Source organism: Nocardioides alkalitolerans DSM 16699 (assembly GCF_000426525.1).
GTDB classification, from domain to species: Bacteria; Actinomycetota; Actinomycetes; order Propionibacteriales; family Nocardioidaceae; genus Nocardioides; species Nocardioides alkalitolerans.
In genome coordinates this window covers 456,624-511,602 of record NZ_AUFN01000011.1, presented here as the reverse complement: position 1 = coordinate 511,602, position 54,979 = coordinate 456,624, and the positions used below count along the sequence as shown (strand labels likewise).

The 54,979-nt window shown below is 72.5% G+C and carries 62 protein-coding genes, 1 pseudogene and 3 riboswitches (1 of these 66 running past the window's edge); of the genes and pseudogenes, 17 read left to right on the top strand and 46 right to left on the bottom strand.

All coding sequences use genetic code 11. From position 1 onward, the window contains the following. From K329_RS0109165 to rpsJ, 25 genes are all read right to left on the bottom strand, one after another. On the bottom strand, nt 1-127 hold the start of the coding sequence (locus K329_RS0109165) for a TerD family protein (RefSeq protein WP_028472792.1). It extends 461 nt beyond the left edge of the window; only the first 127 of its 588 coding nucleotides appear in the window; the start codon lies at nt 125-127; the stop codon falls past the left edge of the window. Between the two features lie 76 nt (nt 128-203). Next, on the bottom strand, nt 204-1,022 hold the full coding sequence (map, locus tag K329_RS0109160) for a type I methionyl aminopeptidase (RefSeq protein ID WP_028472791.1): 819 nt from the start codon (nt 1,020-1,022) through the stop codon (nt 204-206). Between the two features lie 39 nt (nt 1,023-1,061). Next, entirely contained in the window at nt 1,062-1,634 is a 573-nt protein-coding gene (locus K329_RS0109155; protein WP_028472790.1) for an adenylate kinase, read from the bottom strand. Next, nucleotides 1,634-2,932 (bottom strand): preprotein translocase subunit SecY, encoded by a 1,299-nt coding sequence (gene secY, locus K329_RS0109150; RefSeq protein ID WP_028472789.1) that lies wholly within the window; start codon nt 2,930-2,932, stop codon nt 1,634-1,636. The genes K329_RS0109155 and secY overlap by 1 nt, the downstream gene beginning before the upstream one ends. 212 nt (nt 2,933-3,144) lie before the next feature. Then, on the bottom strand, nt 3,145-3,585 hold the full coding sequence (rplO, locus tag K329_RS0109145; RefSeq protein WP_028472788.1) for a 50S ribosomal protein L15: 441 nt from the start codon (nt 3,583-3,585) through the stop codon (nt 3,145-3,147). 1 nt (nt 3,586) lies between these two features. After that, nucleotides 3,587-3,766, bottom strand: a complete 180-nt coding sequence (gene rpmD / locus K329_RS0109140) for a 50S ribosomal protein L30 (RefSeq protein ID WP_425411474.1) — start codon at nt 3,764-3,766, stop codon at nt 3,587-3,589. Then, entirely contained in the window at nt 3,766-4,389 is a 624-nt protein-coding gene (rpsE, locus tag K329_RS0109135; protein ID WP_028472786.1) for a 30S ribosomal protein S5, read from the bottom strand. Before rpsE ends, rpmD begins: the two co-directional genes overlap by 1 nt. 37 nt (nt 4,390-4,426) lie before the next feature. Beyond that, a complete protein-coding gene (gene rplR, locus K329_RS0109130) occupies nt 4,427-4,810 on the bottom strand; it encodes a 50S ribosomal protein L18 (RefSeq protein ID WP_028472785.1) in 384 nt (127 codons plus the stop codon). Between the two features lie 2 nt (nt 4,811-4,812). Then, entirely contained in the window at nt 4,813-5,352 is a 540-nt protein-coding gene (gene rplF / locus K329_RS0109125; protein WP_028472784.1) for a 50S ribosomal protein L6, read from the bottom strand. Nucleotides 5,353-5,380: 28 nt separating this feature from the next. Next, nucleotides 5,381-5,803 carry a 30S ribosomal protein S8 gene (gene rpsH, locus K329_RS0109120; protein WP_028472783.1) on the bottom strand — a complete coding sequence of 141 codons (423 nt, stop codon included), beginning with the start codon at nt 5,801-5,803 and terminating at the stop codon, nt 5,381-5,383. A gap of 89 nt (nt 5,804-5,892) precedes the next feature. Further along, entirely contained in the window at nt 5,893-6,078 is a 186-nt protein-coding gene (locus tag K329_RS0109115) for a type Z 30S ribosomal protein S14 (RefSeq protein ID WP_010831721.1), read from the bottom strand. A gap of 1 nt (nt 6,079) precedes the next feature. After that, complete coding sequence (gene rplE, locus K329_RS0109110) at nt 6,080-6,649, bottom strand: 50S ribosomal protein L5 (RefSeq protein ID WP_028472782.1); 570 nt, start codon at nt 6,647-6,649, stop codon at nt 6,080-6,082. A 1-nt stretch (nt 6,650) separates the two neighbouring features. Continuing rightward, the gene (gene rplX, locus K329_RS0109105; RefSeq protein ID WP_028472781.1) at nt 6,651-7,004 is read right to left on the bottom strand and encodes a 50S ribosomal protein L24; all 354 of its coding nucleotides are present in this window, start codon (nt 7,002-7,004) and stop codon (nt 6,651-6,653) included. A 2-nt stretch (nt 7,005-7,006) separates the two neighbouring features. After that, nucleotides 7,007-7,375, bottom strand: a complete 369-nt coding sequence (rplN, locus tag K329_RS0109100) for a 50S ribosomal protein L14 (RefSeq protein WP_017932847.1) — start codon at nt 7,373-7,375, stop codon at nt 7,007-7,009. A 108-nt stretch (nt 7,376-7,483) separates the two neighbouring features. Then, nucleotides 7,484-7,765, bottom strand: a complete 282-nt coding sequence (rpsQ, locus tag K329_RS0109095; RefSeq protein WP_028472780.1) for a 30S ribosomal protein S17 — start codon at nt 7,763-7,765, stop codon at nt 7,484-7,486. After that, on the bottom strand, nt 7,762-8,019 hold the full coding sequence (gene rpmC, locus K329_RS0109090) for a 50S ribosomal protein L29 (protein ID WP_028472779.1): 258 nt from the start codon (nt 8,017-8,019) through the stop codon (nt 7,762-7,764). The genes rpsQ and rpmC overlap by 4 nt, the downstream gene beginning before the upstream one ends. Then, nucleotides 8,019-8,438 (bottom strand): 50S ribosomal protein L16, encoded by a 420-nt coding sequence (gene rplP, locus K329_RS0109085; protein WP_028472778.1) that lies wholly within the window; start codon nt 8,436-8,438, stop codon nt 8,019-8,021. The genes rpmC and rplP overlap by 1 nt, the downstream gene beginning before the upstream one ends. Nucleotides 8,439-8,443: 5 nt before the next feature. Then, the gene (gene rpsC, locus K329_RS0109080) at nt 8,444-9,289 is read right to left on the bottom strand and encodes a 30S ribosomal protein S3 (RefSeq protein ID WP_028472777.1); all 846 of its coding nucleotides are present in this window, start codon (nt 9,287-9,289) and stop codon (nt 8,444-8,446) included. After that, nucleotides 9,289-9,720: a 50S ribosomal protein L22 gene (rplV, locus tag K329_RS25790; RefSeq protein ID WP_028472776.1), complete on the bottom strand. Its 432-nt coding sequence runs from the start codon at nt 9,718-9,720 to the stop codon at nt 9,289-9,291. The genes rpsC and rplV overlap by 1 nt, the downstream gene beginning before the upstream one ends. Next, nucleotides 9,717-9,998: a 30S ribosomal protein S19 gene (gene rpsS, locus K329_RS0109070; RefSeq protein WP_028472775.1), complete on the bottom strand. Its 282-nt coding sequence runs from the start codon at nt 9,996-9,998 to the stop codon at nt 9,717-9,719. The genes rplV and rpsS overlap by 4 nt, the downstream gene beginning before the upstream one ends. A gap of 16 nt (nt 9,999-10,014) precedes the next feature. Next, nucleotides 10,015-10,848, bottom strand: coding sequence for a 50S ribosomal protein L2 (gene rplB, locus K329_RS0109065; RefSeq protein ID WP_028472774.1), 834 nt, complete (start codon nt 10,846-10,848; stop codon nt 10,015-10,017). Between the two features lie 34 nt (nt 10,849-10,882). Next, the gene (gene rplW, locus K329_RS0109060; RefSeq protein ID WP_028472773.1) at nt 10,883-11,188 is read right to left on the bottom strand and encodes a 50S ribosomal protein L23; all 306 of its coding nucleotides are present in this window, start codon (nt 11,186-11,188) and stop codon (nt 10,883-10,885) included. Next, nucleotides 11,185-11,808, bottom strand: coding sequence for a 50S ribosomal protein L4 (rplD, locus tag K329_RS0109055; protein WP_028472772.1), 624 nt, complete (start codon nt 11,806-11,808; stop codon nt 11,185-11,187). The genes rplW and rplD overlap by 4 nt, the downstream gene beginning before the upstream one ends. After that, complete coding sequence (rplC, locus tag K329_RS0109050) at nt 11,805-12,470, bottom strand: 50S ribosomal protein L3 (RefSeq protein ID WP_028472771.1); 666 nt, start codon at nt 12,468-12,470, stop codon at nt 11,805-11,807. The genes rplD and rplC overlap by 4 nt, the downstream gene beginning before the upstream one ends. A 10-nt stretch (nt 12,471-12,480) precedes the next feature. Beyond that, the gene (gene rpsJ, locus K329_RS0109045; RefSeq protein WP_008360994.1) at nt 12,481-12,789 is read right to left on the bottom strand and encodes a 30S ribosomal protein S10; all 309 of its coding nucleotides are present in this window, start codon (nt 12,787-12,789) and stop codon (nt 12,481-12,483) included. Between the two features lie 513 nt (nt 12,790-13,302). Here rpsJ and K329_RS0109040 point away from each other — a divergent pair. From K329_RS0109040 to K329_RS0109020, 5 genes are read left to right on the top strand one after another with little or no spacing between them, the layout of a single operon-like run. Then, the gene (locus K329_RS0109040; protein ID WP_157571639.1) at nt 13,303-14,433 is read left to right on the top strand and encodes a hypothetical protein; all 1,131 of its coding nucleotides are present in this window, start codon (nt 13,303-13,305) and stop codon (nt 14,431-14,433) included. Continuing rightward, the gene (locus K329_RS25785; RefSeq protein WP_052336587.1) at nt 14,430-15,059 is read left to right on the top strand and encodes a DUF4129 domain-containing protein; all 630 of its coding nucleotides are present in this window, start codon (nt 14,430-14,432) and stop codon (nt 15,057-15,059) included. The genes K329_RS0109040 and K329_RS25785 overlap by 4 nt, the downstream gene beginning before the upstream one ends. After that, the gene (locus K329_RS25780) at nt 15,056-16,273 is read left to right on the top strand and encodes a DUF4350 domain-containing protein (RefSeq protein WP_052336586.1); all 1,218 of its coding nucleotides are present in this window, start codon (nt 15,056-15,058) and stop codon (nt 16,271-16,273) included. The genes K329_RS25785 and K329_RS25780 overlap by 4 nt, the downstream gene beginning before the upstream one ends. Further along, nucleotides 16,270-17,304 carry an AAA family ATPase gene (locus K329_RS0109025; RefSeq protein WP_084541131.1) on the top strand — a complete coding sequence of 345 codons (1,035 nt, stop codon included), beginning with the start codon at nt 16,270-16,272 and terminating at the stop codon, nt 17,302-17,304. The genes K329_RS25780 and K329_RS0109025 overlap by 4 nt, the downstream gene beginning before the upstream one ends. 11 nt (nt 17,305-17,315) lie before the next feature. Next, nucleotides 17,316-18,623: a DUF58 domain-containing protein gene (locus K329_RS0109020; RefSeq protein ID WP_028472768.1), complete on the top strand. Its 1,308-nt coding sequence runs from the start codon at nt 17,316-17,318 to the stop codon at nt 18,621-18,623. Nucleotides 18,624-18,642: 19 nt separating this feature from the next. Here the strand turns inward: K329_RS0109020 and K329_RS0109015 are convergent, their stop codons facing one another. Continuing rightward, nucleotides 18,643-19,638: a stage II sporulation protein M gene (locus K329_RS0109015; RefSeq protein WP_028472767.1), complete on the bottom strand. Its 996-nt coding sequence runs from the start codon at nt 19,636-19,638 to the stop codon at nt 18,643-18,645. Nucleotides 19,639-19,701: 63 nt separating this feature from the next. Here K329_RS0109015 and K329_RS25775 point away from each other — a divergent pair, with 63 nt between their 5' ends. Beyond that, nucleotides 19,702-20,664, top strand: coding sequence for an RDD family protein (locus tag K329_RS25775; protein ID WP_084541130.1), 963 nt, complete (start codon nt 19,702-19,704; stop codon nt 20,662-20,664). 6 nt (nt 20,665-20,670) lie between these two features. Here K329_RS25775 and K329_RS0109005 read toward each other — a convergent pair whose 3' ends face one another. The 9 genes from K329_RS0109005 to K329_RS0108960 all read right to left on the bottom strand — a co-directional run bounded on the left by K329_RS0109005 (nt 20,671) and on the right by K329_RS0108960 (nt 31,041). Beyond that, a complete protein-coding gene (locus K329_RS0109005) occupies nt 20,671-22,329 on the bottom strand; it encodes a S8 family serine peptidase (RefSeq protein ID WP_028472766.1) in 1,659 nt (552 codons plus the stop codon). Nucleotides 22,330-22,610: 281 nt separating this feature from the next. After that, nucleotides 22,611-23,813, bottom strand: a complete 1,203-nt coding sequence (locus K329_RS25770) for a S8 family peptidase (RefSeq protein ID WP_052336585.1) — start codon at nt 23,811-23,813, stop codon at nt 22,611-22,613. A 166-nt stretch (nt 23,814-23,979) separates the two neighbouring features. Next, a complete protein-coding gene (trmB, locus tag K329_RS0108990) occupies nt 23,980-24,714 on the bottom strand; it encodes a tRNA (guanine(46)-N(7))-methyltransferase TrmB (RefSeq protein WP_028472765.1) in 735 nt (244 codons plus the stop codon). Between the two features lie 91 nt (nt 24,715-24,805). Next, complete coding sequence (tuf, locus tag K329_RS0108985) at nt 24,806-25,999, bottom strand: elongation factor Tu (RefSeq protein WP_028472764.1); 1,194 nt, start codon at nt 25,997-25,999, stop codon at nt 24,806-24,808. A 77-nt stretch (nt 26,000-26,076) separates the two neighbouring features. Further along, entirely contained in the window at nt 26,077-28,137 is a 2,061-nt protein-coding gene (fusA, locus tag K329_RS0108980) for an elongation factor G (protein ID WP_052336645.1), read from the bottom strand. A 128-nt stretch (nt 28,138-28,265) separates the two neighbouring features. Further along, nucleotides 28,266-28,736: a 30S ribosomal protein S7 gene (gene rpsG, locus K329_RS0108975; RefSeq protein ID WP_028472762.1), complete on the bottom strand. Its 471-nt coding sequence runs from the start codon at nt 28,734-28,736 to the stop codon at nt 28,266-28,268. Then, nucleotides 28,736-29,110, bottom strand: a complete 375-nt coding sequence (gene rpsL / locus K329_RS0108970) for a 30S ribosomal protein S12 (RefSeq protein WP_028472761.1) — start codon at nt 29,108-29,110, stop codon at nt 28,736-28,738. Before rpsL ends, rpsG begins: the two co-directional genes overlap by 1 nt. A gap of 143 nt (nt 29,111-29,253) precedes the next feature. Continuing rightward, nucleotides 29,254-30,546 carry an MFS transporter gene (locus tag K329_RS0108965; protein ID WP_028472760.1) on the bottom strand — a complete coding sequence of 431 codons (1,293 nt, stop codon included), beginning with the start codon at nt 30,544-30,546 and terminating at the stop codon, nt 29,254-29,256. 42 nt (nt 30,547-30,588) lie between these two features. Continuing rightward, nucleotides 30,589-31,041: a MarR family winged helix-turn-helix transcriptional regulator gene (locus K329_RS0108960; protein ID WP_028472759.1), complete on the bottom strand. Its 453-nt coding sequence runs from the start codon at nt 31,039-31,041 to the stop codon at nt 30,589-30,591. Between the two features lie 81 nt (nt 31,042-31,122). Between K329_RS0108960 and K329_RS0108955 the strand changes: the two genes are divergently transcribed. Beyond that, a complete protein-coding gene (locus tag K329_RS0108955; RefSeq protein WP_245596495.1) occupies nt 31,123-31,419 on the top strand; it encodes a DUF2530 domain-containing protein in 297 nt (98 codons plus the stop codon). 54 nt (nt 31,420-31,473) lie between these two features. On the opposite strand, the gene K329_RS25765 is transcribed toward K329_RS0108955, so the two are convergent. Further along, nucleotides 31,474-32,226, bottom strand: a complete 753-nt coding sequence (locus K329_RS25765; protein WP_052336641.1) for a DUF3027 domain-containing protein — start codon at nt 32,224-32,226, stop codon at nt 31,474-31,476. A 297-nt stretch (nt 32,227-32,523) separates the two neighbouring features. Between K329_RS25765 and K329_RS25760 the strand changes: the two genes are divergently transcribed. Beyond that, the gene (locus K329_RS25760) at nt 32,524-34,224 is read left to right on the top strand and encodes an MFS transporter (RefSeq protein WP_245596494.1); all 1,701 of its coding nucleotides are present in this window, start codon (nt 32,524-32,526) and stop codon (nt 34,222-34,224) included. Nucleotides 34,225-34,228: 4 nt separating this feature from the next. On the opposite strand, the gene K329_RS0108940 is transcribed toward K329_RS25760, so the two are convergent. After that, nucleotides 34,229-34,627 (bottom strand): cold-shock protein, encoded by a 399-nt coding sequence (locus tag K329_RS0108940; RefSeq protein ID WP_028472757.1) that lies wholly within the window; start codon nt 34,625-34,627, stop codon nt 34,229-34,231. A gap of 89 nt (nt 34,628-34,716) precedes the next feature. Further along, a complete protein-coding gene (locus K329_RS25755; protein WP_245596493.1) occupies nt 34,717-35,388 on the bottom strand; it encodes an HAD family hydrolase in 672 nt (223 codons plus the stop codon). 94 nt (nt 35,389-35,482) lie between these two features. On the opposite strand from K329_RS25755, the gene K329_RS25750 reads away from it, so the two are divergent. From K329_RS25750 to K329_RS0108920, 3 genes are read left to right on the top strand one after another with little or no spacing between them, the layout of a single operon-like run. Further along, a complete protein-coding gene (locus K329_RS25750; protein ID WP_245596492.1) occupies nt 35,483-37,729 on the top strand; it encodes a carbon starvation CstA family protein in 2,247 nt (748 codons plus the stop codon). Next, nucleotides 37,726-37,902, top strand: coding sequence for a CstA-like transporter-associated (seleno)protein (locus K329_RS30800; RefSeq protein ID WP_157571638.1), 177 nt, complete (start codon nt 37,726-37,728; stop codon nt 37,900-37,902). The genes K329_RS25750 and K329_RS30800 overlap by 4 nt, the downstream gene beginning before the upstream one ends. Continuing rightward, nucleotides 37,893-38,462 (top strand): P-loop NTPase family protein, encoded by a 570-nt coding sequence (locus K329_RS0108920; RefSeq protein WP_052336584.1) that lies wholly within the window; start codon nt 37,893-37,895, stop codon nt 38,460-38,462. Before K329_RS30800 ends, K329_RS0108920 begins: the two co-directional genes overlap by 10 nt. Here K329_RS0108920 and cobF read toward each other — a convergent pair. Beyond that, on the bottom strand, nt 38,441-39,193 hold the full coding sequence (gene cobF / locus K329_RS0108915; protein ID WP_028472755.1) for a precorrin-6A synthase (deacetylating): 753 nt from the start codon (nt 39,191-39,193) through the stop codon (nt 38,441-38,443). The genes K329_RS0108920 and cobF overlap by 22 nt on opposite strands. Continuing rightward, nucleotides 39,190-42,900 carry a cobaltochelatase subunit CobN gene (gene cobN / locus K329_RS0108910; RefSeq protein WP_084541129.1) on the bottom strand — a complete coding sequence of 1,237 codons (3,711 nt, stop codon included), beginning with the start codon at nt 42,898-42,900 and terminating at the stop codon, nt 39,190-39,192. The genes cobF and cobN overlap by 4 nt, the downstream gene beginning before the upstream one ends. Nucleotides 42,901-42,952: 52 nt before the next feature. Next, a riboswitch (cobalamin riboswitch) is annotated at nt 42,953-43,034 on the bottom strand. Between the two features lie 72 nt (nt 43,035-43,106). Here cobN and K329_RS0108905 point away from each other — a divergent pair. Further along, nucleotides 43,107-44,429, top strand: a complete 1,323-nt coding sequence (locus K329_RS0108905; protein WP_028472753.1) for an ATP-dependent 6-phosphofructokinase — start codon at nt 43,107-43,109, stop codon at nt 44,427-44,429. On the opposite strand, the gene K329_RS0108900 is transcribed toward K329_RS0108905, so the two are convergent. Then, the gene (locus tag K329_RS0108900; RefSeq protein WP_157571637.1) at nt 44,426-45,217 is read right to left on the bottom strand and encodes a (2Fe-2S) ferredoxin domain-containing protein; all 792 of its coding nucleotides are present in this window, start codon (nt 45,215-45,217) and stop codon (nt 44,426-44,428) included. The two genes, K329_RS0108905 and K329_RS0108900, sit on opposite strands and share 4 nt — an antisense overlap. 60 nt (nt 45,218-45,277) lie before the next feature. After that, nucleotides 45,278-45,459: riboswitch (cobalamin riboswitch) on the bottom strand. 40 nt (nt 45,460-45,499) lie between these two features. Between K329_RS0108900 and bluB the strand changes: the two genes are divergently transcribed. The 3 genes from bluB (at nt 45,500) to K329_RS0108880 (ending at nt 49,327) form a co-directional block, all read left to right on the top strand. Then, entirely contained in the window at nt 45,500-46,189 is a 690-nt protein-coding gene (gene bluB, locus K329_RS25740) for a 5,6-dimethylbenzimidazole synthase (protein ID WP_052336582.1), read from the top strand. 64 nt (nt 46,190-46,253) lie between these two features. Further along, entirely contained in the window at nt 46,254-47,795 is a 1,542-nt protein-coding gene (locus K329_RS32080; RefSeq protein ID WP_211225784.1) for a precorrin-8X methylmutase, read from the top strand. Further along, complete coding sequence (locus K329_RS0108880; protein ID WP_028472750.1) at nt 47,792-49,327, top strand: precorrin-2 C(20)-methyltransferase; 1,536 nt, start codon at nt 47,792-47,794, stop codon at nt 49,325-49,327. Before K329_RS32080 ends, K329_RS0108880 begins: the two co-directional genes overlap by 4 nt. Nucleotides 49,328-49,436: 109 nt before the next feature. Here the strand turns inward: K329_RS0108880 and K329_RS25730 are convergent, their stop codons facing one another. Both K329_RS25730 and K329_RS0108870 read right to left on the bottom strand, forming a co-directional pair. Then, on the bottom strand, nt 49,437-49,745 hold the full coding sequence (locus K329_RS25730; RefSeq protein WP_052336581.1) for a hypothetical protein: 309 nt from the start codon (nt 49,743-49,745) through the stop codon (nt 49,437-49,439). A 122-nt stretch (nt 49,746-49,867) separates the two neighbouring features. Next, a complete protein-coding gene (locus K329_RS0108870; RefSeq protein WP_028472749.1) occupies nt 49,868-50,299 on the bottom strand; it encodes an organic hydroperoxide resistance protein in 432 nt (143 codons plus the stop codon). A gap of 130 nt (nt 50,300-50,429) precedes the next feature. On the opposite strand from K329_RS0108870, the gene K329_RS0108865 reads away from it, so the two are divergent. Further along, entirely contained in the window at nt 50,430-51,068 is a 639-nt protein-coding gene (locus tag K329_RS0108865) for a TetR/AcrR family transcriptional regulator (RefSeq protein WP_084541128.1), read from the top strand. A 24-nt stretch (nt 51,069-51,092) separates the two neighbouring features. On the opposite strand, the gene K329_RS0108860 is transcribed toward K329_RS0108865, so the two are convergent. The 3 genes from K329_RS0108860 to K329_RS0108850 are packed head-to-tail and all read right to left on the bottom strand — an operon-like array spanning nt 51,093 to nt 53,553. Then, a complete protein-coding gene (locus K329_RS0108860; protein ID WP_028472747.1) occupies nt 51,093-51,869 on the bottom strand; it encodes a cobalt-precorrin-4/precorrin-4 C(11)-methyltransferase in 777 nt (258 codons plus the stop codon). Continuing rightward, a complete protein-coding gene (cbiE, locus tag K329_RS25725) occupies nt 51,866-53,143 on the bottom strand; it encodes a precorrin-6y C5,15-methyltransferase (decarboxylating) subunit CbiE (protein WP_052336580.1) in 1,278 nt (425 codons plus the stop codon). The genes K329_RS0108860 and cbiE overlap by 4 nt, the downstream gene beginning before the upstream one ends. Then, the gene (locus tag K329_RS0108850; RefSeq protein WP_043642578.1) at nt 53,140-53,553 is read right to left on the bottom strand and encodes an NUDIX hydrolase; all 414 of its coding nucleotides are present in this window, start codon (nt 53,551-53,553) and stop codon (nt 53,140-53,142) included. Before K329_RS0108850 ends, cbiE begins: the two co-directional genes overlap by 4 nt. A 42-nt stretch (nt 53,554-53,595) precedes the next feature. Further along, a riboswitch (cobalamin riboswitch) is annotated at nt 53,596-53,766 on the top strand. A gap of 25 nt (nt 53,767-53,791) precedes the next feature. On the opposite strand from K329_RS0108850, the pseudogene K329_RS32075 reads away from it, so the two are divergent. Beyond that, nucleotides 53,792-54,772 (top strand): annotated as a pseudogene (locus K329_RS32075) (magnesium chelatase ATPase subunit I); the annotation flags it as partial. Nucleotides 54,773-54,979: the final 207 nt, after the last annotated feature.

Here is a 54,979-nt window from a genome sequence, read left to right as displayed (position 1 = left end):
CGAAGTCCTGGCCCGACGTCGTGCGGAGGTCCCAGCCGAGGCCGATGCTGAGCCTGGTCAGGGGGGTGCTCGAGCCGGCCGCCTTCGCCAGCGAGACGTTGCCACCCTTCTGGAGCGTCACTGCCATGCGCTTGTACCTGCCTCCCGGAGACTGTGGACCTGGTGCTCCCGACCCTAGCGGGACGACGGGAGCCGCCTGTCGGCTAGCGGCCGCCGAACGGCAGCCCGGCGGCAGCGAGGCGAGCCCGCCCACCGTCGACCGCGGTGAGCACCCAGAGGCCCTCGGCCGTCACGGTCATGCTGTGCTCGAAGTGGGCGGCGGTGCGCCCGTCGCGGGTCACGACCGTCCAGTCGTCGTCGAGGGTGTCGTTCGCCTGGTCGCCCAGCGTCACCATGGGCTCGATCGCGAGGGCGAGCCCCTCGGTGATGCGCAGGCCCCGACCGGCGCGACCCACGTTCGGGACGTCCGGGGGCTGGTGCATGGCGCTGCCGATGCCGTGGCCCGTGAAGTCCTCCACGACGCCGTACGGGCCCTCACCGCGGACGTAGGTCTCGACCGCGGCCGAGATGTCGCCGATCCGCCCGCCCAGGCGCGCGGCGCCGATGCCGCGCCACAGCGCCTCCTCGGTGACCCGGAGCAGCTCGGTCACCTCGTCGGACACCTCGCCCAGCGCGACGGTCACGGCCGCATCGCCGTGCCAGCCGTCGACGATCGCGCCGCAGTCGATGGAGACGACGTCGCCCTCGCGCACCACCCGGTCACCGGGGATGCCGTGCACGACCTCGTCGTTGACCGACACGCACAGGGTGGCCGGGAACCCCTGGTAGCCGAGGAACGACGGTGTGGCCCCCGAGTCGCGGATGTGCTCCTCGGCCACGGCGTCGATCTGCGCGGTCGTCATCCCCGGCACCACCCGCTCCGTCAGGAGCTCGAGGGTGCGGCCGACCACCAGCCCGGCCCGACGCATCGCGTCGAGCTGGGCCGGCGACTTGATCTCGACACCGGGGTGCAGGAAGGACATGGGGTACGACGCGCCGCGGCGCTGCCTCGACTCAGGACCTCAGGAACGGACGCCGTCGAGGGCCGCGGCGATGCGCTGGGTCACGTCGGTGACCTCGCCCATGCCGTCGACCTCCACGAGCAGACCGCGCTCGGCGTACACCTTGATGAGCGGCGCCGTCTGCTCGTTGTAGACGTCCTGGCGGTGACGGATGACGTCCTCGGTGTCGTCGCTGCGCCCGTCGGTCTCCGCCCGGTGGACGAGCCGCTTGACGAGCTCGTCGTCGTCGACCGTCAGCACGAGGACGGCGTCCAGGCTGTCGCCGGCCGCCGCGAGCATGCCGTCGAGCTCCTCGACCTGGGCGACCGTGCGCGGGTAGCCGTCGAGCAGGAAGCCGGGGACGCAGTCGTCCTCGGCGATCCGGTCGCGGACCATCGCGTTGGTGACCGAGTCGGGCACGTAGTCGCCCGCGTCCATGTAGCGCTTGGCCTCGACGCCGAGCGGCGTGCCCTGCGACACGTTGGCGCGGAAGATGTCGCCCGTGGAGATCGCCGGGATGCCGAAGCGGTCGGCGACGACCTTGGCCTGGGTGCCCTTGCCGGCCCCGGGGGGGCCCATGATGATGAGACGCATCAGCGGAGGAATCCTTCGTAGTTGCGCTGCTGGAGCTGGCTCTCGATCTGCTTCACCGTGTCGAGGGCGACGCCGACCATGATGAGGATCGACGTGCCGCCGAACGGGAAGTTCTGGTTGGCGCCGATCAGGGCGAACGCGATCAGCGGCACCAGGGAGATCAGACCCAGGTAGAGCGCACCCGGCAGCGTGATGCGGGACAGGACGTAGGACAGGTAGTCCTCGGTCGGCTTGCCCGCCCGGATCCCGGGGATGAAGCCGCCGTACTTCTTCATGTTGTCCGCGATCTCCTTGGGGTTGAAGGTGATCGAGACGTAGAAGTACGTGAAGAAGATGATGAGGGAGAAGTAGACCGCCATGTAGAGCGGGTGGTCACCCTGGACGAAGTGCTCGTTGATCCACCGCACCCAGGCCGAGTCGGACGTCGCGTTGAACTGCGCCGCCATCGCCGGTAGGTAGAGCAGGGACGAGGCGAAGATGACGGGGATGATGCCCGCCTGGTTCACCTTGAGCGGGATGTAGGTCGAGCTGCCGCCGAACATCTTGCGGCCCACCATCCGCCGCGCGTACTGCACGGGGATACGGCGCTGCGCCTGCTCGATGAAGATGACGGCCGCGACGAGCGCGAGCCCGATCGCCATCACGATCGCGAACGTGCCCCAGCCCTGCGACTGGCGCACGGCCCACAGCGACGCCGGGAACGTGGCGACGACCTGGCAGAAGATGAGGATCGACATGCCGTTGCCGATGCCGCGATCGGTGATCAGCTCACCGAGCCACATGATCACGGCGGTGCCGGCCGTCATGGTGATGACCATGACGAGGAACGTCGCTGTGCTGTTCTCGTCGTGCAGCAGGGGCTGGTCGCAGTCCTGCAGGAGCTGCCGGCTCCGCGCCAGCGCCACGATGCCCGTCGCCTGGAGCACCGCGAGGGCCAGCGTCAGGTAGCGGGTGTACTGCGTGATCTTCGCCTGGCCGGACTGGCCCTCCTTCTTGAGGAGCTCCAGCCGCGGGATCACGACGACGAGCAGCTGCAGGATGATGCTGGCCGTGATGTACGGCATGATCCCGAGCGCGAAGATGCTCAGCTGCAGCAGCGCACCGCCCGAGAACAGGTTGATGAGGGTGTAGAGACCCTGGTCCTCGATGCGGTTGAGGCAGGTCTGCACGTTGTCCACGTGGACACCCGGGGACGGGATCTGCGACCCGAGTCGGAAGATCACGACGACACCCAGGACGAACAGCAGCTTGCGCCGCAGATCCGGAGTCCGGAAAGCGTTGGCGAAGGCGCCCAGCACGAGATCCTCTTTCTTCCTGGTGGCACACGGCCGCGGTCCCTCCCGAGAGGGCCGCGGCGAGCCTAACAGCCGGTTTGTTGCAGTCAGGTTGGTGGGCGGGCCGGGTCGGCTCGCACCACCGGGTGGCGCTCATCGGTGCAGCAGTACGACGAAAGGCGCCGCCGAGCCTGGAGAGGCTCGACGGCGCCTGTGTCGTCGTGCGGCCGTCACCCTCAGACGAGGGTGACGCTACCGCCCGCCGCCTCGATCTTGGCCTTGGCAGCGTCGGACGCGGCGTCGACCGAGACCTGGACCGCGACGGTGATGTCGCCGGAGGCGAGCACCTTCACGGGCAGGTTCTTGCGGACCGCGCCACGGGCGACGAGCTCGTCCTTGGAGACGACACCGCCGTCGGGGAACAGCTCCGAGAGGCGGTCGAGGTTCACGACCTGGAACTCGACCTTGAACGGGTTGCGGAAGCCCTTGAGCTTCGGCAGCCGCATGTGGATCGGCATCTGGCCACCCTCGAAGGCGACCGGAACCTGGTACCGGGCCTTGGTGCCCTTGGTACCGCGACCCGCGGTCTTGCCCTTGGAGGCCTCACCGCGACCCACACGGGTCTTGGCGGTCTTCGCGCCGGGAGCCGGACGCAGGTGATGGATCTTCAGCGTCATGTCAGTCGACCTCCTCGACCGTCACGAGGTGGCGCACGGTCTGCACCATGCCCCGGATCTCCGGACGGTCCTCCTTGACGACCACGTCGCCGATCCGCTTGAGACCGAGCGTACGCAGGGTCTCGCGCTGGTTCGCCTTGCAGCCGATCGTGCTCCGCTTCTGCTCGACCTTGAGGCGCATCACTCGGACACCCCCGAGGTGGCCGGCACCTCGGCGCGGGCCTTGAGGAGCGCCGCCGGAGCGACGTCCTCGACCGGGAGACCACGACGACGAGCCACGGACTCGGGCTCCTCGAGCATGCGCAGCGCCTCGACGGTCGCGTGCACGATGTTGATCTGGTTGGACGAGCCGAGCGACTTGCTCAGCACGTCGTGGATGCCCGCGCACTCGAGCACGGCGCGCACCGGACCACCGGCGATGACGCCGGTACCGGGAGCAGCCGGACGCAGGAGGACGACGCCAGCCGCCTTCTCGCCCTGCACGGGGTGCGGGATCGTGCCCTGGACGCGGGGGACGCGGAAGAAGGACTTCTTCGCCTCCTCGACGCCCTTGGCGATCGCCGCGGGAACTTCCTTGGCCTTGCCGTAGCCGACACCGACCATGCCGTCGCCGTCGCCGACGATCACGAGGGCGGTGAAGCTGAAGCGACGACCACCCTTCACGACCTTGGCGACACGGTTGATCGCGACGACCCGCTCGATGTAGGCGGTCTTGTCAGCGCCGCCACCACGGCGATCGTCGCGTCCGCGACGATCCCCGCCCTGGCGCTCGCCGCCGGCGCGTCCGCGCTGGGGTCCGCTCATGAGAATCTTCCTCTTCTCTCTGTGCTTGTCTTCGCGATCAGAAGGTCAGCCCACCCTCGCGGGCACCGTCCGCGAGGGCCGCGACGCGACCGTGGTACTTGTTGCCGGCGCGGTCGAAGACGACCGCGTCGACGCCGTTGGCCTTCGCGCGCTCGGCGATGAGCTCGCCGACCCGCTTGGCCTTCGCCGTCTTGTCACCGTCGTGCGAGCGCAGGTCGGTCTCCAGGGTGGAGGCCGAGACCAGCGTCTTGCCGACCAGGTCGTCGACGACCTGCACAGAGATGTGCTTGGCGCTGCGCGTGACCACGAGGCGCGGACGCTCCGCCGTACCGGAGACGCGCTTGCGTCCACGGACCTGGCGACGCAGGCGCGCCTTGACACGGGCCGACGTGTGCTTGTTGTTGGAAAGGGAGATCGCCATGACTACTTACCAGCCTTTCCGACCTTGCGGCGGACATGCTCTCCGGCGTACCGGACACCCTTGCCCTTGTAGGGCTCGGGCTTGCGGAGCTTGCGGATCTTCGCCGCCGTCTCGCCGACCAGCTGCTTGTCGATGCCCTGGACACCGAGCTTGGTGGGGCTCTCGACGGTGAAGGTGATGCCCTCGGGGGCGTTGAACGTGATCGCGTGGCTGTAGCCGAGCTGGAACTCCAGCTGGGTCGGGCCCTTCGACAGGACGCGGTAACCCACGCCCACGATCTCGAGCTTCTTCTCGTAGCCCTCGGTCACGCCCTGCACCATGTTGGCGATCAGGGTCCGGGTGAGCCCGTGCAGCGAGCGGCTCTCACGCTCGTCGTTCGGACGCTTCACCTCCAGGACACCCTCGTTGCGGTCCACGGTGATCGGCGTGGCGACGGCGTGGCTCAAGGTGCCCTTGGGGCCCTTGACGGTCACGAGCCGCTCGTCGATCGCCACGTCGACACCCGACGGGACCGTGATGGGGAGCTTGCCAATGCGCGACATGCTTCGTATCTCCTCTCTCGGTCTCTCGTCACCAGACGTAGGCGAGGACTTCCCCACCCACGCCCTTCTGGTTGGCCTGGCGGTCGGTCAGGAGGCCCTGGCTCGTCGAGATGATCGCGACGCCCAGGCCCCCCAGCACGCGCGGCAGGCCCGTGGACTTGGCGTACACCCGCAGACCGGGCTTGCTGATGCGCCGGACTCCGGCGATCGAGCGCTCGCGGTTGCGACCGTACTTCAGCGTGATGGTCAGCGTCTTGCCGACGGCCGGCTCACCGGTCTTCGGGTCGAGGTTGTCCTTGATGTCGAAGGAGGTCACGTAGCCCTCCTGCTTCAGGATCTCCGCGACGCCCACCTTGAGCTTGCTGTAAGGCATCTCGACAGCATCGTGGTACGCCTGGTTGGCGTTGCGCAGACGAGTGAGCATGTCTGCGATCGGGTCAGTCATCGTCATGGCCGCTAGGCCCTTTCTCCACCGTGGTTTCGTACCTGCATCTCAGGCACGACCTGCAGCGATCGTTGGTAGTGAGGAGAAGAAGCAGGTCACCAGCTGGACTTGGTCACGCCGGGCAGCTCGCCCCGGTGCGCCATCTCCCGCAGGCAGATCCGGCAGAGGCCGAACTTGCGGTAGACCGCCTTCGGGCGACCGCAGCGCTGGCAGCGGGTGTAGCCGCGCACAGCGAACTTCGGCTTGCGGGCGGCCTTGACCTTCAGCGACGTCTTCGCCATGTCAGTTCTCCTTGAAGGGGAAGCCGAGCTGCTTCAGCAGCGCGCGACCCTGGTCGTCGGTCGTCGCCGTGGTGACGACGGTGATGTCCATGCCGCGCGTGCGGTCGACCTTGTCCTGGTCGATCTCGTGGAACATGACCTGCTCGGTCAGACCGAACGTGTAGTTGCCGCGACCGTCGAACTGCGTCGACGAGAGGCCGCGGAAGTCACGGATGCGGGGCAGGGCGAGCGACAGCAGGCGGTCGAGGAACTCCCACATGCGGTCGCCGCGCAGCGTGACGTGCGCGCCGATCGGCATGCCCTCGCGCAGCTTGTACTGCGCGATCGACTTGCGGGCCTTCGTGACCTGCGGCTTCTGGCCGGTGATCGCGGTGAGGTCGCGGATGGCGCCCTCGATCAGCTTCGAGTCCCGAGCAGCCTCGCCGACACCCATGTTGACCACGATCTTGGTCAGGCCGGGCACCTGCATGACGTTCTGGATCTCGAACTCCGACTGCAGCGCCGGCAGGATCTCCGCACGGTAGCGGTCCTTCAGACGCGGCTTGACGGCCTCGGTGGTGGTCTCGGTCATCTCAGATCTCCTCGCCGGTCGAGCGCGACACGCGGACGCTGCGCTCGGCGGAGTAGGTCGAACCGTCGGCGCGACGCTTGGTCACCTCGACGCGCTTGGAACCGACGCGGGTGACGCCGTCACCCTCGACGAGCATCACGTTGGACACGTGGATGGGGGCCTCGGTGGTGATGATGCCGCCCGTGGCGTCGCCGCCCTGGGGGGCCGCCTTCGTGTGCTTCTTGACGCGGTTGACACCCTCGACGATCACGCGCTGCTCCTCGCGGAGCACGACGATGATCTTGCCCTCGGCGCCCTTGTCCTTGCCGGCGATCACCTTGACGGTGTCGCCCTTCTTCAGCTTGATGTTCGCCATGGTCAGAGCACCTCCGGTGCGAGCGAGATGATCTTCATGAACTTCTTCTCGCGCAGCTCACGGCCGACGGGGCCGAAGATACGGGTGCCTCGCGGCTCCCCGTCGTTCTTCAGGATCACGGCGGCGTTCTCGTCGAAGCGGATGTACGAGCCGTCCGGCCGACGGCGCTCCTTGACGGTGCGCACGATGACGGCCTTGACGACGTCGCCCTTCTTGACGTTGCCGCCCGGGATCGCGTCCTTCACGGTGGCAACGATGACGTCGCCGATTCCGGCGTAGCGCCGACCCGAGCCGCCGAGAACGCGGATGCAGAGGATCTCCTTCGCACCCGTGTTGTCGGCGACCTTGAGTCGCGACTCCTGCTGGATCATCTTCTCTCCTGGTTGTCGTACCGGTTCTTCGCCTCACGAGGAGGGGAAGCCTGGCCGAACTAGTGGGGCCTGGATGGTGAGGGGAAGTGCTCGCCTAGGGGCGAGAGGTCACTTCGCCTTCTCGAGGATCTCGACGACGCGCCAGCGCTTGGTGGCCGACAGCGGTCGCGTCTCCATGATCAGGACGCGGTCGCCGATGCCGCACTCGTTCGGCTCGTCGTGCGCCTTGAGCTTGCTCGTGCGGCGCAGGACCTTGCCGTAGAGGGCGTGCTTCACGCGGTCCTCGACGGAGACGACGATGGTCTTGTCCATCTTGTCGCTCACGACGATGCCCTCGCGGACCTTGCGAGCGCCACGCTCGGGAGCGGTCTTCTCGGTCTCGGTGCTCATGCGGCGCCGTCCTTCGTGATCTCGTCGGTGCCCGGGGTCTCGCGGATGCCGAGCTCGCGCTCGCGCACCACGGTGTAGATCCGGGCGATGTCCTTCTTCACCGTGCGGAGACGGCTGTTGTTCTCGAGCTGTCCGGTCGCCGCCTGGAAGCGGAGGTTGAACAGCTCCTCCTTCGACTCGCGGAGCTTCTCGGTGAGGTCGGCGTTGGTGAGCTCGTCGAGCTCGAACGCCGGGCTGACCTTGGGGGATGCCATCAGAATTCACCAGCCTCGCGGGAGACGAACCGGCACTTCATCGGAAGCTTGTGCATCGCGCGGCGCATGGCCTCGCGGGCGACTTCCTCCGTCACACCGGAGAGTTCGAACATGATGCGGCCGGCCTTGACGTTCGCGACCCACCACTCGGGAGAACCCTTACCGGAACCCATGCGGGTCTCGGCGGGCTTCTTGGTCAGCGGGCGGTCGGGGTAGATGTTGATCCACACCTTTCCACCTCGCTTGATGTGGCGGGTCATCGCGATACGGGCCGACTCGATCTGACGGTTGGTCACGTAGTGACTCTCGACCGCCTGGATACCGAAGTCACCGAAGTTCAGCGACGTGCCGCCCTTGGCAGCACCGGTCCGCTTGGGGTGGTGCTGCTTGCGGTGCTTGACGCGACGGGGCATCAGCATGTGGATCAGCCCTCCGTGGCTGCCGGAGCGGCAGCGGTCTCGGCAGCGGCCGGGGCGTTGCCCTCGGTCGCCGCACCCGTCTCGGCGGGAGCACCCTCACGACCCGAACGGGTCGGACGGTCGGTGCGCGAGCCACGGCTCGGACGCTCTCCGCCACGCGTGGGACGGCCGCCACGACCGGGCGCACCGGCACGGGCAGCAGCCTGGGCCTCGCGCTCGGCGCGGGTACCCGCCACCTCGCCCTTGTAGATCCAGACCTTCACGCCGATGCGGCCGAAGGTCGTGCGGGCCTCGTAGAAGCCGTAGTCGATGTCGGCACGCAGCGTGTGCAGCGGGACGCGACCCTCGCGGTAGAACTCGGTCCGCGACATCTCGGCGCCGTTGAGCCGGCCGGAGCACTGGATGCGGATGCCCTTGGCACCGGAACGCATCGAGGTCTGGATGGCCTTCTTCATGGCGCGACGGAACTGCACACGGCCGCTGAGCTGCTCGGCGACACCCTGGGCGACCAGCTGCGCGTCGATCTCGGGGTTCTTGACCTCGAGGATGTTCAGCTGCACCTGCTTGCCCGTGAGCTTCTCGAGCTCGCCACGGATGCGGTCGGCCTCGGCGCCGCGGCGACCGATGACGATGCCCGGGCGCGCGGTGTGGATGTCGACCCGGACGCGGTCACGCGTCCGCTCGATCTCCACCTTCGAGATGCCGGCCCGCTCCATGCCCTTGCTGAGCAGCTTGCGGATCGCGACGTCCTCGCCCACGTAGGACTTGTAGAGCTTGTCGGCGTACCAACGGCTCTTGTGGTCGGTCGAGATTCCGAGACGGAAGCCGTTCGGGTTGATCTTCTGACCCATCAGGCAGACCGTCCCTTCTTCTTCGCGCCGGCCACCACGTCGGCGGGCTGTACGGCGATGGTGATGTGGCTCGTGCGCTTGTTGATCCGCGTGGCGCGGCCCTGGGCGCGGGGGCGCCACCGCTTCATCGTCGGACCCTCGTCGACCCAGGCGACCGAGACGACGAGGTCGCTGGTCGAGAGGTTCTCGGTGGTCTCGGCGTTCGCCACGGCGGACGCGAGCACCTTGCCGACGGTCTCCGAGGCGGCCTGCGGCGCGAAGGCCAGCAGGGCGGCCGCGTCGGCCACCGGGAGGCCACGGACCAGGTCGACGACCCGGCGTGCCTTCATCGGCGTGATGCGGACGTAACGGGCGCTCGCGAAGGCTCCCGGCTGGTCGCCGAGGAGCGACGTGCGGCGAGCGCTCGTGCGCTGACGCTCGGTGGTGCTCATCGGCGACGCCCCTTCCGGTCTTCCTTCACGTGCCCGCGGTAGGTGCGGGTGGGGGCGAACTCGCCCAGCTTGTGGCCGACCATCGAGTCGGTCACGAACACGGGGACGTGCTTGCGCCCGTCGTGCACGGCGATCGTGTGACCGATCATGTCCGGCACGATCATCGAGCGGCGCGACCACGTCTTGATGACGTTGTGGGTGCCCTTCTCGTTCTCCGCGTCCACCTTCTTGGTGAGGTGGCCGTCGACGAAGGGGCCCTTCTTCAGGCTGCGAGGCATCTCGTTACTTCCCTACTCAGCGCTTCTTGCCGGACTTGCGACGACGGATGATCTGGGCGTCGCTGGCCTTGCGCTTGCGCGTGCGGCCCTCGGGCTTGCCCCAGGGCGAGACCGGGTGGCGACCACCGGAGGTCTTGCCCTCTCCACCACCGTGCGGGTGGTCGACCGGGTTCATGACGACACCGCGGACGGTGGGGCGCTTGCCCTTCCACCGCATGCGGCCGGCCTTGCCCCAGTTGATGTTCGACTGCTCGGCGTTGCCGACCTCGCCGATGGTGGCGCGGCAGCGCACGTCGACGAACCGCATCTCGCCGGAGGGCAGACGCAGCGTGGCGCGCGAGCCCTCCTTGGCGACCAGCTGGGCGCTGTTGCCGGCGGAGCGGGCGATCTTCGCACCGCCGCCGGGGCGGAGCTCGATGCAGTGGATCGTCGAACCGACGGGGATGTTGCGGAGCGGCAGGTTGTTGCCGGTCTTGATGTCGGAGTTCGGACCCGACTCGACCGGGGTGCCCTGCACGAGGCCCTTCGGCGCGACGATGTAGCGCTTCTCGCCGTCGGCGTAGTGCAGGAGCGCGATCCGGGCGGTGCGGTTGGGGTCGTACTCGATGTGAGCGACCTTGGCCGGCACGCCGTCCTTGTCGTAGCGACGGAAGTCGATGACGCGGTAGGCCCGCTTGTGACCGCCACCCTGGTGCCGGGTGGTGATCCGGCCCTGGTTGTTGCGGCCGCCCTTCTTGGGCAGCGGACGCGTCAGCGACTTCTCGGGCGTGGTGCGGGTGACCTCGACGAAGTCGGCGACCGACGAGCCACGACGGCCCGGGGTGGTCGGCTTGTACTTGCGAATAGCCATGTCAGGAGTCCTTGATGTCTCTCGTCAGTCCCGGTCAGCCGACCGGCCCGGAGAAGATGTCGATCGAGTCACCCTCGGCGAGGCTGACGATCGCGCGCTTGGTGTTCGCCCGCTTGCCGAGACCGAAACGCGTACGACGCGTCTTGCCCGGGCGGTTGAGCGTGTTGACCGAGGTCACCTTCACACCGAAGATCTTCTGGACAGCGATCTTGATCTCGGTCTTGTTCGCGTCCGGGTGCACGACGAACGTGTACTTGTTCGCGTCGAGCAGCCCGTAGCTCTTCTCGGACACGACCGGCGCGAGCAGGATGTCGCGGGGGTCCTTGTTGAGGGTGCTCACGCGACGTCCTCCTTGGTGCCGTTGTGGCGGGCGACGAACGCGTCGTACGCCGTGGTCGTGAAGACGATCTCGTCGGAGACGAGCACGTCGTACGTGTTCAGCTGGTCCTGCGCCACGATGTGCACCGCGGGCAGGTTGCGCAGCGACAGCCACGTCAGCGTGTCGTCGCGCTCGACGACCACGAGGAACCGGCTGCGGTCCGAGATCGCGGCGAGCGCGACCTTCGCGGCCTTCGTCGACGGGACGTCCGAGCCGATGAACGCCTCGATGACGTGGACGCGGCCGTTGGCGGCGCGGTCGGACAGCGCACCCTTCAGCGCGGCGGCCTTCATCTTCTTGGGCGTGCGCTGCTCGTAGTCGCGCGGCTTGGGGCCGTGCACGACGCCACCGCCGGCGAACTGAGGAGCGCGGGTCGAGCCCTGACGGGCGCGGCCGGTGCCCTTCTGCTTGTAGGGCTTGCGTCCACCACCGCGGACCTCGCCGCGACGCTTGGTGGAGTGCGTGCCCTGGCGGGCCGCAGCCTGCTGGGCCACGACCACCTGGTGGATGAGGGGGATGTTGACCTCGACGCCGAAGACCTCGGCGGGGAGGTCGACGTCGACCTTCTTGACGTCGCTCACTTGCTCGCCTCCTGCTTCTTGGCGGCCGAGCGGAGGACCACGAGGCTGCCCTTGGGGCCGGGGACGGCGCCCTTGAGGAGCACGAGGCCCTTCTCGGCGTCCACGGCGTGGACCGTGACGTTCTGCGTGGTGACGGTGTCGCCACCCATGCGACCCGCCATGCGGGTGCCCTTGAACACGCGACCCGGCGTGGCGCAGGCGCCGATCGAGCCGGGCTTGCGGTGGTTGCGGTGGGCGCCGTGCGAGGCACCGACGCCGTGGAAGCCGTGACGCTTCATGACGCCCGCGAAGCCCTTGCCCTTGCTCGTGCCGGTGACGTCGATCTCCTCGCCCGCGGCGAAGATGTCGGCGGCGACGAGCTCCTGGCCGACCGTGTAGGTCGAGGCGTCGGCGGTGCGGATCTCGACCACGTGGCGACGCGGCGTGATGCCCGCCTTCGCGAACTGGCCGGCCTGCGGCTTCGTGACCTTGCGGGCCTCGATCTCGCCGTACGCGACCTGCACGGCGTTGTAGCCGTCGGAGTCGGGGGTGCGCACACCGGCGACGACGTTGGTCGTCGCGGCGATCACGGTGACGGGGACGATGCGGTTGTTCTCGTCCCAGGTCTGGGTCATGCCGAGCTTCGTGCCCAGCAGGCCCTTCACATTACGTTCGAAAGTCATCAGTCGGACCTCAGAGCTTGATCTCGATGTCGACACCGGCCGGGAGGTCGAGTCGCATGAGCGAGTCGACGGTCTTCGGCGTGGGGTCGATGATGTCGATGAGGCGCTTGTGCGTGCGCATCTCGAAGTGCTCGCGGCTGTCCTTGTACTTGTGGGGCGAGCGGATGACGCAGTAGACGTTCTTCTCCGTCGGCAGCGGCACAGGGCCGGCGACCTTCGCGCCCGTACGGGTGACCGTGTCAACGATCTTGCGCGCCGAGGTGTCGATGACCTCGTGGTCGTAGGCCTTGAGCCTGATGCGGATCTTCTGTCCCGCCATAGGTCTCTCTCGTCCTTCTCGTTCGTACCGCAGGGGTACCGCGTGCTCTGTTCACGACACCGCCCCGGGTGAGGCAGCACCGCCGGTGGCTCCACCACCCTCCTCATCGCCGACCCCCGCGGTCGGGCGTGTCGCGGCCATTTCGCAGAAGTCTGCGACGGCGCGACAGGACCGGGGTCCTGCGATGTGGTGATGACACCCGACCGGTTCGTCGGGCTGATCGGATCTCCAGACTCGCGCGGCGGCACGCCAGGCACTGAATCCTTGCCAGGCGCTGGGCCCGACGGGAGATGCGATTCAATGATCAAGGTGCAACCACGCTCCAGCGATCCGCCGGAGCAACCGGACTATCTTGGCAGACGTGGGCGCAGGAAGCCAAATCCCCTGGATCCGGTCGTCGCGACCGCGTCACCAGGGGGTCCGCTCCAGCACCTCGCCTCCCGGTAGCATGCCACGGAACGCAGGCGGGCGGCCATCTCGGCGCCGCCACGTCCGACGCACGGGGGAGAACGCATGAGTGGGACGACGCCCGGTCCGTCCACGCCTCCGTCCGGTCCCCTCTCCGCTCCCCCGCCCTCCTTCCCCGCCCCAGGAGCGGCGACGGCCGCACCGCGGCGGCGCTCGCCGTACGCCGAGGCCGCCGCCCGGCTGGGCCAGCAGCGCACGGAGGGGTCCGTCCCCGCCGGCGCCCACCACAAGCCGGGCGCCGTGCCGCTCCGCCCACTGGGGGTGGGTGACCTCTTCGACGCCGCCCTGGCCGTCATCCGGCACAACCCCGGCGCCACGCTCGGGGCGTCGCTCGTGGTCTCGGCGTTCGCGCTGTTCGTCCCCCTGCTGGTCGTCACCCTCACCACGACCGTGCTGGGCGCCGCCCTCGGGGACGCCGAGGGGCTCCGCACCGGGTCCGCCCGCGAGATCTCCGCGCTCGTCGGCTCCGGGACGGTCGCCGTGGCCGAGACCGCCGTGCTGCTCCTGGGCACCGTCTTCCTCACCGGGGTGGTGGCCCACGTCGTGCTCGCCGCCGCCGTCGGGGAGCTCGTCGACGTCGAGGAGGCCTGGGCGCGGCTCCGCGGTCGACGCTGGGCCCTGCTGGGCCTGACCCTGCTGCTCGCCGTCGCCGGGACGCTCGTGATCGGCCTCTACGTGCTCTCCGTCGTGCTGGTCGCCCTCGCCGACGTCACCGTGCTGCTCGTCCTCTACATGGTCGTCACCGTCCCGCTCGGGCTCCTGGCCCTGGCCTGGCTCGCGGTGCGCTTCGCCTACCTCGCCCCGGCCGTGCTGGTGCTCGAGCGCGTCTCCGTGCTCCGGGCCCTGCGCCGTGCCTCCTCGCTCACGCGGCGCAGCTTCTGGCGCACCCTCGGCATCGTGCTGCTGACACAGGTCGTGTCGTTCCTGGCCATCACGATGCTGTCGTTCCCGTTCGCCATCGTCGAGGAGGTCGCGCCCTCCCTGCTGGGCGAGGCCGGCGACTGGGTGGCCCTGGCGTCGCTGGCCGTCAGCTCGGTGCTCGTGACGGCCCTCGTCACGCCGTTCCTGGCCGGGGTCTGCGCGTGCCAGTACCTCGACCTGCGCATCCGTCGCGAGGCCTACGACGTCGAGCTGCTCACCCGGTCCACGCGCCGCCCCGCGGGCGGCGCCCGGTGAACGCCCCGGCCGCCGTCACGGCCCTGCTCGTCGACCCTCCCCTCGCGCCGGACGGCGACGAGGCCCGCGACCTCCTGCGCCGCGAGCTCCTCCGACCGGAGTACAACGACAGCGACCTGCTCGGCCGGTTCGTCGACTGGGTACGCCGCCTCCTCGACGGCGGGGTCGACCGCACCGCGGACGCACCCCCGGTGACCACGTTCGTGACGATGCTCGTCGTGGTCCTGCTCGTCGCCGGGCTCGTGCTGCTGCTCAGCCGGGTGCGCCGGACCGGGCGCGCCCCGGGCACCGGTCGGGACCTGTTCACCGGCGAGACGGTCTCGGCGGACGAGCTGCGTCGTCGTGCCGAGCTCGCCCTCGCCGAGGGCCGCTGGGAGGACGCCGTCACCGACGGCTACCGCGCCCTCGCGCTCCGCCAGGTCGAGCGCGGCCGCATCGACGACGTCCCCGGCGCGACGGCCGGCGAGGTCGGGCGCGCCCTCGCGGCCGTCGACCCCGCCTCCGCGGACCGCGTGCTCGGCGCCGCCCGCCTGTTCGACGAGGTGCTGTACGGCGAGCGGCGCGCCACCCGTGACCAGGCCGAGGCCGTGCTCGCCCTCGACGGCGCCCTGGCGGGAGCCCGGTGAGCGCCCTGACGACCGCTCCCCCGAGCCACCGGGCCGACGACGCGGGCAGCGTGGGCGGCTCCGGCTCCGGCTCCCTCGGACCCGGCTTCTGGCGCCGCCGCCGGGCGCTCCTCCTCCTCGCGCTGGCGCTCGTGGTCGTCGTGGTCGGGGCGGTGCTCCTGGGCAGCGGCGGCCCCGAGCGCGGCGGCCGGCTCGACCCCGACAACCCGACGCCGACCGGTGGCCAGGCCGTCGCCCGGGTGCTGGCCGACCAAGGGGTCGACGTCACGGTGGTGCGCAGCGCGGCCGCCCTGGAGGACGCCGACGTCGACGACGGCACGACCGTGCTCGTCAGCGACCCGCTGCTCCTCGGGGAGCGCACCGCCGAGTCGCTCATGGACGACCGCGGCGGCGCCCGCCTCGTCGTCGCCGACCCGGAGTTCGCCGTGACCGACCTCCTCGGCCTCGACGTCCAGGGCACCCGGGAGAGCGGCCTGGACGACGTGGCGGCCGACTGCTCCGGGGCCGGCTCGACCCTCGGCGACGACCTGGACGGGCTCGAGATCTCGGTGGACCGGGCCTTCGTCTTCCCCGAGCTCGACGGCTGCTTCGCCGTCGACGGCGCACCCACGATCGCCGAGACCGACGACGAGGTGCTCCTCCTGGGGGCCGACGACCTCCTCACCAACGACCAGGTGCTGCGGGCCGACAACGCCGCGGTGGCCCTGCGCCTGCTGGGCGGCACCGAGCGGCTCGTCTGGTACGTGCCGGACCCGGCCGACCTCGCCGACGACGAGGGGGTGGGGCTCGGTGCGTTCGCGCCCGACGCCGTCGTCCCCGCGCTGTGGCTCACCGTCGCCGCCGTGGTCGCCCTGATGTGGTGGCGCGGCCGCCGGTTCGGACGCCTGGTCGTCGAGCCCCTCCCCGTCTCGGTGCGCGCCGTCGAGGCCACCGAGAGCCGGGGACGCCTCTACCGCCGTACGGGAGACCGCTTCCACGCCGCGGACGCCCTGCGACGTGCGAGCCGCCGCCGGATCGCCGTCCACCTCGGACTCCCCCGCCACGACGTCGACCCCGTCGCGCTCGTCCACGACGTCGCGGCCCGCACGGGCCGCCCCGTGGCGTACGTCGGCTCCCTGCTCGACCCTCGCGGGCCGCTCCCCACGGACGACGCGGCCCTCGTCACCTTCGCCCACCTGCTCACCGACCTGGAGAAAGAGGTTCGCCGCGCATGAGCGAGACGACCCCACCACCCCCGTACGGCGCCGGCGCGGGCTCTCCGCCCGCCGCAGGCCTGCCCTGGGAGAAGAAGAGCGCCGACGGTCCCCGCGAGCGCCTCAACGCCGTCCGGCGGGAGGTCGCCAAGGCGGTCGTCGGCCAGGACGCCGCGGTCTCCGGCCTGCTCGTCGCGCTGCTGTGCGGCGGGCACGTGCTGATGGAGGGCGTGCCCGGCGTGGCGAAGACCCTGCTCGTGCGCACCCTCGCGGGCGCGCTCGACGTCGACACGCGCCGCGTGCAGTTCACCCCCGACCTCATGCCGGGCGACATCACCGGCTCGATGGTGATCGAGTCGAGCGCGGGTGAGCTCGTCTTCCGCGAGGGGCCGGTCTTCACGAACCTGCTGCTCGCCGACGAGATCAACCGGACGCCGCCCAAGACCCAGTCCGCGCTGCTCGAGGCGATGGAGGAGGGGCAGGTCTCGGTCGACGGCACGTCGCGACAGCTGCCCGTGCCGTTCCTCGTCGCGGCCACGCAGAACCCGGTGGAGTACGAGGGCACCTACCCCCTGCCCGAGGCCCAGCTCGACCGCTTCCTGGTCAAGGTCGTGCTGCCCGTCCCCGACCGGTCCGCCGAGCTCGAGATCCTCCGCCGCCACGCGTCGGGCTTCGACCCGCGCGACGTCGCCGGCGCCGGGGTGACCGCGGTCGCCGGGCCCGCCGACATCGTCGCCGGCCAGGAGGCCGTGCGCACGGTGCAGGTGGCCGACGAGGTCGTCGGGTACGTCGTCGACATCGCCCGCGCGACCCGCGAGGCCCCGTCGCTCGAGCTCGGCGTGAGCCCCCGCGGCGCGACGGCGCTCCTGCGCACGGCGCGGGCCTGGGCCTGGCTGCAGGGACGCGACTACGTGACGCCCGACGACGTCAAGGCGCTGGCGCACGCCACGCTCGCGCACCGGCTCTCGCTGCGTCCCGAGGCCGAGCTGGAGGGCGTGCAGGTGGGCCAGGTGCTCGGCAGCGCGCTCGCCAGCGTCCCGGTCCCCCGCTGACGGGCGGCGGCGTGGCGATCAGCGGACGCGTCCCCCTCCTGGTGCTCCTCGGCCTCGTGCCGGTGGTGCTCCGGCCGGAGATCAGCACGGTCTGGCTCTGGCTCGCGGTCGTGGCCCTCGTCGTCGCCGTCGACCTGGCCCTGGCCCCCTCCCCGGCCGGCCTGGCCTTCAGCCGGCGCCCGGTCGGCGCCGTACGCCTGGGTGAGGGCACGCGCACCGAGCTCGTCGTGCGCAACGAGGGTCGCCGCAGCGTGCGCGGTCGGGTGCGCGACGCCTGGCAGCCGAGCGCGGGCGCCGACGTCGACGGTCCCCACGCGAACCGCCACCCCCTGCGGCTCGCCCCCGGGGACGGCGCCCGGCTGACGACGGCGCTCCTGCCCGTGCGCCGCGGCGACCTCCGCACGGCCGGCGTCTCCGTCCGCCTGGGCGGGCCGCTCGGCGCGGCCTACCGCCAGCGCACGGTGGACGTTCCCGGCAGCGTGCGGGCGCTCCCGGCGTTCGACTCGCGCAAGCACCTGCCCAGCCGCCTCGCCCGCCTGCGCGAGCTCGACGGCCGGTCGGCCGTCCGCATCCGGGGCCAGGGCACCGAGTTCGACTCGCTGCGCGAGTACGTGCGGGGCGACGACGTGCGCTCCATCGACTGGCGTGCCAGCGCCCGCACGCGCAAGGTCGTCGTCCGCACCTGGCAGCCCGAGCGTGACCGGCGGGTCGTCATCGTGCTCGACACCTCCCGCACGTCCGCCGGGCGGGTGCGGGGCGTGCCGCGGCTCGACTCCTCGATGGACGCGGCCCTGCTCCTGGCGGCGCTGGCCTCGCGGGCCGGCGACCGCATCGACTTCCTGGCCGGCGACCGCGGGGTACGGCGCCGCGTGCGCGCCGCGGGATCCGCGCAGGTCGTGCACACCCTCTCGGAGGCGATGACCGACCTCGACGCCGTCATCGCCGAGGCGGACTGGCGCGCTCTCGCCGGCGCCACCCAGGAGCTGGGCCGTCGCCGCGCCCTCGTGGTGCTGCTGACCTCGCTCGAGTCCGCCGTGGTGGAGGAGAGCCTCCTGCCCGTCCTGCCCACGCTGACCCACCACCACCGGGTGGTCGTGGCCGCGGTGCGCGACCCGGCCCTCGACGAGCTCGCCGCCGACCGGTCCGACCTCGCCGCCGTGTACGCCGCCGCCGCGGCCGAGCAGGTCGCCGCCCGGCGCCGCGCCACGGCCGACCTGCTGGAGGCGCTGGGGGTCGACGTGCTCGACACCGACGCCGAGCGGCTGGCGCCCGCGCTGGCCGACCACTACCTCTCGCTCAAGGCCCGCGGCCTGCTCTGAGGCCGGGTCGTGCCGACGGTCAGTCCGCCGCCGCGACCCGGTCGTCGAGGAGGTCGGCGCCGAGGTCACCGTCGGCGCCGCCGCGGACGGCGTTGCGGCCCAGGACGAACACGTAGGCGAAGAACGTGGCCTCGGCCAGCACGCCGATGGCCAGGCGGACGGCGGTCGGCAGCGGTGAGGGGGTCACGACGGCCTCGATCACGCCGGACACGAACAGCACCGCCACGAGCCCCAGGGCCACCGTGGCCGCGGTGCGCCCGCCGCGGGCCATGGCCTGCGACCGGGTGCGCGCGCCGGGGGCGACCCACGACCAGAACAGGTGGAGGCCGACCCCGCCCGCGACGAAGATGGCCGTGAGCTCGAGCAGCCCGTGGGGCAGCAGCAGCCCCCAGAAGTTCCAGCCCTGGCCGTACTCGGTCATCAGGGCGCCGGCGAAGGCCACGTTGAGCACGTTCGTGAGCAGCAGGTAGACGACGGGGACGCCCAGGACGCCCAGGGCGATGCACAGCGCCGCGACCCAGGCGTTGTTCACCCAGACGAGCGTGCCGAAGCTGCCTGCGGCGTACTCGCTGTAGTAGTTCTCGAAGTCCTCCTCGACGTACTGCTCGATCTCGGCGGGCGAGAGCGTGCTCGTCGCGACCTCCGGGTGCTGCAGCAGCCAGATCATCAGCACGGCCCAGACCACGATGCTCGCGCCCATGGTGGACAGCCACCACCAGCGCAACCGGTAGAGCGCTGCCGGGAACCGGTGCGTGAAGAAGCCGGCCACGCCGCTCCAGGTGGTCACCCGGGTGCCCGCCGCCCGGTTGCGGGCGGTGGCGAGGAGGGACGAGAGGAAGGCGATGACCTCGGCGTCGGGAGCGTTGCTCCGCACCACCGACAGCTGGGTGGCCACCCGCTCGTAGAGCTCCATCAGCTCGTCGGACTCCGGGCCGGTCAGCCGGCGCCGGCTGACCAGCTGGTCGAGGCGCTGCCACTCCCCCGAGTGCACGAGCACGTAGGCGTCGAGATCCACGGGGGTCACTCTAGGGCGTCGGCCCGCCCCCCGGAGGGCGGCCGCCGCCTATGCTGACCTGCGATGAGCACCGTCGCGCCCGGACCCGCCCCCGTGTCCAGCCCCACCCCGAGCCCCGGGTCGGACCGCGGGCCCGCCGAGGCTCCCGCGCACGCCGCGACGCCACGCGCACGACGCGGGCGCGTCCGCCCCTGGCCGGGCTCCGGGCGTCCCGGCGACGCCGGCGACCTCGCCGGGCTCACCAGCGACGACCTCGTGACCGGCGAGGCGGTGGCCCTCGACCTGCCCTCGGCCCCGGTGGGCCTGCGCATCGCCTCGGCGCTCCTCGACGTCCTCGCCGTCGGTGTCGCCTTCGTCGTGCTCAGCATCGTGCTCGCCCTGGCCACGATCCGCACCGACGACGCCCTGTTCCAGGCGGGCGCCATCGTCGCCCTCGTGCTCGGGGTCATCGCCTTCCCGACCACCGTGGAGACGCTGACGCGCGGCCGCTCCGTCGGCAAGCTCGTCGTCGGGCTGCGCACCGTGCGCGACGACGCCGGCCCGATCTCGTTCCAGCAGGCCTTCACCCGCTCGCTGGTCGGCGTCGTCGAGATCTACGCGTTCCTCGGCGGCCCGGCCTTCCTCACGTCGCTGCTGAGCCCGCGCGGCAAGCGCCTCGGCGACCACGCCGCCGGCACGTACGTCGTGCGCGAGCGCCTGCGTCTCGGCCTCCCGCTGCCGCCGCCGATGCCGCCGCAGCTCGCCTCGTGGGCCGCCCAGGCGGACGTGAGCGCCCCGCCGGCGGCACTGATGCTGGCCGTGCGGCAGTTCCTCGCCCGCGCCCACAGCATCACCCCCGAGGCCCGCACGGCGATCGGCGTCGGCCTCGCCGACCAGCTCACCGACCACGTCGCGCCCGTGCCGCCGCCGGGCACCCCGCCCGAGGCCTTCCTCTGCGCGGTCATCGCGACCCGCCGCGACCGGGACCTCGCGCGTCTGCGGCGCGAGGCCCGGCTGCGCGACCGGCTGCTGCACCGTCGCGGCTGAGCCGCCTCAGCGCACGGAGACGTCGTCCACGAGGAACGACGTCGCGAGCGACGAGTCCTCGGTGGCCGTGAAGCTCACCGGCACCGTGCCCGAGACACCCGTGAGACGGACGGTCCGGGTGACGTAGCCCGCGCTCGCGTCGGCGTTGCTGAAGGTGGCGACCGACCGGCCGCCGACCGACACGGTCAGCACGTCGTACGGCGTCGTGCCGGTCTCGCGCGTGGTCACCCGCAGGGCGAAGGTCAGGGTCGCCGTCGAGCCCGACGTGACGGTGACCGACTGCGAGAGCGTCTCGCTGCCGGACGTGCCGTAGCCGCCGAGCCACGCCTTGTAGCTGCCGTTCGCGGCCGCGGCGCCCGACGTCGTGATGGCGCCGGTGTCACCGGTCCACCCGGCCGTGCCGGACTCGAAGCCGCCGTTGACGACGCGCTCGGCGCCGGGCTCGGGCTCCGGGTCGGTGCCCCCGCCGCCACCGGTGCCCGTGTGGAGCAGCAGGTTCGGCGAGCCCTTCGGGTTGCTGATCTTGCCGCTGCTGGCCGCACCGGTCAGGCCCGAGGTCACCTGCGCCGGCGACGCCGAGGGGTTCTCCTCGAGGTAGAGCGCCGCCCCGCCCGCGACGTGCGGGGAGGCCATCGACGTCCCCGAGATCGTGCGGGTGCCCCCGCCCGTCCAGGCCGAGGTGATGCCCTCGCCGGGCGCGACGATGTCGACGCAGCTGCCGTAGTTGGAGAACGACGCGAGGGTGTCGGTCCGGGTGCTCGCCGCGACGGTGATCGCCGCGGGAGCAGCGGCGGGCGAGGAGGAGCAGGCGTCGGTGGACTCGTTGCCGGCCGCGACGACCACGGTGACCCCGGCGCCGACCATGCGGTCGACGGCGGAGTTCGTGGCGCTGTCGGCCGGACCGCCCAGGCTCATGTTCGCGACGCTCGGGCCCGAGGCGTCCTGGGCGACCCAGTCCATGCCGGCGATGACGCCGGCGTTCGAGCCGGAGCCCGAGCAGTCGAGGACGCGGACGGCGACGAGGTCGACGTCCTTCGCCACGCCGTACGTCTCGCCGCCCACCGTGCCCGCCACGTGCGTGCCGTGGCCCTGGCAGTCCTCCGTGCCGTTGCCGTCGCGGATCGCGTCGTACCCGGCGGTGACGCGGCCGGAGAGCTCGGGGTGGTCGGAGTCGATGCCGGTGTCGATGACGTACGCCGTCACGCCGGCGCCGGAGGCGTCGTACGTGTAGCTGCTGTCGAGGGGCAGGTCGACCTGGTCGATGCGGTCGAGACCCCAGGTGGCGCCGGTCTGCGTGTCCTGCGTCTCGAGGTCGGCCGTGGTGACGACCGAGTCCTGCTGGACGAAGGCGACGGACGGGTCCTGGCGCACCTCGGCGAGCTGGGCCGAGGTCAGCTCGGCGGCGTACCCACCGAGCGCGTCGTAGCGGTGCAGGACGTCGCCCCCGACGGCGGAGGCCGAGCGCGCGGCTCCGGCGGCGACGACGCCCTCCTCGAGCAGCACGATGTAGCGGCCGGCGATGGCGTCGTCGGCCGCGACGAGCGGGGCGACCTGGTCACCGGGCGCGGAGGCCCCGGCGGGAGTGGTGGCGCCGAGCGCCGTGGTGGCCAGCCCGACGGACGCCACGACGGCGCCCGCGAGACCGGTGCGCGCGATTCTGCGCATGAGTCCTCGATCCTCCTTCGCACCCCGAGGTGGCGGGGCACGGCAGCAACGGACCGTCCCGAGAACGGACAGCCGGCGGACCCGGTCGGATCCGCGTGCCGTGAGGCTAGCGACGGAGGCACGCGACGCGGAACGACGCCGCTGCGTTGACTTTTGACTTCCCCGGGGAACGCCGACGTCCGCCCCGCCGGGTGCGGCGGGACGGACGTCGGTGGGAGGACCCGAGGGGTCCGGTGCGAGGTGTGCGGGGCGGCGGGCCCGATCCCGCCGCCGCGCTCACGTCACGGGGTGTGGAGCAGCAGGTTCGGCGAGCCCTGCACGTCCGAGACGACGCCGGGCGTCGCCGCGGAGAGCAGCGCGCTCGTGACCGACGACGGCGAGGCCGACGGGTTCGTCTCGAGGTAGAGGGCGGCCGCGCCCGCGACGTGCGGGGAGGCCATCGACGTGCCCGAGATCGTGTCGGTGCCGCCACCCGTCCAGGTCGAGGTGATGTCCTCGCCCGGCGCGATGATGTCGACGCAGTCGCCGTAGTTGCTGAAGTAGGACAGCGTGTCGGTGTTGTCGCTGGCCGCCACCGTGATGGCCGAGGGGGCCGCCGCCGGCGAGCTGCTGCAGGCGTCGGTCGACTCGTTGCCCGCGGCGACCACGACGGTCACCCCGGCGTCGACCATGCGGTCGACCGCGGCGTCCGTCGCGCTGTCGGCCGGACCACCGAGGCTCATGTTGGCCACGGCCGCGCCGCCGGCGTTGCCCGCGACCCAGTCCATGCCGTCGATGACGCCCGCGCTGCTGCCCGAGCCGTCGCAGCCGAGCACGCGGACCGCGACGAGGTCGACGGTCTTGGCGACGCCGTACGTCTCGCTGCCGATGGTGCCGGCGACGTGCGTGCCGTGACCCTGGCAGTCCTCGGTGCCGTTGCCGTCACCGATGGCGTCGTAGCCCGAGCTCACGCGACCGCCGAACTCCGGGTGGGAGGAGTCGATGCCGGTGTCGATCACGTAGGCGGTCACCCCGTCGCCGGTCGCGTCGTAGGTGTAGCTGCCGTCGAGCGGGAGGTCGGTCTGGTCGATGCGGTCGAGGCCCCAGGTCGCGTCGGTCTGCGTGTCCTGGGTCTCGAGGTCCGCCGTCGTCATCACGTAGTCCTGCTGGACGAACGCGACGTTCGGGTCCTGGCGCACCTGGGCGAGCTCGGACGAGCTCAGCTCGGCGGCGTAGCCCCCGAGGGTGTCGTAGGTCGCGACGACCTCTCCCCCGTAGGCCCGGGCCTGGGTCTGGGACGTCGTGGTGGCCGCCTCGCGGCCCTCCTTCAGCATGACGATGTAGCGACCCTCGACCGCGGCGCCCTCAGCGGCGTAGAGGGGGGCGGCGGATCCGTCGACCGCCGCGGTGGTGTCGACCGCGGTGGCGGCCGTCATGACTCCGACGGTTCCGGTGGCGGTGGCCGCCAGGACTCCCGCCAGCGTGGTGCGCGTGATGATGCGCATGTGTCCTCGTTCCTCCCTGCGGCTGCCGAGGCAGCCGTCGTTCGGCACCGTCCCGAGACGGACAGCGAGCGAGCCCGAGCAGGTCGCCGAGAACGAGACAACCACAGCCCGAGATGGGGAGGAACCCGGATGCGGCCATCCACTTTTGACTTGTGGACGGGACGATCTACTGCCGTCGATAGCGGAGGTCGACGATCTCGCGCTCGGCGGCGATGCCCTTGCGCTCGAACTTCGTGACCGGTCGGTCCGACCAGCGCTCCACGACCCCGCCCGTCAACGACGGCTCCGCGTCGAGCACGACGCGCATCTGCTCGGCGTACTCCGCCCAGTCCGTCGCGAGCCGCCACGAGCCGCCGTCGGCGAGGCGGGAGGCGGCGAGCGCGGCGTGCTCCGGGGTGACGAGGCGACGCTTGTGGTGGCGCTTCTTCGGCCAGGGGTCCGGGAAGAACGTCCAGAGCTCGCTGAGCGAGCCCGGAGCGAGGCGCTGCTCCAGGAACCAGACGGCGTCGACGCTGCACAGCCGCACGTTGTCGGCGCCGGCGGCGGCCAGCAGCCCCAGGGTGTGCGCGACGCCCGGGCGCCAGACCTCCAGCGCCAGCACGTCGTACGACGGCCGCGCCGCCGCGAGGGCGGCGGTCGCCTCGCCGACGCCCGACCCGATCTCGACGACGAGCCCGTCGCGCTCCCCCGCGGTGCGCCCGAACCAGGCGTCGAGGTCGAAGCCGTCGGCGTCGGCGGCCTCGTCGGGGATCACCCACTTCTCGTGGTGCGCGTCCCACGACTCCTGCTGGCTCGGCGTGAAGCGGCTGCCGCGACGGGAGTAGGTGAGCACCTCCCGCATGCGGCGACCCTCGTCGGTCAGCTTGAGGTGGGGTCGGGCGGGGGTCACGTGCTCGGGCATCCGCACATCCTCCCCCGCCGGCGTCGTGCCCGCGAAATGACGAAGGGCCCCGACCATCAGGTCGGGGCCCTCCGTACGCGGTGGTGCTAGATCACTTGGTGATCTTGGTGACGCGGCCGGCACCGACGGTGCGGCCACCCTCGCGGATGGCGAAGCGCAGGCCCTCGTCCATCGCGATCGGCTGGATCAGCTCGACGGCCATCTCGGTGTTGTCACCGGGCATGACCATCTCGGTGCCCTCGGGAAGGGTCACGACGCCCGTCACGTCCGTGGTGCGGAAGTAGAACTGCGGGCGGTAGTTGTTGAAGAACGGCGTGTGGCGGCCGCCCTCCTCCTTCGAGAGGATGTAGACGCTCGCGTCGAAGTTCGTGTGCGGCGTCGTCGTGCCGGGCTTGATCACGACCATGCCGCGCTCGATGTCCTCGCGCTTCGTGCCACGGAGGAGCAGACCGACGTTCTCGCCCGCCTGGCCCTCGTCGAGCAGCTTGCGGAACATCTCGACGCCGGTGACCGTCGACTTCTGCGACTTCTCGCGGATGCCGATGATCTCGACCTCCTCGTTGACCTTCACGATGCCGCGCTCGATGCGGCCGGTGATGACCGTGCCGCGACCCGTGATGGTGAAGACGTCCTCGACCGGCATGAGGAACGGCTTGTCCGTCTCACGCTCGGGGGTGGGGATGGCCTCGTCGACGGCGTCCATGAGCTCGATGATCGACTCGCCCCACTTGGCGTCGCCCTGCAGCGCCGGGAAGGCGGCAACGCGGACCACGGGGATGTCGTCGCCGGGGAACTCGTACTCCGAGAGGAGCTCGCGCACCTCCATCTCGACGAGCTCGATGAGCTCCTCGTCGTCGACCATGTCGCACTTGTTGAGCGCCACGACCAGGGCCGGCACGCCGACCTGGCGGGCGAGCAGCACGTGCTCACGCGTCTGGGGCATGGGACCGTCGGTCGCCGCGACCACCAGGATGGCGCCGTCCATCTGCGCCGCACCGGTGATCATGTTCTTGATGTAGTCGGCGTGACCGGGGCAGTCGACGTGGGCGTAGTGACGCGCCTCCGTCTGGTACTCGACGTGGGCGATCGAGATCGTGATGCCGCGCTGGCGCTCCTCGGGAGCCTTGTCGATCTCGTCGAACGCCGAAGCCGCGTTGAGGTCCGGGTGCTTGTCGTGCAGGACCTTCGTGATCGCAGCCGTCAACGTCGTCTTGCCGTGGTCGATGTGACCGATGGTGCCGATGTTGACGTGCGGCTTGGTCCGCTCGAACTTCGCCTTAGCCACTGGGGGCTCCTCCTGGTGTGGTTGGTACTTGAGTCGTGGGTCGTGCGGTGTTGTGCCGAGGATCCGGACTGAGGGACTTACTCGCCCCGGACCTTCTTGACGATCTCGTCGGCGACGTTCGTGGGAACCTCGGCGTACGAGTCGAACTCCATCGAGTACGACGCCTGACCGGAGGTCTTCGACCGCAGGTCACCAACGTACCCGAACATCTCGGAGAGCGGCACGAGGGCCGTCACGACCATGTCGCCGTGACGCTCCTCCTGCGTCTGGATCTGGCCACGACGCGAGTTGATGTCGCCGATGACCGTGCCGAGGAAGTCGTCGGGGGTGATGACCTCGACGGCGAACATCGGCTCGAGCAGGACGGGCTTCGCCATGCGGCAGGCCTCCTTGAAGGCCGCGATGCCGGCGATCTTGAAGGCGAGCTCGGACGAGTCGACGTCGTGGTAGGCGCCGTCCTCGAGCGAGACCTTCACGTCGACCATCGGGTAGCCCGCCAGGGTGCCGAACTGCATGGCCTCCTGGGCTCCCTGGTCGACCGAGGGGATGTACTCGCGCGGGACGCGACCACCACTCACGTTGTTCGCGAACTCGTAGCCGGCACCGGCGCCGGTCTCGGGGTCGATGTTCGGCTCGATCGAGATGACGATCTTGGCGAACTGACCCGAGCCACCGGTCTGCTTCTTGTGCGTGTACGAGTGGTTCTCCACCTTGCGGCGGATGGTCTCGCGGTAGGCGACCTGCGGCTTGCCGACGGTGGCCTCGACGCGGAACTCGCGGCGCATGCGGTCGACGAGGATGTCGAGGTGGAGCTCGCCCATGCCGGCGATGATCGTCTGGCCGGTCTCCTCGTCGGTCTTGACCGTGAAGGTCGGGTCCTCGTCGGAGAGGCGCTGGATCGCGGTGCCCAGCTTCTCCTGGTCGCCCTTCGTCTTCGGCTCGATGGCGACCTCGATCACCGGGGCCGGGAACGACATCGACTCGAGGACCACCGGGTGACCGGAGTCGCACAGCGTGTGACCGGTCTTGGTGTCCTTGAGGCCCATGACGGCGACGATCTGGCCGGCGCCGACCGACGCGATCTCCTCACGCTTGTTGGCGTGCATCTGGTAGACCTTGCCGATCCGCTCCTTGCGGCCCGTCACCGAGTTCAGCACCGAGGTGCCGGCCTCGAGCTTGCCGGAGTAGACGCGGACGTAGATCAGCTTGCCGAGGTGCGGGTCCGAGGCGATCTTGTAGGCCAGACCGGCGAAGGGCTCGTCGTCGGAGGGCTGACGGCGCACCTCCTTCTCCTCGTCGTTGACGGCGTGGCCGACGATGGCGTCCACGTCGAGCGGCGACGGCAGGTACTTGATGACCGCGTCGAGCAGGGGCTGGACGCCCTTGTTCTTGAAGGCGGTGCCGCAGAGGACCGGGTTGAGCTTGTCGGCCAGCGTGGCGCGACGGATGGCGACCTCGAGCTCCTCGACGGTGAAGTCCTCGCCCTCGAGGTACTTCTCCATGATCGCGTCGTCGGCGTCGGCCAGCGTCTCGAGCATCTTCACGCGGTACTCGGCGGCCTGCTCGGCGAGCTCGGCCGGGATCTCCTCGACCGTGTAGTCCTCACCGATCGTGGTCTCGCCGCGCCAGGTGAGAGCGCGCATCCCGACGAGGTCGACGACACCGAGGAAGTCGGACTCGGCGCCGATCGGCAGCTGGATGACCAGCGGGGTCGAGTTGAGGCGGTCGACCATCATGTCGACGCAGCGGAAGAAGTCCGCACCCGTGCGGTCGAGCTTGTTGACGAAGCACATGCGGGGCACCGAGTACTTGTTCGCCTGGCGCCACACCGTCATGGTCTGCGGCTCCACACCGGCGACACCGTCGAAGACCGCGACCGCGCCGTCGAGGACGCGCAGGGAGCGCTCGACCTCGGCGGTGAAGTCGACGTGCCCGGGGGTGTCGATGATGTTGACCTGGTGGTCCTTCCACCAGCAGGTGGTCGCGGCGGACGTGATCGTGATGCCGCGCTCCTGCTCCTGCTCCATCCAGTCCATCGTGGCCGCGCCATCGTGGACCTCACCGATCTTGTAGCTGATGCCCGTGTAGAACAGGATCCGCTCGGTGGTGGTGGTCTTGCCGGCGTCGATGTGCGCCATGATGCCGATGTTGCGGACCTTGTTGAGGTCCGTGGTGATGTCGACAGCCACTGAAGTCTGGTTTCCTTAGAAAGTTGGACTGGAGGGTGGGCCGGCGGGCGCACCCAGGGGGTGCGCCCGACCGGTCGTCACCAGCGGTAGTGCGCGAAGGCCTTGTTGGACTCGGCCATCTTGTGCGTGTCCTCGCGCTTCTTCACAGCGGCGCCCAGGCCGTTGCTCGCGTCGAGGATCTCGTTCATGAGGCGCTCGGCCATCGTCTTCTCACGACGGTCCTTCGCGTAGCCCACGAGCCAGCGCAGCGCGAGCGTCGTGCTGCGGTTGGGCTTGACCTCGATCGGCACCTGGTAGGTCGCACCGCCGACGCGGCGGGACTTGACCTCGATGGCGGGCTTCACGTTGTCGAGACCACGCTTGAGCGTGACGACCGGGTCGGTACCGGTCTTCTCGCGGCAGCCCTCGAGGGCGGTGTAGACGATGCGCTGGGCGACCTGCTTCTTGCCGTCCATCAGCACCTTGCTCACGAGCTGCGAGACCAGCGGCGACCCGTAGACCGGGTCGACGTCGATCGGGCGCTTCGGGGCGGGACCCTTGCGTGGCATCAGCCCTTCTCCTTCTTCGCGCCGTAGCGGCTACGCGCCTGCTTGCGGTTCTTCACGGCCTGCGTGTCGAGCGCGCCGCGGATGATCTTGTAGCGCACACCGGGGAGGTCCTTCACTCGCCCACCACGCACGAGCACGATCGAGTGCTCCTGCAGGTTGTGCCCCTCACCGGGGATGTAGGCGGTGACCTCGACCTGGGAGCTCAGTCGCACGCGGGCGACCTTGCGCAGCGCGGAGTTCGGCTTCTTCGGCGTCGTCGTGTAGACGCGGGTGCAGACACCGCGTCGCTGCGGCGAACCCTTCAGGGCAGGCGTCTTGTTCTTCGACACCTTGTCCTGGCGGCCCTTGCGGACCAGCTGGTTGATGGTGGGCACCTGGTGGTTCCCTCTCTTGTCGCTCTCAGTGCACGGCGCTCTGCCGGGCACGATGGTGTTGCTGTGGAGCTCGTGGTGGCCTCAGGTCTGGCGGCCTTCGACACTCACGAGGGCGTCTGCCCCCGCGGTCGGGCGTGTCCAGATCACTTCCGGGCACGCGCGACGGTCTGGTCGTCCCAGACACGAGGAACGAATCTACTCGGTCGCCCGAGCACGGTCAAAACGCGCTGGAGGTGCCCCAGCACCAGCAACGAGCCGAGGACGCCGAGCACCGTGACGCTACCGCCGACCACCAAGGTCCAGCGGGCGCCGTACTCGCTGCCGATCCAGCCGATGACGGGCGCCCCGATCGGGGTGCCGCCCATGAAGATCATCAGGTAGAGCGACATCACCCGGCCCCGCAGCGCCGGCGCGGTGGAGATCTGCATCCGGGTGTTCGCGGCGGTGATCAGCGTGAGGCCCGTGATGCCCATGACGGGGGCCCACACCACGAACGTCCAGTACGTCGGCATGAGGCCGGCCATGACGACCGACGCCCCGAACACCAGGGCGGAGCCCACCACCAGTCGCAGCCGGACCGTCTTCCGGCTGGCCGCGAGGAGCGCGCCGGTGAGCGAGCCGACCGCGAGCACCGACCCGACGAGCCCGAAGGCCGCCGAGTCGCGCTCGAACACCTCGGTCACCATGAGCGCGGCGGTGATCTGGAAGTTGAGCCCGAACGTGCCGGCGAAGAAGACCACCGCGAGCACGAGCATCAGGTCGGGACGCGCCCGGACGTAGGCGAGGCCCTCCCGCAGGGCGCCGGGCTGGCGCCGTACACGGTCGGGGCTGTGGAGCAGGCGGACGTCGAGCAGCTGGAGCACACCCACCACCGGCAGGTAGCTCACCGCGTTGATGAGGATGACCCAACCGGTGCCGACCACCCCTCCCCCGAGCGCCGCGATCATGACGCCGGCGAGCGCCGGTCCGACGAGACGGGCGGCGTTGAACGACGCCGAGTTGAGGCCGACGGCGTTGGTCAGGTCGTCCTCGTCGACGATCTCGCTGACGAACGCCTGCCGGGCCGGGGCGTCGAAGGCGGTGCCCACGCCGAACACGAGGGCGAGCGTGTAGACGTGCCAGACCTCGACCGCACCGGTGACCGCGAGGACGCCGAGCACCAGCGCGGGCGCCATCATCATCAGCTGCGTGACCTGCAGGAGGCGTCGCTTGGGGAAGCGGTCGGCGATGAGCCCGGCGTACGGCGAGAGCAGCAGCATCGGGAGGAACTGCAGCGCCGTCGTGATGCCCAGCGCGGTCGCGCCGTTCGCCGCGATCGCCAGCACGAGCCAGTCCTGCGCGATCCGCTGCATCCAGGTGCCGGTGTTCGACACGATCCCACCGGCCGCGTACAGCCGGTAGTTGGGGTTGTGCAGCGAACGGAAGGTGGGGCTCACGTGGCGGGGGCTCCTCGGGGTGGTCGGGGCGGTGCGGGCGGGTCAGTCCTCGGTGGCGAGGCGGTCGAGCAGCGGGACGGCGACGCGCAGGGCGTCTCGCTCGGCGGGGGTCAGGGCGCGCAGCTGGCGGGCCAGCCACTCGTCACGACGGCGGCGGTCGGCGATCACGAGCTCGCGGCCCTCGTCGGTGAGGGAGACCAGCACCAGCCGGCCGTCGGTCTCGTGGGGGCGGCGGGCGACGTACCCCCGCTCGTCGAGCTTGCGCACGGCGCGCGTCATCGACGGCGGCTGCACCTTCTCGAAGACCGCCAGCTCCCCCACCGTGCACTCACCGTTGCGGTAGAGGCAGCCGAGCACCGCCATCACCCCGATGCCGACGTCGTTCTCGGGGTCCCGCTCGTTCGCGAGCCGGCGGCGCAGGCGCATGACCGCGACACGCAGCTCGGAGGCGAGGCCCGCGTCGGTGCGCGCGACCTTCTGTGGAGTGGGAGGCATGATGCTGACCCTAACTCATTACCCTTGCTAACTATTCCCCCGAGCGCTGTGCCGGAGCGCCGCGATGGCTACTCTGGGCGGGTGGACCTCCGCGACGACCAGCCGATGCAGCACGAGATCGGCAAGCGCACCTACATCGTGGCCGACGTCGAGCCCCTCGACGTCGACGGCGTGCGCACGGTCGAGGTCGGGTGCGCCCTCTGGGCCCTGGCCTTCGTCGCCCTGCTGCCGTTCTACTCCCGGCTCGCCGCGGCGGACTCCGAATGGGTGCTGTGGACCTGCCTCGCGGGCCTCGGCCTCGGGCTGCTGGGTCTCGAGTACTGCCGGCGGCGCCGTCGGGCGCGCGCGGTGGTCGCTGACGAGGCCGACCCCGTCTGAGTCACCGCGCCGGGTCACCGCGCCCGGGTCACCGGTGCGGCAGCGGCCGCACGGTCAGAAGGACTCGAGGCCGTCGACGGTGATCTCGTCGAGGAACGGGTCCGGCGGCGGGGCCGGGAGGCTCTTCGCCGCGATCTGCACCTCGGAGTGGCCGCCGCACCCGTGGTCGAAGGACACCACCCGACCGTCGTCGTTGGCGTTGCCGTTGGCGCACACCCCGAAGATCTCCGAGAGCGGCCCGGCCAGGCGCAGCAGGAACCCGCAGGTGCTGCACGGCGCCGGTGCGCTCTTCGCGATCGCGGCCGTGGGGCCCTGCTCCCCGTCGTACCAGCGCTGCGCGGCCAGGTCGCGGCCCTCGAGCGAGAGGGTGCGCACCCGGCCGAGACCGAGCTCGGCGGCCACGCGACGCACCTGCGCCTTGTCGTCGTCGTCGAACGAGCCCTCGAGGGGGTCGTCGCCGAAGGAGTACGTCGGCACGAGGCGCGGGTCGTCGTCGTCGACCGGCAGCAGGTCGCCCGCGGAGAAGTCGCCCGGGCGGACGCGCTCGCGCCACGGCACCCAGGCCGGGGCCACGATCGCCTCGTCGCCCGGGATGAGCACGACCTCGTCGACCGTGGCCGTCCGCTGGCGCGACGCACGGGCGACGGTCACGGACCAGCGCCAGCCGCGGTAGCCGGCGCGCTCGCACGCGAAGAGGTGGGTGGCGACCCGGTCGCCCTCGGCCACGCAGCCCAGGTGCTCGCCGACGTCGCCGGGCTCGACCTGCTCGGCGAGCGCGGCGCGGGCGGCGTCGACCGCCGCGGCCAGGGCGCTGTCGACGCGGGCGGGACGACGGACCTCGGGCGCCGCGGCCGGTGCGGGCTCGGCGGTGACCTCGGCGGTGGGCTCGGCGGTGGGTTCCGTCGTCGGGTCGGTGGGGACGTCCGCGGCGGGGGCGCCGGTCGTGACGTCGGTGGTGGCGTCGGAGGAGGCGTCCGAGACGTTCGAGTCCGTTGCGATCACGCGGTCGATGATGACGCATGAGCACCGGCCCTGTCAGGTCGGGGCACGGACGGGGTCGTCGGTGGCAGGATGGCGGCTCCACGAACAGGGGAGAACGAGCCGATGAGCACGCCGTACGGGCCGCCCGAGGAGCCGCGGACCGACCCGCACGACCCCTGGCGCGAGCCCGTCGCCGGCAAGGACGACCCCGCGGGCACGTCGCCCGGCCAGGTCGCCGCCAAGACGGCGCGCGCCACGGGGCACGGCGTGGCCGTCGCGGCGAAGGCGACGGGCAGGTTCGGCCGCTTCACGATGAAGCAGGCCCGGCGCGCGTCCCACGCCGAGGGCGCCGGCGAGAGCGGGCTGTCGCGCCTCATCGAGCTGCACGCCGTCAACGCCGCGGCCGACGCCGCCGTGGCCATCTCGCTCGCCGGCACCCTCTTCTTCACGGTGCCGACCGGGGAGGCCCGCGGGCAGGTCGCCCTCTTCCTCGGCCTCACGATGCTGCCGTTCGCGATCGTCGCCCCGCTGATCGGGCCGTTCCTCGACCGCTTCAGCCACGGCCGCCGCTGGGCCATCGGCGGCACGATGGCCATCCGCGCCTTCCTCTGCTGGGCGCTCGCCGGGGCGGTGGTCACCAACTCGACGTGGCTCTTCCCCGCCGCCCTCGGCGTGCTCGTGGCCTCGAAGGCGTACGGCGTCACCAAGGCCGCCGCGGTGCCCCGCCTCACCCCGGACAACCTGACCCTCGTCAAGGCCAACGGCCGCGTCTCGCTCGCCGGCGTCGTCGGCGCCGGCGTCTCGGCCCCCCTCGCGGGCCTGGCCTCGCTCGCCGGCCCCGAGTGGTCGCTGCGCTACGCGTTCGTCGTGTTCACCATCGCCACCGTCCTGGCGATCCTCCTGCCGGCCAAGGTCGACTCGACCCAGGGCGAGACCCGCCTGGCGCTCATGCCCGGCCCGTCGGACATGAGCATGTCGAAGGACCCCGGCAACCAGCGCAAGGCCAGCCTGCGCATGCCGCCGTCGGTGGCGTTCGCCCTGCGGGCCAACTGCGGGCCGCGCTGGCTCTCGGGCTTCCTCACCATGTTCATGGCGTTCCTGCTGACGGAGAACCCGATCCCCGGCTGGCGCACCGAGGTGCTCTTCGCGGTCGTGATCGGCGCCGCGGGCCTCGGCAACACCCTGGGCATCGCCCTCGCGTCGATGCTGCGCAAGGTCAACCCGGCGGTCACGGTGGTGATCGCCCTGGTGGCGGCGGCGGCGATGGCCACGGTCGCCGCCCTCTTCTACGGGGTGGTGCCGCTCGCCCTGCTGGGCCTCACGGCCGGGCTGGCGCAGTCGCTGTCGAAGCTCTCGCTCGACTCGACCATCCAGCACGACGTGCACGAGCGGGTGCGCACGAGCGCCTTCGCCCGCTCCGACACCGTGCTGCAGCTGGCCTGGGTCATCGGCGGCTTCGTCGGCATCGCGATGCCGCTCGACCCGCCCCGGCTCGGCCTCAGCGTGGCGGCGGCGGTGCTCACGGCGTGGGCCGTGTTCGTGCTCGGCAGCCGGATCCAGGACACCCGGGCGCGGCGCCGCGCCCCCGCGCAGCCCGCGTACCGGCCGGCCGAGCAGCGGCCGGCCGAGCAGCGGCCCGCCGAGCAGCGGCCCGCCGAGCAGCCCGCCGGCGAGGCCCCTCCGGCGACGGCGCCGCTGCCGGACCGCCCGGCGTCGTACGACGACCTGCCCGACACCCAGCCGACCGCCCGCCCCTACGACGCCCGCTCGGGCGAGGCGGGCCGCACGACGATCGTCTTCCCGCCCGAGGAGCCCCGCGGCTGACGCGTCAGTTCAGCTCGAGCTCGTCGGCGAGCGCCCGCAGCAGCTTGGCGACGGGCTTCGCCGTGCGCGGGTCGGGGTGGCGACCGTGGCGGTAGCCCTCCCCCACGCCGTCGAGGAGCCGGATGAGGTCCTCGACGATGGAGGTCATCTCCTCGGGCGTCTTGCGCTGGGCCCGCGACTGGTTGCGCGAGACCGAGGCGGGGGCGTCGAGGAGCTTCACCTGCAGCGCCTGGTCGCCCTTGCGGCCCTGGGCGATCCCGAACTCGACACGCGTGCCGGCCTTGAGGGTCGACGTGCCGTTCGGCAGCGCGTCGGCCCGGACGTACACGTCGGGGCCCGCGTCGGAGGACAGGAAGCCGAAGCCCTTGTCCGCGTCGTACCACTTCACCTTGCCAGTCGGCACGGGTCACACCTCTCTCGGTCGGACTCACGCGGCGGCCGAGGCCCCCGCAGCACGCAAACAGCCGGGCAGGTGCCCGGCCTCCGCCCAGCCTATCCGTCGGCCGGAACGACGCGCGCACCACTTTCCGTGCGGCCGGCGGGGTCGGCCACGAACGCGTCGAGCCAGTCCGGGAAGCCGCGGAGGTCGGGCAGCACCACGTCGGTGCCGGCCTCGCGCAGCTCAGCCTCCTCGCACCCGCCCGTGAGCACCGAGACGCTCACGACCCCGGCCGCGCGGGCGCCCTCGACGTCGTGCACGTGGTCGCCGACGTAGACGGCTGCGCCCTCGTCGCGCAGCGGCTGCGCCTTGAGCGCTCCCCACACCCAGCCCTCGAGGTGGTCGACGTCGAGCCCGAGGTGGTCGAGGTGGCGCTGCGCGTTCGGGGCGTACTTGCCGGTGACGACGAGGATCCGGCCGCCGTGGCGCCGGACGGCGGCGAGCGCCTCGTGGGCGCCCGGCAGCACCGGGACGCCCGCGACGGCGAGGTCGGGGTACAGCGCCCGGAACCGGTCGCCGGCCGGGGCCACGAGCTCCGCCGGGAGGTGCGGGGCGAGCAGGACGTCGAGGGGTGGGCCGAGCCGCTCCGTCATCTGCTCCACCGGCAGGTCGACGCCCAGCTCGTCGCCGAGGGCGCGCAGGGTGTCGGCGAACCCGGGGCGGGTGTCGATGAGGGTCATGTCGAGGTCGAAGCCCACGACGAGCGGCCGGTCCGGGGAGGTCACGCCTCCACCCTAGGCAGGGCCGACGACCGGTCCTGGGACGCGTGACGGACGTCGCTCCCGCACCGGTACTGTTCTCCCGGCGCAGAGGTATAGCGTGACCCAGGTCACATTCCTCACTCCTCGGGAGCACCCGTTGTCGACCACGACATCCCCCACGCCCCCCTCTCCCGCCGGCGGCCCCGCCGACGGCGGGAAGACCCGCCGCTCCCCCGCCTCCATCGCCCTCTGGGTCGGCGTCGCCGTCGTTGGCGCCGTCTGCTGGAGCGTGCTCGCCCTGTCGCGCGGCGAGTCGGTGTCGGCCCTCTGGATCCTCTTCGCGGCCCTGTCGTCGTACCTCATCGCCTACCGCTTCTACTCGCGGTTCATCGCGACCAAGGTGCTGAAGCTCGACAACACCCGCGCCACCCCGGCCGAGCGCCTCGAGAACGGCAACGACTACGAGGTCACCGACCGCCGGGTGCTGTTCGGCCACCACTTCGCCGCCATCGCCGGCGCCGGGCCGCTCGTGGGCCCCGTGCTCGCCGCGCAGATGGGCTACCTGCCCGGCACGATCTGGATCATCGTCGGCGTCATCCTGGCCGGCGCCGTGCAGGACATGGTGGTGCTCTTCTTCTCCATGCGCCGCGACGGCAAGAGCCTCGGCCAGATGGTGCGCGAGGAGATCGGCGTGGTCGGCGGCATCGCCGCGCTCATCGCCGTCTTCGCGATCATGATCATCATCCTGGCGGTGCTCTCGCTGGTGGTCGTCAACGCCCTCGCCGAGTCGCCGTGGGGCGTCTTCTCGATCGGCCTGACGATCCCGATCGCGCTCTTCATGGGCTTCTACCTGCGCTTCTTCCGGCCCGGTCGTGTGCTCGAGACGACCGCCATCGGCGTCGTGCTCCTGCTGCTCGCCATCATCGGCGGCGGCTACGTCGAGTCCTGGGGCCTCGCCGAGGCGCTGACGCTCGACAAGGAGACGCTCACGCTGATGCTCGTCGGCTACGGCTTCGTGGCCTCGATCCTCCCCGTGTGGATGCTCCTCACCCCGCGCGACTACCTCTCCACCTTCATGAAGGTCGGCGTCATCGTGCTGCTCGCGGTGGGCATGCTGCTCGCCCGCCCGGTGCTCTCCAACGAGGCCGTCACGTCGTTCGCGACCGACGGTGACGGTCCGGTCTTCGCCGGCAAGCTCTTCCCGTTCGTCTTCATCACGATCGCCTGCGGCGCGCTCTCGGGCTTCCACGCCCTCATCTCCTCGGGCACCACGCCGAAGATGGTGGCCAAGGAGGGCCAGGTCCGGATGATCGGCTACGGCGGCATGCTGATGGAGTCGTTCGTCGCCATCTCCGCCCTCATCGCGGCCTGCGTCATCGACCAGGGCCTCTACTTCGCGATGAACTCCCCCGCCGGCCTCACCGGCGGCACGGCCGAGTCGGCGTCGCAGTTCGTCGGCACGCTCGGGTTCTCGATCACCCCCGACCAGCTCACGGCCGCGGCGGCCTCCGTCGAGGAGGAGCTGATCTCCCGCACCGGTGGCGCCCCCACCCTGGCCTTCGGCATCTCGCAGATCTTCGACGAGGCCTTCGGCGGCGGCCTGGCCGCGTTCTGGTACCACTTCGCGATCATGTTCGAGGCGCTCTTCATCCTCACCGCCGTCGACGCCGGCACCCGCGTGGGCCGCTTCATGCTGCAGGACACCATCGGCAACGTGTGGCCCAAGTTCGGCGACACGTCGTGGAAGCCGGCCGCGTGGATCTCGTCGGCGCTGGTCGTCGCGTGCTGGGGCTACATGCTGTACGTCGGGGTGACCGACCCGCTGGGCGGCATCAACCAGCTGTTCCCGCTGTTCGGCATCGCGAACCAGCTGCTCGCGGCCATCGCGCTCACCGTCTGCGTGACGCTGTTCCTCAAGCACGGCTGGCTCAGGTACGTCTGGGTGCCGGCGATCCCGCTGGGCTTCGACCTCGTCGTGACGATGACGGCGAGCTGGCAGAAGGTCTTCTCGGACAACCCGGCCATCGGCTACTTCGCCCAGGCCGACCGCTACCGCACGGCCCGCGAGGCCGGCGAGGTGCTCGCCCCGGCGGCCGACGCCGACCAGATGGGCACCGTCATCACCAACTCGACGACCAACGGCGTCCTCCAGGCGACGTTCGCGGTGCTGACGATCATCATCGTCGCGAACGCCGCGGTGATCTGGGTCCGGGCCGTCCGGGCCGGCTCGCTGCCCACCACCGAGGTGCCGAAGGTCGAGTCGACGCTCGTCGCCCCGTCCGACTTCTTCGCCACCGCGGAGGAGAAGGCCGCGGTCGCCGCGTGGGAGGCGGAGCGCAAGGAGTCGGTCGGGAGCGGTCGATGAGGCGCGCGCTCGCCGGGATCCGCTGGTACCTGCGGGAGTGGAGCGGCGAGGGTCGCTGGGACGCCTACCTCGCCGACTGCGAGCGGGTCGGGATGGTCCCGATGACGCGCCGCGAGTACGAGCGCCACCGCGACCACCTGCGGGAGCACTCCACACAGGGCCGGTGCTGCTGAGCGTGCCGTCGGGCCGCGCACCGCGACGGGTCGCCGTCGCGGGCGTCAGCGGCGTCGGGAAGACCACGCTGAGCCGGGCGGTCGCCGCCCGGCTCGGCGTGCCCCACGTCGAGACCGACGGCCTGCACCACGGTCCGGGGTGGACGCCGCGCCCGGAGTTCCTCGACGACGTGCGCCGCACGGTCGCCGGTGAGGCGTGGGTCATGGAGTGGCAGTACGCCGCGGCCCGGCCGCTGATCGCCGCCCGCGCCGAGCTGCTGGTCTGGATCGACCTCCCGACCCCCGTCACGATGACCCGGGTCGTGCGGCGCACGCTGCGACGCCGGGCACGGCGTGAGGAGCTGTGGAACGGCAACCAGGAGCCGCCCCTGCGCACCTTCGTCACCGAGCCCGACCACATCGTGCGGTGGGCCTGGCGCACGCGTCACAAGTATCGCGACGGCGCCGTCGCCGAGGCCGCCCGGGCGCACCCCGACCTGGTGGTGGTGCGGCTGCGCTCGCGGGGCGCCGTACGGCGCTGGCTGGCGGCGCTGCCGGCTCAGGACCGACGCAGCAGGTAGCAGTCCATGACCCAACCGGCGGCCTCCTGGACCGCCGTCCGGGCGGCGCGCAGCTCGTCGACCACGTCGCCGACGCGTCCCGCGACGAGCCGCTGCGTGGGGGCGCCCAGGTTGGCGCCCCACCAGATCGTCCAGTCGTCGAGCCCGTCGAGCGGGAGGTCGGCGTTGAGCATGACGAGCAGGTTGTCGGCGCCGGCGGCGACGGCCTCCCGGAGCCGGCGCCCGGTCGTCACCGTGATGGCCTGGCCGACCTCGTGGAGCACGATCCGGTGGGCCGCGGCGAGCAGCTGCAGGCTGGAGATCCCGGGCACGACGCGCACGTCCGCGACCACCCTCCCCCGGGCCAGCACCGCGTCGACGATGCGCAGCGTCGAGTCGTAGAACGCCGGGTCGCCCCAGACGAGGAACGCGACGTCGCCGTCGCGCTCCTCCAGCACGGTCTCGTACGCCGCCGCCCGCGCCGCGTGCCAGTCGGCCACCGCCTGCTCGTAGGCCGCCGTGTCGCCGGCGACCCGCGCCGAGCGGTCGCGCACGGGGTCGTCGACTTCGACGAGCGGCAGGTCGGACGCGTGGGCGGCCAGGACCGCGCGTCGTACGGCGACGAGCGGGTCGTCGGCCCGCTTGCGCGGCACCAGCGCGTACGACGCCCCGCGCAGCGCCGCCACCGCCTCGAGCGTCAGCTGGGCGGGGTCGCCGCACCCGATGCCGACGACGTGGAGCCTGCGGGTCACCGGTCCTCGATCTCGCCCTCGACCTCGAGGTAGACCTGCTGCATCGCGGCGATGACGGCCGGGTCGGGCTCGGCCCAGAGCCCGCGGTCGGCCGCCTCGGAGAGCCGCTCGACCATGCCGCGCAGCGCCCACGGGTTCGACTGGCGCAGGAACGCCTGCACGCTCTCGTCGAGCACGTAGGCCTTGGCGAGCGCGTCGTACATGTGGTCCTCGACCACACCGGCGGTGGCGTCGAAGCCGAAGAGGTAGTCGACGGTGGCGGCCAGCTCGAACGCGCCCTTGTAGCCGTGGCGCTGCATCGCCGAGATCCAGCGCGGGTTCACGACGCGGGCGCGGAAGACGCGGGCCGTCTCCTCGCCCAGCGTGCGGGTGCGCACGGCGTCCGGGGAGGTCGAGTCGCCGACGTACGCCCGCGGCGCGACCCCGGTGAGCGCGCGGACGGTCGCGACCATGCCCCCGTGGTACTCGAAGTAGTCGGCCGAGTCGGCGATGTCGTGCTCGCGGGTGTCGATGTTCTTCGCCGCGACCGCGATGCGTCGGTAGTTGGCGCGCATGTCGTCGTCGGCCGGGCGGCCGGCGAGGTCGCGGCCGTAGGCGAAGCCGCCCCAGGCCGTGTAGACCTCGGCCAGGTCGGCGTCGGTGCGCCAGCTGCCCGACTCGACCGCCTGGAGCACGCCCGCGCCGTACGCCCCCGGCGCGGAGCCGAAGATGCGCGTGGTGGCGCGACGCTCGTCGCCGTGGTCGGCGAGGTCGGCCTGGGTGTGGGCGCGCACGAAGTTGACGTCGTCGGGCTCGTCGAGGTCGGCCGCCATCCGGATGGCGTCGTCGAGCATCTCGACGACGTGCGGGAACGCGTCGCGGAAGAAGCCCGAGATGCGCAGCGTCACGTCGATGCGGGGACGGCCCAGCTCGTCGAGCGGCACCGGCTCGAGGCCGTTGACCCGGCGGGACGCCTCGTCCCACGTGGGCCGCACGCCGATGAGGGCGAGCACCTCGGCGACGTCGTCGCCCGAGGTGCGCATCGCGGACGTGCCCCAGGCCGACAGCCCGACCGAGCGCGGCCACTCGCCGGTGTCGGCGCGGTGGCGCTCCAGCAGGGAGGTGGCCATCGCCTGGCCGGTCTGCCACGCCAGGCGCGACGGCACGGCGCGGGGGTCGACGGTGTAGAAGTTGCGGCCCGTCGGCAGCACGTTGACGAGCCCGCGCAGCGGGGAGCCCGACGGCCCGGCCGGGATGAACCCGCCCTCGAGCGCGTGCAGCACGGCCGTGAGCTCGTCGGTGGTGGCGTCGAGACGCGGCACGACCTCGGTCGCGGCGAACGTGAGCACCTGGGCGACGGCCGGGTCGGCGTCACCCTCCAGGCGCGCGACCACGTCGGCGACGGCGGTCGGCACCCAGGACGCCTCCTCCATCGCCAGCACGAGCGCGCGCGCCCGCTTCTCGACGGCGTCGACCTCGGCGGTGCTGGGCTCCTTGCCCGCCCCGGTGGGCAGGCCGAGCGCGGCCCGCAGGCCCGGTACGGCGCCCGCCGTGCCGCCCCACACCTGGCTGGCGCGCAGGATGGCGAGCACCAGGTTGACCCGGGCCTCCCCCGTCGGTGCGGCGCCGAGCACGTGGAGGCCGTCGCGGATCTGGGCGTCCTTGATCTCGCAGAGCCAGCCGTCGACGTGGAGGATGAAGTCGTCGAAGTCGTCGTCCTCCGGACGCTCCTCCATGCCGAGGTCGCGGTGCATCTGCGCCGACTGCATGAGGGTCCAGATCTCGCCGCGGATGGCCGGCAGCTTGGCCGGGTCCATCGCGGCGATGTTGCCGTACTCGTCGAGCAGCTGCTCGAGGCGGGCGATGTCGCCGTACGTCTCGGCGCGCGCCATCGGCGGCACGAGGTGGTCGACGATGGTCGCGTGGGCGCGGCGCTTGGCCTGCGCCCCCTCGCCCGGGTCGTTGACGAGGAACGGGTAGATGAGCGGCAGGTCGCCGAGCACCGCGTCGGTGGCGCAGTCGGCCGAGAGCGCCGCGTTCTTGCCCGGCAGCCACTCCATCGAGCCGTGCTTGCCGAGGTGCACGATCGCGTGGGCGCCAAAGCCGCCGGACTCGACCGAGCCGCCGACCCAGCGGTAGGCCGCCAGGTAGTGGTGGCTCGGCGCCATGTCGGGGTCGTGGTAGATCGCGACCGGGTTCTCACCGAAGCCGCGGGGCGGCTGGATCATCAGCACGACGTTGCCGGCGCGGAGCGTCGCGAGCACGATCTCGCCGTCGTCGTTGACGAACAGCGTGCCGGGGCCCTCGCCCCAGGCCTCGACCATGTCGGCGCGCAGGCCCGGGCTCAGGTCGGCGGTCCAGGCGGCGTACTGCTCGGGCGTGATGCGCACGTGGGCGTCGGTGAGGTCGGCGTTGGTGAGCCACTCCTCGTCCTGGCCGCCCGCGGCGATCAGCGCGTGGATGAGCGCGTCGCCCGCGGCCGTGTCGTCGTCGAGGTCGAGCAGGCGGGTGATGTCGCCGCCGTCGGGGCCGAGGTCGTAGCCGGCCTCGCGCATGCGGCGCAGCAGGTGGATCGTCGAGACCGGGGTGTCGAGGCCGACCGCGTTGCCGATGCGGGCGTGCTTGGTGGGGTACGCCGACAGCATCAGCACGACGCGCCGGTCGGCGGCCTCGGTGCGCCGCAGCATGGCGTGGGCCGTCGCGATGCCCGCGACGCGGGCGCAGCGCTCGGCGTCGGGCACGTAGCGCGGGAGGCCGTCGGGGTCGATCTCCTTGAAGGAGAACGGCGCCGTGATGAGGCGGCCGTCGAACTCGGGGATCGCGATCTGGGTGGCGGAGTCGAGCGGGGAGACGCCGTCGTCGGAGGCCTCCCACTCGGCGCGGCTGCTCGTGAGCGCGAGCGCCTGCAGGACGGGGATGTCGAGGGCGGCGATGCGCTCCACGTCCCACGCCTCGTCGTCGCCGCCGGCGCTGGCGCCGGCCGGGGTCGAGCCGCCGGCCGCGAGCACCGTGACCACCAGCGCGTCGAGCGTGCCCAGGGCGTCGTACACGGCGTCGGGGGCCGAGCGCAGCGACGACGAGAAGATCGGCAGGCCGACCGCGGTGCCCGTCGCGTCGATCGCGTCGGCGAGGCCGTGGACGAAGTCGGTGTTGCCCGAGGCGTGGTGGGCCCGGTAGTAGAGGATCCCGATCCGCGCGCGTCCTCCGTCGGTCGCGCCCTCGACCTCGGGCCGCTCGGCCCAGCCCCACGACGGCAGCACGGCCGGGGGCTCGAAGCCCTCGCCGGTCAGCAGCACGGTGTCGGAGAGGAAGGCGTGCAGCTGGCCCAGGTTGTCCGGGCCGCCCTCGGCGAGGTAGCGGTGGGCCTCCGCCGCGACCCCCACGGGCACCGTCGACAGCTCCATCAGCTCGGCGCTCGGGGTCTGCTCGCCGCCCAGCACGACGGTCGGCACGCCGGTGCCGACGATGCGCTGGAAGCCGGAGCAGAGGTCGCCCGGCGACCCGAGGATGCGGGCGACGACGAGGTCGGCCGTCTCGAGCGCGGCCCCCATGTCCTGGTGGGCGGAGCGCGCGGGGTTGGCGATCGTGTACGTCGCGCCGCTGGCCCGGGCGGAGAGCAGGTCGGTGTCGGAGGTCGAGACCAGCGCGATCCGCGGGGCGGACGGGGTCTCGGCGGTCCCGCCGGGGGTACCCGGGGTGCTGGGGGTGGTCGCGGCAGAGCTGGTCACAGCGGGCTCCTCGTCGGGGTTCGCGCCCCGTCAGGTCAGGACCGCCGGCGGTCAGTGTCTGGCTGGCCGGCCGTCGTGGGACGACGGTCGGGGTCACAGTGGCGGAACCGCCCCGGAGCTGCACCGGGTTCCTGGGTCCGTCGGCGGAAGGTCGGTCCGCAGCCTAGGGCATGCCTCCGGAGCCGGGCACCGCTATCGTGCGGCGCGTGGTGACCCTCGCCGACCTGCAGGTCCAGAAGCTCGGCGAGCCGACCCTCGCCTCCCCGCTCGCCTCCTACGTGGAGGGGCGGACGACGAACCAGTACTACGTCGCCGAGGGCGACCGCATCCTCATGGACGACACCCTCGACCTCATCGCGGGCCGGGGCGTGCCCTGGGAGGAGCTGCCGACCTTCGAGGCCGGCGGCCCGCGGGCCCGGATCTACTTCGACCCCCGGCGCACGAAGGCGGGCATCGTCACCTGCGGCGGGCTCTGCCCCGGGCTCAACAACGTCATCCGCTCGCTGGTGCGCGCCCTCGAGGACCACTACGGCGTGACCGACGTGCTCGGCTTCCGCAACGGGTACGCCGGGCTCGACCCCGCCAGCGGCGCGGAGCCGGTCACGCTCACCCGCGAGTCGGTGGCCGACATCCACGAGCGCGGCGGCACGGTGCTCGGCTCGTCGCGGGGCGGTCGCGACCCCGAGGTCATGGTCGACACGCTCGTGCGCCACGGCATCGACATCCTCTTCGTCATCGGCGGCGACGGCTCGATGCGCGGCGCGCACGTGATCGCCGAGGAGTGCCGGCGCCGCGGGCTGGAGATCGCGGTGGTCGGCGTGCCGAAGACCATCGACAACGACATCCCCCACATCGGCCAGAGCTTCGGCTTCCAGACGGCGTTCGCCCGCGCGGCGCAGTCGATCACCGCCGCCAAGGTCGAGGCCCAGGCGGCGCTCAACGGGGTGGGCATCGTGCAGACGATGGGTCGGCACGCCGGCTTCATCGCCTGCTACTCCGCGCTCGCCGCCCAGACCGCGAACTTCGTGCTCATCCCCGAGGTGCCCTTCGCGCTGGAGGGCGAGAACGGTCTGCTGGCGCACGTGCGGCGCCGGGTCGCCGACCGCGGCTTCGCGGTCATCGTGGTCGCGGAGGGCGCGGGCCAGGAGCTGGTGGCCGCCGACCCGGAGTCCGTCGACGCCTCCGGCAACGCGGTGCTCGGCGACGTGGGCCGCGTGCTGCGCTCCCGGATCCGCGCCGACTTCGCCGAGCACGGCGAGGAGGCGACGCTGCGCTACTTCAACCCCGGCTACTTCATCCGCTCCGTGCCCGCCGACCCGGCCGACGCCGTCTACTGCGCGCGCCTGGCGCAGACCGCCGTGCACGCGGCGATGTCGGGACGCACCGACATGGTGGTCGGACGCCGCAAGCACCGGTTCGTGAACGTGCCCATCCCGGCCGTCACGAGGCGCGCGCACAACGTCTCCCCCGACGGCGACCTGTGGCTGAGCGTGCTCGAGTCCACGGCCCAGCCGCGCGAGATGGTCTAGCGGGCCGAGCGCCGCACGAGCCGCAGGCGCTCCAGCGGGCGCCCGGCCACGAGGTGCTCCGCGACGAGCTCGGGCACGTCGTCGGGGCCGAGCGCGCCGTACCAGACGTCGTCGGGCTGGACGGTGACGACGGGCGCCTGGTTGCAGGGGAACTGGCACGCGGTCTGGGTGACGAGCACGTCGTCGTCGCCGAGGCCCTCGTCGCGCAGGCGCGTCGCCAGCGCCTCGGCCACCTTGTCACCGCCACGGGCGCTGCAGCGCGGACCCCGGCAGACGAGCACCTGGTGACGGTGGGCCGGCACGGTCTCCCAGGCGTCGGAGTGCAGCGGCGCCTCGCGGCCGTGGATGGCCCGGGCGACGTCGAGCACGCCGAGCTCGAGGTCGGACTCGTGGCGCATCATCGCGGTCGCGACCTCGACGACGGGGCGGTGCGGCACGACCCCGTCGGGCCCGGGCTCGCCGCGCTCGCGCCACCAGTGGCCGGCCACGCGCCGCAGCCAGGAGTTCGCCGGCGCGAGGGTCCCCAGGGAGACCCCCAGCAGCACGACGCGCTCGACCCCCGCGTCGGCCAGGTCGGTGAGCGCCGCGGCCAGGGACGGGTCGCCGACCTGGAGGAAGGCGACCCCGGCGGTGGCGTCCGGGTCGCGGGGCACGTGCAGCGTCGCCGCTGCGGCGTCGAGGCGCTCGCGCTCGGCGTGCTCGCGCAGCGACATGCCGACGAGCAGGTACGTCGTGGAGGCCGCCGGGGTCGGGACGGGGTCCACGGGTGCGGTCGGGGGCAGGGCCATCGGAGGCTCTTCTCGTTCCGGGGCTCGGTGCGCGGAGCCGGCTGGACAGGTGACGTCGCCCCGGAGGGACGGCGGCCAGCAGGTCTTCGGACTCGGGATCGTCCGGACGGCGCACCTTCCCAGGCCGGTCGGCCCAGTGGCGTCGAGCGCCGCCCGTCACCCTCACCGCTGCGCGTCAGTCCCGGATTCGCACCGGGTTCCCTGGCTCAAGCTCTGAGTCGACTGGCGAGCGCAAGGTAGCAGGCCGCCGGCCCGGGCCTCGGCGCCGTACCCTCGGGCCCCGTGACCGCGCCGCCCGTCCCCCACGACCCGTCCGCGCCCCCGCCCGGCGACCCCGTCCACGCCTTCAGCGAGGCGGAGCGCGCGGCTGTCTACCGCGTGATCGGGGCCCGCCGGGACCTGCGGCGCTTCGTGCCGGACGCCGTGGTCGCCGAGCCCGTGCTCGCCCGGCTGCTGGCCGCGGCGCACGCCGGCCCGAGCGTGGGGCTCATGCAGCCCTGGCGGTTCGTGCGGGTCACCGACCCGGGCCTGCGACGCGGGATCCACGCCCTCGTCGACGCCGAGCGGCACGCCACCGCCGAGGCCCTCGACGACCGGGCCGCGGAGTTCCTGCGCCTCAAGGTCGAGGGCGTGCTGACCTGCGCGGAGCTGTTCGTGGTGGCCCTGCGTGAGGGCCGGGAGGCGCACGTGTTCGGTCGCCGCACCATGCCCCACATGGACCTCGCCTCGGTCTCCTGCGCCCTGGAGAACCTCTGGCTGGCGGCTCGCGCCGAGGGTCTCGGGATGGGCTGGGTCTCGTTGTTCGACCCCGCGGCGCTGGCGGCGCTGCTGGGGATGCCGGACGGCGCGGAGCCCGTCGCCGTGCTCTGCCTGGGCCCGGTGCCCGTCTTCCCGGACCGCCCGGGCCTCGAGCTCGACGGCTGGACGAGCGCGCGGCCACTGGCGGAGTTCGTCTCGGAGAACCGTTGGTAGGCTGCCGCGGCCCGTCACCTGCGAAGGTCGGTGCACCGCTCCCGACCTCGGAGGTCCCCTCACCGTGACGCCCCTGTCGAGCCCGACCACCCGCAGCCGCCGCGACCTCTGTCCCGGGGTCTCCCGGCCGTGGCCGGCGGACGACGGCGGTCTCGTGCGGCTGCGGCTCATCGGTGGACGCACGACGGCGGGCACGCTGCGCGCCCTGGCCGCGGTGGCGGCGTCGGACGGCGACGGGGACGTGCATCTCACCCGCCGCGCCAACCTGCAGCTGCGCGCCCTCCCGCTCGTCGACGGCGCCCTGAGGGCCGACGTGGTCGACGCCGTCGAGGCCACCGGTCTGCTGCCCTCGCGCCGCCACGAGCTGGTGCGCAACGTGATGGTCTCGCCGCTCAGCGGGATCGCCGGCGGCGAGGCCGACCTGCAGCCCGTCGCGGCCGAGCTCGACGCCGCGATCTGCGCCGACCCCGCCCTCGCCGACCTCTCCGCCCGGTTCCTCTTCGTGCTCGACGACGGCCGCGGCGACCTCGTCGACCGCTCCGTCGACGTCGGTCTCGTGGCGCTCCCCGGCGGCCTGGCCCAGGTGCGCTGGGGCACGGCGTGGTGGGGCGCGGTCGTCCCGCTCGACGAGGCGGTGCCGGCGATGCTGTCGGCCGCCCACGCGTTCCTCGACGTGCGGCCCGACGGTCCCGACGCGCCCTGGCACGTCGACGAGCTCTCCGAGCCGCTCCCCCTGCCCAGCCTCGAGCCCGACCGCCACGTGCCGGCCCCGAGCGCTCCCGCGCCGTACGGCGTGGTGCCCGGCGCCGCGGCGCCCACGCGGCACGTGCCGGTGCCCGACGGGGTGCTCACGCCCGCGCTCCTGAACGACCTGCTCGGCGGGCTCGACGAGCACGCCCCCGTGGTCGTGACGCCCTGGCGCTCCCTGCTCCTGCCGGAGGTGCTGCGTCGACCGACGCCGCGCTACGACTACGTCGACGACGGCCCGGCGATCTACGTCGACTCGTTCGCGACGATCCGCTCCGAGCTGCACGCCGCGGGCGGTCTCGGGCACCTGCCGGCCGACGCCGAGAAGGTCGTCGTGCGCATGGTCCACGGCACCGGCCAGGTCGACCTGGCCGCCGACGTCGTGGTGCACCCCGACCTCGTGGGCGCCGCCCGGGCGGCCCTGCGTGCGGGCGCCCCGATCATCACCGACGCGCACATGGTGGCCTCGGGCGTGACCCGCGCGCGCCTGCCCGCCGCCAACGACGTGCTCTGCGCGCTGCGCGACCCCCGCGTGCCGCCGCTCGCGAAGGCCTGGGGCACGACCCGCTCCGCAGCCGCGCTGTCGCTGCTCGCCGACCGCATCGGCGGCTCCGTGGTCGCGATCGGCAACGCCCCCACCGCGCTCTTCCACCTGCTCGAGATGCTCGCCGACGGTGCCGAGCCGCCCGCGGCGATCGTCGGGTGCCCCGTCGGCTTCATCGGCGCGGCCGAGTCGAAGGAGGCTCTGGCGGCGTACGCCGAGGAGGCCGGCATCCCGTTCCTCACGGTGCACGGCCGCCGCGGCGGCTCCGCCATGACCGCGTCGGCGATCAACGCGCTGGCCCAGGAGCGGGAGTGAGCGGCCGGTTCTGGGGCGTCGGCGTCGGACCGGGCGACCCCGGCCTCGTCACGCTCAAGGCCGCGCGCCTCATCGAGGCGGCCGACGTGGTCGCCTACCACGCCGGCCGCGGCAAGCGCTCGAACGCCCGCCGCATCGCCGCCGACCTCATCCCCGCCACGGCCGTGGAGGAGGAGCTCGTCTACCCCGTCACCACCGGCGGGACGGACCACCCGGGCGGCTACGCCGGTGCGATGGCCGACTTCTACCTGGAGTCCGCCGCGCGCCTGGCGGCCCACCTCGAGGCCGGTCGCGACGTGGTGCTGCTCGCCGAGGGCGACCCGATGTTCTACGGCTCGTACATGTACATGCACGACGCCCTCGCCGAGCGCTTCACCACCGAGGTCGTGCCCGGCGTGCCCGCGTTCGCGGCCGCCACGGCCACGGTCGCCTCGCCGCTCGTGCGCCAGACGGACGTGCTGACGATCCTCCCGGGCACGCTGCCCGAGACGGAGCTCGCCCGCCGCCTCGCCGACACCGACGGCGCCATCATCATGAAGCTCGGCCGCCGCTTCCCCGCCGTGCGGCGGGCGCTCGCCGCGGCGGGCCGCCTCGAGCACGCCGTGTACGTCGAGCGGGCCTCGATGGCGGAGGAGCGGCACCTGCGCGTCGCCGACGTCGACCCGACGAGCGTGCCGTACTTCTCGCTCATCGTGGTGGCCGGCGACTCCGTGCACTCGACCGGTCGACGGGACGCCACCGGTGCCCCGGCCCCGGCCGCGGTGCCCGCGCGGGCGGCGGTCGCCGCCGAGCTCGCCGTCGTCGGGCTCGGCCCGGGTCCCGAGCAGTGGCTCACGCCCGAGGCCTCCGCGGTGCTCGCCGAGGTCGACCACGTGGTGGGCTACGCGCCGTACGTGAAGCGGGTGCCGCACCGCGAGGGCCTCACCCGGCACGCGAGCGGCAACACCGTCGAGGTCGACCGCGCACGGCTGGCGCTCGACCTGGCGCTCGGCGGCGAGCGCGTCGCCGTCGTCTCGGGCGGCGACGCGGGCGTGTTCGGCATGGCGACCGCCGTCTTCGAGGCCCAGGAGCGGGCGGTCGGCGAGGACGCGGCGTACGCCGGGGTGCCCGTGCGGGTCGTGCCCGGCGTCAGCGCGGTGCAGGCCGTGGCGGCCCGCGCCGGGGCCCCGATCGGCGGCGACTTCGCGGTGATGAGCCTCTCGGACCGCCTCAAGCCGTGGTCGGTGATCGAGCGTCGCCTGCGGGCCGTCGCCGAGGCCGACCTCGTGCTCGCGCTCTACAACCCGCGCTCGGCGAGCCGCCCCGACCAGCTCGGCGAGGCACTGAAGGTGCTGGCCGAGCTCAAGGACGCGGCGACCGTGGTGGTCGTCGGGCGCGACGTCGGCCGCGCCGAGGAGACCCTGCGCGTCACGACGCTCGGCGAGCTCGACCCGGAGACGGTCGACATGAAGTGCCTCGTGCTCGTCGGCGCCTCGACCACCCGCGTCGACCACGGCCACGTCTGGACGCCGCGGAGCGTGCCGGAGGCCTGAGGGCGGCGGACGGCGCACGAGTGTCGCACAACACCCCGCCATCTGACCGGTTCCGGGCCATCTGCGGGGTGTTGTGCGATTTCCGTGCGCCGGCTCCCCCGAGGAGGCGTCAGCCCGGCGGCGCCACGCCCCACGACTCGTGGAAGGTGCGGACGTCGAGGTGGTGCAGGTGGTCGTGGACGTGCTGCAGGAGCCGCTCGGCCTCCGGGTCGGCGCCGGCGTCCATCCGCAGCACCTCGCTGCCGTCGTCCTTGCGCCGCACGACGATGTCGCCGCGGCTGGGCAGCACCGTGCCGTTCAGCAGGCCGCCGATCAGCACGCCCACCGCGAAGGTGACGCGGCGCCACCACGGGCGCCGTACGGCGACCAGCTCGAGCGTGTAGACCTCCGCCGCGACCACCGGCTGCTCCCCCGTCATGCGGGCGAGGCTAGCGGGATCCCCGCCCGTCAACGCAGAAGGACCCGAGCCCTGGGGCTCGGGTCCTTCACGCGGTGAGGCGGGCGGTCGGGGGAAACCGTCCGGTCACCGTCCTGGGGGGGTCAGGCGACCTCGATCTCCGTGGTGACGTCGACGTTGCCCTTGGTGGCGTGGGTGTAGGGGCAGATCTGGTGGCCGGTCTCGACCGCCTTCTCCGCGTCGGCCTGCGAGACGCCGCCGCCGAACTCGACGATCAGCTTCACGGCCAGGCCGAAGCCCTTGTCCTCGCGCGGGCCGATGCCGACCTCGGCGGTGACGGAGACGTCCTCGAGCGCCACGCCGTGCTCCTTGGCACCGGCCTTCAGCGCGCCGAGGAAGCAGGCGGCGTAGCCGGTGGCGAAGAGCTGCTCCGGGTTGGTGCCGCCGCCGGGGCCGCCCATCTCCTTCGGGACGAGGAGCTCGACGTCGATCGCGCCGTCGGACGTGGCGGCGTGGCCGTTGCGGCCGTCGCCGGTTGCGGTGGCGGCTGCGGTGTACGCGATGGAGGTGGGCATCTCGATCTCCTGAGGTAGAGTTACTAGTACGTCTACATCAGAGTAGACAGACCGGACCGTGCCACGCAAGTAGCGTCGTCCGGAGCACGAGACAGCAGGACAGCGACACCCGCGACGAACCGAGGTACCCATGACGACCAGCACCCGCGCCACGCCCGCCGCCCCCGCGGTCGGCGTCCCGCGCACACCCGCCCCGCGCGGCCCGGCCGTGCGTGCCCGCATCCTCGAGGCCGCGACCCGACGCTTCTACGCCGACGGCATCCGGGCGGTGAGCGCCGACCGCCTCATCGAGGACGCCGGTATCTCGAAGGTCACCTTCTACCGCCACTTCGGTTCGAAGGACGACCTGGTCGTCGCCTACCTGGAGGGCGTCGCCGACGCCGAGGAGGGTGCGCTCACCCAGGTGCGCAGCGCCCAGTCCGACGACCCCGCGTCCGTGCTCCGCTGGTACGCCAACCACGTCGCCGAGGTCAGCTGCTCCGAGGGCTTCCGCGGCTGCGCCTTCCTCAACGCCGCCGCCGAGCTCGCCCAGGCCGACCACCCGGCGCGGGCCGTCGTGGCCCGGCACCGCTCGTGGCTGCGCACCCAGGCGACCGAGCTGCTCGTCGAGATGGGCATGGAGCCCGACGCCGCGGGCCGCGCCGCGCACGCACTGCTGATGCTGCGCGACGGCGCGATGGTCGCCGGCAGCCTCGACGGCGACCCGACCGCGGTGGGCCAGGGCCTCACGGCCGCGGGCGACGCCGTGATCCGCGCCGCCCGAGCCTGAGCCGGCCCGACCGGCCGGTCCGGCTCAGTAGCCCCGGCCGACGCGCTTCGCCGAGCGGTCGCGGTCGGCGTCGTAGAGGTAGGACTCCCCTGCCGCCGCCACGCCCGGACCCGCGAGGGCGCGTCCGACGAGGATGACGGCAGCCTGCCGAAGCCCGGCCTCCTCGACGGCGTCGGCGATGTCGCCGAGGGTGCCGACGAGCACCTGCTCGCCCGGCTGGGAGGCGCGGAAGACCACGACGGCGGGGCAGTCCGCGCCGTACGACGCGGCGAGCGACGCGGCGAGCTCGCGCGTGCGGGTGACGGCGAGGTGCAGCACCAGCGTGGCGCCCGTGGCGGCGAACGCCTCGAGGCTCTCGCCGGCGGGCATGGCCGTCGACCGGGCCTGGGTGCGGGTGAGCACGACCGACTGGGCGACGAGCGGCACCGTCAGCTCGCGGCCCACGCGGGCCGCCGCGGCGGCGTACGCCGGGACGCCCGGGGTGACGTCCCACGGCACGTCGGCGGCGTCGAGGCGCCGGGTCTGCTCGAAGAGCGCGGAGTAGAGCGACGGGTCGCCCGAGGTGAGGCGGACGACGTCGGAGCCGGCCGCGTGGGCCGCGGTGACCGTGGCGGTGATCTGGTCGAGGTCGAGGTCGGCGGTGTCGACGAGGCGGGCGTCCGGTCGGCAGTGGCCGAGCACCTCGGCGTCGAGGTAGGTGCCCGGGTAGAGCACCACGTCGGCCGCGCCGAGCAGGCGCACGGCCCGCAGGGTGAGGAGGTCCGCGGCGCCCGGGCCGGCGCCGACGAAGTGGACGGTCACGACGAGGTCTCCTCGGTGGTGTCGGCGGCGAGGTAGGAGGGGTGGGGCTTGGTCCACGCCCACTGGGTGACGGCGCGGGCGGGCGTGAACCCGGAGAAGGTGCCGATGGGGGCGGCGGTCTCCACGGAGATCCGCGTGAGCTCGCCGCCGAGCGCGCCGTACCGCCGCGCGAGCAGGGCCTCGGTCTCGACGGTGACGCCGTGGACGACGAGGCGACCACCGGGGGCCAGGGCCTCGAGGCACGCCTCGAGCACGCCCGGGCGGGTGGCGCCGCCGCCGACGAAGACGGCGTCGGGGGTGGCGTCCGCCGCGGCGAGACCGGCCAGGGCGTCGGGCGCGCGGCCCTCGACGACGCGCAGGTCGGGCACGCCGAGGCGGCCCGCGTTGCGCCGTACGCGACGCGCACGCTGCGGGTCGGCCTCGACCGCGACGGTGCGGCAGGTCGGGTGGGCGCGCATCCACTCGATGCCCACGGAGCCCGCGCCGGCGCCGACGTCCCACAGCAGGGCGCCGGGGTACGGCGCGAGCCGCGCCAGCGCGGCGGCCCGGAGGTCGCGGCGGGTGAGCTGGCCGTCGTTCTCGAAGACGTCGTCGGGCAGTCCGCCCGCCCAGGTCACGGGTGTGCCCGGCTCGGGCTCGCCCACCTCGACCGCGACGACGTTCAGGTCCGGGACGACGGGCGGCTCGTCGGCCCAGGCCGCGGCGGTGCCGTCGAGCCGCGACTCCTCCGGAGCGCCGAGGTCGCCCAGCACGACGAGCCGCGCGTCGCCCCAGCCGCTCATCGCCAGCAGCCCGGCGAGGTCACCGGGGGTGGTGGCGTCGGAGGAGAGCACGAGCACGCGGCGCCCCGGGGCCAGCTCGCGCAGCACCCGGCGCACGTCGCGCGCCACCGCGCTCACGAGCACCGACGACTCGGCCGACCAGCCGAGGCGGGCCCGCGCCAGCGCGACGGAGGAGACGGCCGGCTCGAGGCGCACCGCGTCGGCGCCGAGGAGGTCGACGAGCGTCGTGCCGATGCCCGAGACCAGCGGGTCGCCGGACGCGAGCGCGACGACGCGGCGGTCGCCGTACCGCTCGAGCAGCCCGGGCAGCCCCGCCCGCAGGGGCGACGGCCACGCCTCGCGCACCTGGTCGGGGACGTCCGGGAGGAGACGGAGGTGGCGCTCCCCGCCGAGCACGACCTCGGCGGAGGTCACGAGGTCGCGGAGCCGGTCCGGCACGCCGGGCCAGCCGTCGGCGCCGATCCCGACGACGGTGAGCACCGGGCGGGTCATCGGGCGTCCAGCGCGAGGAGCGCCGGGGCCACGTGGCCGGCGAGCAGGGGCGCGATCGGCACGTCGGTCGGCAGGTCGGCGAGGTCGAGCCAGCGCAGCTCGGCGATCTCGCCGGAGGCGACGACCGTCCCGGGGCCGCCGGGCAGCTCGGCCGTGAAGACCGTGGAGGTGAGGGTGGCGCCGGGCTCGTTGGCGGCCGCGGAGTGGAACTCGCCGAGCAGCTCGAGGCTCCCGACCTCGACGCCGACCTCCTCGTGCGCCTCGCGGGCGGCGGCCTGCAGCGGGGTCTCCCCGGGCTCGAGCTTGCCGCCCGGCAGCATGAAGGCGCTCGTCCCGCGCTTGCGCACGCTCAGCAGCCGACCCGCGTCGTCGCGCAGGCAGACGGCGGCGACGACGAGGTGGAGGGGCACGAGCGGCAGGCTAACGGCCGGAGGCCCGCGACCCACGGCTAGGGTGACGGCACGACACGAGGTGCCCCGCGCACGTCGGCCGAGAGACAACGGCTGGCATGGGGAGAATCTGGGAAGCCGGTGAGAGTCCGGCACAGGGCCCGCTGCGGTGACCGGGGCGTTCGAGAGAACGGCTCCGGAAGTCCGAAGACCGGCCTCGTGTCCCGACCATCCATGGCAGAGCGAGCGGGAGCCCCACATGCCACAGCAGTACCCCTTCACGGCTGTCGTCGGTTCCGACGACATGACCCTGGCCCTCCTCCTGACGACCGTCTCCCCGGAGATCGGCGGCGTGCTCGTGCGCGGCGAGAAGGGCACCGCGAAGTCGACGGCCGTCCGGGCGCTCGCCGCCGTGCTGCCGCCCATCGACGTCGTCGCCGACGACCGCTTCTCCACGGACCCGCGCGAGCGCAACCCCCTCTCCCCCGACGGCCCGTTCGCCGCCGACGCCGCCGTCGAGACACGTCCGGTGCGGCTCGTCGAGCTGCCGGTCGGCGCCACCGAGGACCGCCTGCTCGGCTCGCTGCACCTCGAGAAGGCGCTCGCGTCGGGCGTCACCGAGTACGAGCCCGGCCTGCTGGCCCGCGCGCACCGCGGCATCCTCTACGTCGACGAGGTCAACCTGCTCCACGACCACCTCGTCGACCTGCTGCTCGACGCCGCCGCCATGGGCCGCGCCACCGTCGAGCGCGACAGCGTCTCCGTGGTGCACGCCGCCCGGTTCGTGCTCGTCGGCACCATGAACCCCGAGGAGGGCGAGCTGCGCCCGCAGCTCCTCGACCGCTTCGGCCTCACCGTCGAGGTGGCCGCCCCCCGCGAGCCCGCGCTGCGCACCGAGGTCGTGCGCCGCCGGCTCGCCTTCGACGCCGACCCCGACGCGTTCGCCGCGTCGTACGACGACCACGAGGCCGCCCTGCGCAGCCGCATCGCCGCGGCCCAGGCCCTCGTGGCCCAGGTGCTGCTGACCGACGCCGCCCTCACGAAGATCGCCGAGGTCTGCGCCGCCTTCGACGTCGACGGCCTGCGCGCCGACATCGTCACCGCGCGTACGGCGGTCGCCCACGCCGCCTGGCACGGCCGCCGCCGCGTGCTCCGCGAGGACATCCGCGCCGCCGCCATGCTGGCCCTGCCGCACCGCCGTCGCCGCAACCCGTTCGACGCGCCCGGCATGGACGAGGAGCTGCTCGACCAGGTGCTCGGCGACGACCTGCCCGACCCGCCGGAGCCGGAGGGACCGCAGGACGGGCCCGACGACGGCCCGGGTGAGGACGGCACCGGTGGCGACGAGCAGGGCGGCGACCAGCAGGGCGGGCCCGGCGACGAGGGCGGGGACGCCGACGCGACGGGCGAGACCCCCGGGTCGCCCGGGGCCGAGCTCGGCGAGAGC

Coding starts and splice junctions, on each gene's coding strand:
- trmB (WP_028472765.1), bottom strand. CDS start 24,714: ATGCCCGAGCACGTGACCCCCGCCCGACCCCACCTCAAGCTGACCGAC.
- rpsS (WP_028472775.1), bottom strand. CDS start 9,998: ATGCCTCGCAGCCTGAAGAAGGGCCCCTTCGTCGACGGCCACCTCACC.
- rpmD (WP_425411474.1), bottom strand. CDS start 3,766: ATGCGCCTCAAGGTCGAGCAGAAGCGGAGCACGATCGGCTGCAAGGCG.
- rpsJ (WP_008360994.1), bottom strand. CDS start 12,789: ATGGCGGGACAGAAGATCCGCATCAGGCTCAAGGCCTACGACCACGAG.
- K329_RS0108865 (WP_084541128.1), top strand. CDS start 50,430: ATGACGACCAGCACCCGCGCCACGCCCGCCGCCCCCGCGGTCGGCGTC.
- fusA (WP_052336645.1), bottom strand. CDS start 28,137: ATGGCGCACATCGACGCCGGCAAGACCACCACCACCGAGCGGATCCTG.
- rplC (WP_028472771.1), bottom strand. CDS start 12,470: ATGACTTTCGAACGTAATGTGAAGGGCCTGCTGGGCACGAAGCTCGGC.
- rpsC (WP_028472777.1), bottom strand. CDS start 9,289: ATGGGTCAGAAGATCAACCCGAACGGCTTCCGTCTCGGAATCTCGACC.
- K329_RS25730 (WP_052336581.1), bottom strand. CDS start 49,745: ATGACGGGGGAGCAGCCGGTGGTCGCGGCGGAGGTCTACACGCTCGAG.
- map (WP_028472791.1), bottom strand. CDS start 1,022: ATGTCCTTCCTGCACCCCGGTGTCGAGATCAAGTCGCCGGCCCAGCTC.
- K329_RS0109155 (WP_028472790.1), bottom strand. CDS start 1,634: ATGCGTCTCATCATCATGGGCCCCCCCGGGGCCGGCAAGGGCACCCAG.
- rpsH (WP_028472783.1), bottom strand. CDS start 5,803: ATGACGATGACTGACCCGATCGCAGACATGCTCACTCGTCTGCGCAAC.
- rpsG (WP_028472762.1), bottom strand. CDS start 28,736: ATGCCACGCAAGGGTCCCGCCCCGAAGCGCCCGATCGACGTCGACCCG.
- rplF (WP_028472784.1), bottom strand. CDS start 5,352: ATGTCGCGCATTGGCAAGCTCCCCATCACGGTCCCGTCGGGTGTCGAC.
- rplX (WP_028472781.1), bottom strand. CDS start 7,004: ATGGCGAACATCAAGCTGAAGAAGGGCGACACCGTCAAGGTGATCGCC.
- K329_RS0109115 (WP_010831721.1), bottom strand. CDS start 6,078: ATGGCGAAGACGTCGCTGAAGGTCAAGGCCGCCCGCAAGCCGAAGTTC.
- rpsE (WP_028472786.1), bottom strand. CDS start 4,389: ATGAGCGGACCCCAGCGCGGACGCGCCGGCGGCGAGCGCCAGGGCGGG.
- K329_RS0109025 (WP_084541131.1), top strand. CDS start 16,270: ATGAGCGAGACGACCCCACCACCCCCGTACGGCGCCGGCGCGGGCTCT.
- K329_RS25775 (WP_084541130.1), top strand. CDS start 19,702: ATGAGCACCGTCGCGCCCGGACCCGCCCCCGTGTCCAGCCCCACCCCG.
- K329_RS0108870 (WP_028472749.1), bottom strand. CDS start 50,299: ATGCCCACCTCCATCGCGTACACCGCAGCCGCCACCGCAACCGGCGAC.
- K329_RS30800 (WP_157571638.1), top strand. CDS start 37,726: ATGAGGCGCGCGCTCGCCGGGATCCGCTGGTACCTGCGGGAGTGGAGC.
- K329_RS25770 (WP_052336585.1), bottom strand. CDS start 23,813: ATGCGCATCATCACGCGCACCACGCTGGCGGGAGTCCTGGCGGCCACC.
- cbiE (WP_052336580.1), bottom strand. CDS start 53,143: ATGACCCGCCCGGTGCTCACCGTCGTCGGGATCGGCGCCGACGGCTGG.
- K329_RS25760 (WP_245596494.1), top strand. CDS start 32,524: ATGAGCACGCCGTACGGGCCGCCCGAGGAGCCGCGGACCGACCCGCAC.
- K329_RS0109005 (WP_028472766.1), bottom strand. CDS start 22,329: ATGCGCAGAATCGCGCGCACCGGTCTCGCGGGCGCCGTCGTGGCGTCC.
- rplN (WP_017932847.1), bottom strand. CDS start 7,375: ATGATCCAGCAGGAGTCGCGACTCAAGGTCGCCGACAACACGGGTGCG.
- rplB (WP_028472774.1), bottom strand. CDS start 10,848: ATGGCTATTCGCAAGTACAAGCCGACCACCCCGGGCCGTCGTGGCTCG.
- rplP (WP_028472778.1), bottom strand. CDS start 8,438: ATGCTGATGCCCCGTCGCGTCAAGCACCGCAAGCAGCACCACCCCAAG.
- rpmC (WP_028472779.1), bottom strand. CDS start 8,019: ATGGCATCCCCCAAGGTCAGCCCGGCGTTCGAGCTCGACGAGCTCACC.
- K329_RS0108960 (WP_028472759.1), bottom strand. CDS start 31,041: ATGCCTCCCACTCCACAGAAGGTCGCGCGCACCGACGCGGGCCTCGCC.
- rpsQ (WP_028472780.1), bottom strand. CDS start 7,765: ATGAGCACCGAGACCGAGAAGACCGCTCCCGAGCGTGGCGCTCGCAAG.
- rplR (WP_028472785.1), bottom strand. CDS start 4,810: ATGGCGATCTCCCTTTCCAACAACAAGCACACGTCGGCCCGTGTCAAG.
- rplO (WP_028472788.1), bottom strand. CDS start 3,585: ATGACGCTGAAGATCCATCACCTGCGTCCGGCTCCCGGCGCGAAGACC.
- rplV (WP_028472776.1), bottom strand. CDS start 9,720: ATGAGCACCACCGAGCGTCAGCGCACGAGCGCTCGCCGCACGTCGCTC.
- K329_RS0109040 (WP_157571639.1), top strand. CDS start 13,303: ATGAGTGGGACGACGCCCGGTCCGTCCACGCCTCCGTCCGGTCCCCTC.
- K329_RS0108900 (WP_157571637.1), bottom strand. CDS start 45,217: ATGGCCCTGCCCCCGACCGCACCCGTGGACCCCGTCCCGACCCCGGCG.
- rplE (WP_028472782.1), bottom strand. CDS start 6,649: ATGACCGAGACCACCACCGAGGCCGTCAAGCCGCGTCTGAAGGACCGC.